Below are 57,671 nucleotides of genomic sequence, written 5' to 3'. Positions count from 1 at the left end.
TCAGAGTGGCCGAAAATTCGTCCATCATAGCCCTCCGTACTGCTTAATCATGAAGTAAATGCTGATGATACCCGATACAAGCCCCATCATAAATCCAACCAACAACCAGAAACTGTCCGCCTAGTGTGCCGCTCAACCAATCACCGAAGAAATAGCCAGCTGCCAAACATACGACAAGGTCTATGCCAATTGCACTAGTTAACGCTACTGCCCGCCAAGGATTATCATTGGAATTTGGCCGTTTCATCGCACCCTCCTCGGCGCTTTCCACCTGGGAAAACGCTTCACGTAGCCATACTGCTACGAATCCTCATTCATTGTATCGAAGCCATGCTAACTTTGTCAATTGACGGAACTTCATTTGTCACATCTCACAAAACTCCTTAGAGCCTTGCGGCTCAAGGGTTTGCGCGATTTGAAACCGAACAGTTCAACTGTACGCTGTAGCGTTTGTCATGATTTTGTCACGGTTAGAATGCTTCCGGGCGTTCGGAAGTCCTACCAAAATGGTGAAGAATCGCTTGAACAATCCGTTCGGACGCTTTGCCGTCTCCGTAAGGGTTCGCAGCTTGGCTCATTTTATTATACAGGGCAGCATCGGTTAAAAGAGCGCGAGCGCGCTCGTACACCACTTCTTCGTCCGTTCCGACGAGCTCTAATGTACCTGCTTGGATGCCCTCTGGACGCTCAGTCGTATCACGAAGAACGAGAACGGGTACGCCGAAGGAAGGCGCTTCTTCTTGTAAGCCGCCAGAGTCAGTTAGAATCATGTGTGCATGTGGGTAGAAGTTATGGAACTCGAACACATCGAACGGCTCAACCAACTTAATACGTGGGTGATCGCCGAGAATCTCGTGCGCAGGCTCTTTCACCGCAGGGCTCGGATGTACGGGATAAACGATCGCAATATCCTCGAACTCATCGGCAATGCGTTTCACCGCACGGAAAATTTGACGATGCGGCTCACCCTGCGCTTCACGGCGATGCGCTGTCATTAGGATCAACTTACGACCTGCTGCCCATTCCAGTACAGGATGATTGAACTCCTTTTGCACCGTGTATTTGAATACATCCGTCACCGTGTTACCCGTTACATAAATCTGGGACTCGGATTTGTTCTCTCTGCGCAGGTTATCTGCTGATTGCTGTGTTGGCGCGAAGTGGAGATCAGCCAGTACACCCGTTAATTGGCGGTTCATCTCTTCAGGATACGGGGACATTTTGTTCCACGTACGCAGTCCCGCTTCCACGTGACCGACTTGGATTTGCTGCATAAATGCGGCATAGCTAGCCAAGAACGTTGTCAACGTATCTCCATGGACGAGAATCAGGTCAGGCTTCGCCTCTTGGAACACAGGTTCCAAGCCTTGCAGGACACGCATCGTGATCTCATTCAATGTTTGACGATCCTTCATCACATTCAAGTCGTAGTTCGGTGTTATTTTAAAAATATCCAATACCTGGTCCAACATCTGGCGATGCTGTGCCGTTACGCAAACTAGCGATTCGATCTGCTCTGGATGCTTCTCCAATTCGAGAATAAGCGGAGCCATTTTGATCGCTTCCGGTCTTGTTCCGAAGATCGTAATTACTTTAAGACGTTTCATCGGTTTCTCTCCCTTTTTACTCGTATACTCGTATTAATCGGTGCCGTATAGACGATCTCCCGCATCCCCGAGGCCTGGCACGATGTAGCCGTGATCATTCAAATGCTCATCGACCGCAGCGACGTAAATGTCCACTTCAGGGTGTTCTTTTTGAACAGAGGCTACACCCTCTGGCGCCGCAATGAGGCACATCAGCTTAATGCGTGTGCAGCCTCTGCGTTTGAGCACCTCGATCGCCGCATTCGCAGAACCGCCTGTCGCCAGCATCGGATCGATGACGAGCAAGTCTCGCTCCAAGACATCCGTAGGCAGCTTCACATAGTATTCGACGGGTTGAAGTGTCTCGTGGTCGCGATAAAGACCCACGTGGCCGACTTTAGCCGCTGGCATCAACTTCAGCACGCCGTCAACCATGCCCAAGCCTGCGCGCAAAATCGGGATTAGGCCCAGCATTCTGCCCGAAATCACGTGGCAATCGGCTGTCGTTACCGGTGTTTTGACCTGCACGCGTTCTAGTGGCAGATCTCGTGTAATCTCGTAGACCATTAGGGTCGCAACTTCATCGACAAGCGCTCTGAAATCTTTCGTTGTCGTTTTCTCATCCCGAATATAAGTAAGTTTATGTTGGATAAGCGGATGATCACAAATATGTACTTTACCCATGAGTTCCTCCTAAATTAACCAATTAGGTCAGCAAACCTCGTCCATTATATCATATGTTATCCAACTTATCTGCTGTAGAACCAACAATTTGACGTCTTTTGACATCGGGGGAAAAGGCGAAAAAACCTCGCTGCCCCATCTATAGAATGGGATAGCGAGGTCAAGTTAGGCACGAACGAGCAACAACTGCAAGCCTATCAGCCCGAACCTGACAAAGCAATAGCGGTCGGTCCAAATCTGATCAGCGCCGGCGTCGACCCAGCCAATTTTGTCAGTGAAGCTGGTGGGACCGACAAAGGTCACTTCACCTTTCAGGTGGTGATGAGGGCCAAACGTATTGCGACCGCTCGTTCGCAGCTCAATCTGCAGCTCCAACTGGTCGTCAACAAGTTGATCCGTGAGGTCAAGCTGATTGTCACCCCACAGAACCAAGCGCGAGTCCGCGCTGTTCACCGCCAGCTTCATCGCTGGGCAGCGCATGGCTTCCCACTGCAGGATGAGTCTGCAGCCTTCCTCACGGAGGCTAGCCAATACATGCTCGGATAGCGTGATCGTCCTCACCGCCGTAATTCCGCCAGCGTAGAATGTCAGCCCCTGCTGCGTAATATCCGCCAAATCGATCTGCGCTGGTTGGGCTGTTAAAAGGAACGGGCCCTCGGTCCATAGCGCATCGCGCTCCGCAGGCTCCCAACCGCCGGTCGATGTGACAGCAAATGGGCCCAGCACGTACAAGCTCTCGATCTCCACATCGAAGGTGAGCTTATTACGGATCGGGGCGAGGTTCGCACCTCCCACACCGAAGAAGCGATACACCTCTTCACTGCATGTAAACGGCCCCGACATCCGAATATGATTGCGACCCGCCTGCACATAAGCGCCGATCGGGAGCATAGGAAAGCTGCGGTCGCCGCCATACCATTCATCCGCATCGCTCGCATGCACAGGCTGTCCGTTGACCGCCAACTGCCAGTGTTCTGGCCGTTCGATGGCGAGCCTCCATAGGGATCGATCGGTCCGAGCCAACAGCTTGGCATCCACATCGAACGTAAATTCAAGTTCGATCTGTACAGGACGCTGCTGAGCGATACATCGTTCTTGAATTTTTAGCACGTAAGTCGGCGCTGACCACTCACCGCCATCCAAGCGATACCTCGCGTAGTCTAAGGTCAGAACGTTAGGCGCAGAGAGTTCGTAATTCCACGATGCATTCAAATCTAGGGGGACGACTGAGAATGACTTCTCGGCGGGAGAAGCTACTGGGCAAGTCGTCTCCCTAAAAGCGCGTTCCGCCTGGCTATCATCATGCACAGCGAAAATCTTGGCGTCGCCTGGGGCAAGCCTTATCGAGGCAGACAGCGTACGTACATCAGCAACGGCTTCCACGCCATGGTCCAAATCAAGCTCGAACCACTTACGCTGGTCAGCCGCAGGAATGACGATGTCGATCTGTTCGGAGCTGCCCCCGTCGCCAGTATGCACGACATACAGGAGCGACATCCCTGGCAAGCGCCGCTCTTGCACATAGAGCTGGCGCAACGCTGCTGGCGATGTCCCCTCCGCCAGCGTCCAATCCTTGCGCGCCTCAATGTGCGCGCCTATCCGCCCCGCGCTGGCTGCCGTCACAACGCCAGCGCCGCTGAACCAGGCAGCGAGCTCCTCGCTCAGCTGCCCTTCTATATACGTCGGTGCTTCGCCAACGACGATCACGCGACCCCCAGCTGCTGCGAATGCCTGCAGCAGCGCGAAGGTCGATCCCTCCATCGTCAGCAGATCGCTGACGATGACGGTGTCATATTGCTGCTGGCCGACGTGCAGCAAGCCGCCTGACGCGCTGACGTGCGCCCGCATGAGCGCTTCGTCCCCGTAGTCGAAATCACGCTGAAGCGCCAGCAATTCGCCCGCAAGTTCGTCCATGCGAGCTTGCATAAGCTCGACGTCTTCCTTGCTTTGCCGAAGCCACGCTGTGCGAATTGGGTGCAGCACAAGGATCCCCGGAGCTGCTTTACCGAGGGTCAATAGATAAGTAAGCCTAGCGAAGTAGTCGTTAAACGCCGCGTACATGTCCCACCACGGCTGCTGCACATACAGCGATGGCGGGTAATCCCGCTTGCGCACCCCGCGAATCGAATAGGATTGCAGATGCGGGCACAGGCGGTTCACGCCGAGCACGAACTGCCACTGTGCGATGCGTTTCATCTCGCGAAAGCTCAAGTTCCAGCCGCAGCAGCCGAACGTTTCGGTGATGACGAACGGCTTGCCGAGCTGCCGCGCCACCGATGCCGCTTGCTTCGGCAGGATAACGCTGCGCAGCGTCCGCCCCAGCATATCGATGCCCGGCATATGCATGTGCTCATACAGCGGCATAACGCCAGCTGTATATTGCAACTGCTCCATGAGGGTGTCCTCCCCCATGAAATGGCCCGTCAGCTGCCAACCGCGCGCCTCGCACCAATCCGCAACAAGCCGTACGTTATGCTGGAATCGCTCGCTGACCAGACGCCAGTAGCGATAGCGAGCGAGATAAGCGGCCTCCGTGGCAGCTTCATCGCCTTGGGCTGCATCCGTGAGCAGCCAGCCGATAGCACTTGAAACCGACTCGCCGTATCGGTCGGCGTAAGCCTGAGCGAAATCGTCCGACCACGGTACGCCAGAGAACTTCAATTCATCGGTGAAAATGCCAGGAATCCCGCCCTTTTCCCCGAAACGATCGCCTAATCGGCGAAAGTACACTTCGTGACAGGCTTGCAGGAAGGCGGTCATCGCTTTTTCAGCAAGTACATCAATATAGTAAGGATTCACGCGGCACATCACCGCAAGTCCGACACACCAATCCCCTTGCACGGGATCAGCCACGAGCCACTGCTGCTCGTGCTCCCCGCGAACAAGGACAAACATAAATTCTGGATCCCGCTTTATCCCATCCAGCTGCCCGCTCCCATCAGAGCGGTTGATCCAGATGCCTTCGAGCGATTTCTGCTGATAGGCAGCTCCCAAAGCAGGCACTACCCCATTCGCGGTTCCGCTGGGCCACCCGTTCTCATCGTAGCACCACGCTTCCAGCCCGTGCTCTTTTGCGGCTTCCGCGGATATTTCTACCGCATCGAGGAAATCGTCCCCCATATACGGCGTAAGCAGCCCTTGACGCGTATGCATGAAGAAGCCGCCCAAGCCGGCTCGCTTCATTTCACCAATTTGCCTGAGCAGCTCATCGGGCTCCAGCTTATCGTTCCAGGACCAGAAGGGCGTACTTCTGTACGCCGCAGGCGGATTCGCAAAAGTGTCTAGCTCGAAGCGCTCCTGATTGATTGTCCGATACATCTGAAAATCGCTCCCTCGTCAATCCCTCCAACTGGTAGCGACGAACTTCTGTGGAGAGGTTCCGGTTATTTTTTTGAATAGGGTACAAAAGTATTTCTCATTATGAACGCCGACGGCTTCCGCCAGCTCTAAATTTGAATAATCGCGTTTTCGCAGCAGCTCAATGGCACGCTCGATCCTGCGTTTGGACACATAGTCGGTGAAGTTGATCCCCAGCTCTTTCTTGAACAGCTCGCTCACATAGGACGGATTCAAATGAATATGCTCCGCCACGACGCCGAGGGAGATGGATTCCTTCAGATGATCCTCGACATACCGCATCGCTTTCACCATCTCTGCGCGCAGACCGCTGCCTTCCGCTTCCACAAGGGTGTGCAACCGCTCCCACTCGATTCGCAGCCGCTCGACAAGCTGATGCAGATGGATGCATTCGGCGTACGCAGACTTTGCCGCGACATCCGTCTGCCCGCCAGTCAGCATCCGCTGCCGAAGCCGTGCGCTCCAGCCCTCGATATAGCTAACTAAGCGGATCGGGGAGACACGATAGGTATGCAACCCTTGCAATAGCGGTGTCAGTGCTTCGCCGTTCGACTTCCCGCTCATTCGTTCGAGCGTCAGCTCGAAGCGCTCCGTCAGCTCGCGCCAATCAGCCTCCATGTAGCTGATGCGCCGATTTGGCGTAATGACCGTGCCAAAGCTAGCGTAGAAGGCGTCCGTAAGGGCCGCTTTCGCCTCTTCATAGGCGGCCGCTGCTTGGCTCCACCCGCTATACCTTCGGCTAACGCCTACCGATACGGATATGCGCAAATAAGTTTTAATGGCATCGCGCACGTTCTCCCCAAGCTCGTAGCAGATACGATCGAACGATTGTTCGCTGCCCGCGGGAATCGTGGCGAAGGCTACGATTACACTACGCTGAAGCTCGCAAGCGAAGCAGCTTCCTCGGCTTTGCAGCACTTCTTCAATGATGTTCAGCATGCCATATTTCAGCGTGTTGCGGTCTGCAGGCGAATACTCCGCGCAGAAGACATCGTAGTTATCGAAGCGCACGGCAAAGCAGCCATACTGCCGCGGCTGAAAGCCGGGCACTAGCTCGGCGCTGCGGCGCTCCATTACGGCCTCCGACACATCGCCGCGCAGCAGTTCCTCGAGCAGATGCTTACGCAGTCGGTAGGAATTCTCTTTCACCGAGCCGCTTAGACTCTGCAAGCGCCGCTCCTTCTCCTCGCGAGCAATCACATTGTCGCGCGCTTTGGATAATGCGATGCGTACATCCTCCTCGCGCAGCGGCACTTTGACCAAATATTCGAAGACACCCATCGCAATCGCTTGTTTGGCATAAGCAAAATCGGAGTAGGCACTCAAGATGATAACCTCGACGCCAGGCAGGCGTTCCCGAAGCTGGCGAATAAGCTCAATCCCGTCCATGCCTGGCATGACGATATCGGTGAGAATCAAATCAGGCCTTAATTCGACAGCCATCTCTAACGCTTCCGCGCCAGAATAGGCCTGACCAATCAGGCGGAAAGGCAGCTTCAGATCGGCCCACCGCCCGAAATAGGCTTGTAACCGCTGAACCATCGGCGGTTCATCATCCACAATGAGGCAGGTTACTTCTCTCATACCGCCTTCCCCCTTTCTTGATCCTCCATCAACATCCCGACGATATCATCTGGGAATGTCAGTGTTACACATGTTCCACGACCAGGTTCACTCCATACGCTTAGCCCGTAGGGCTCGCCGTAATTCAGCCGAATGCGCTGGTGAATGTTGTATAAGCCGATGCGCTTGCGTTGATCGAACGTCTTCTCCACGGGGTTGGCCAGCAGCAGATCCACGGTCTTCTCCGGTGTCATCCCAATGCCTTCGTCCTCCACCCCAATAACGAGATGGCCCTCACGGCGAATGGCCGATAATCGGATCGCGCCTGCTTTGCGCCCACCAGCATACCCGTGAAAAATACTGTTCTCCACGATCGGCTGCAAAGCCATGCGCAGCACGGGCAGCTGCAGTGTCTCAGGATCGATGTCCTCGATCAGCTTGAATTCACAATCATAGCGAATCTGCTGAATATATAAGTAATCCTTCACATTGCGAAGCTCCTGCTCCAAGCTGACACGGTCGGAGAAATCCGTAATTCCGTATTCCAGAATCGAAATCAGCGAAGCAATGATGTTATCTACCTCGTGATAGCGGCCGAATGCTACCACATTGGAGATCGAACCCAGCGTATTATATAGAAAATGCGGATTAATTTGGGACTGGAGCACCTGAATCTCCAGTTCTTTCTTCTTGCGTTCGCCAAGGTTCACATGCTCAATCAAGGTGCGAATTTGGCGCAGCATCTCGTCGAATGTTTCAGCCAGCTTGCCGAACTCATCACGGCGATTGCTCGACACGACCACGTTCAAATCCCCGTGGCGCACTTGGCTTATTTTGCGGATCAAATAATAAACCGGTACGCGAATCATGCGGGCCACGAAGGCTGCCGTCATGACACTCAGCAAGAAACCGAGCAGAAGCAGACTGACGAAGAAGGTTTCCATTCGCTGTAACGATTTCTGCAAGTCGGAGCCATCATAGAGTGAAAACACAATCCACTTCGTGCGTGAATTGATGCTTTTCATCATCGTCACGACGGTCCCATTGATGCGTTCTTCGATCACATCGTCCTTATCTTCGACCAACGATCGGCCATCCCGCTCCCCGAAGCGCAGACGATGGTCGCTGACACTGAACAGTTGGCTGCCCGCAGGCTCCAGAATGACACGCCCTTCTTGGTCCATAATCCCCAATTGCAGTGCGTTGCTGCCTCCGCCAACTCGTTGTAACCGCTCCTGCAGCTCCGTCAAATTTAAGTCAACCGCTACCGCCATGGGCTCGCCTGCGATCGTTATTGCCTTCGTGAAGGTCACCGTCCAGCCCGAGAAGAAATTCGTATAAGGCTCGCTGACCATCACGGCGCCATAGGCATTGCTATACGCCATCCGATACAGCGGACCACGGTCTTCTCGGGTATCATTGATCACCTTGGTGACGGGATTGCCGCCCAAGATGGATAAATCCTTGCGGATCATATACACATCAGTCAGCATGACCGAGTTCTCCTGGTACACATTCTCAAGCGCAGCCTGTGCAGCAGTCAGATCATTGCGCCACGAATTGGCCGAGGAGGAGAGTTGGGCGAGCGTATTTTGAACAAGCAGGAAGTACAGGTCGATATATTCTTCTTCCTTATGCAGCAACTGCGTTGCTTGGTTGAGTTGACTCGCTGTAATCTCTTTTTTGATATACCGATAGGAGAGACCGCTTAGAATCGCCTCTGAGCAGAGTACGAACACCAGACAGACCAGAAACAGCCGAAACGATATGTTGTGAAACCATTTCTTGATCCAGTCTCTCATGTGTGTCCTCCTCTGTGGCGCTCTTCGCCTAGAAATGTGGAAAAAGAGGAGGCGTCTCCCCTTATTCCGACCCTTATTCTTATTTTAAAACACCGTCGCCCTGCAGCTGCTTCGTATAATTCGCAATCGCATCGTTCAGCTTGAATTTGTCCTGCATCGTCTTCACGTACGTATCCCAATTGGATAACGGCTCTTTCCCTGTTACGAATTTGAGCATCATTTCATTCGCGTATTTCAGACGATCTTGTGCCATCGGATCACTAGGATCATCGAAGACGCGTGGGTTCACGTTGTTCTCTTTCAGATAGCTCGTATTAATTTTCTGATTCGCATTTGTCACGTCTGGATTCTTGAAGTCGAAGTACACGCCGTCCGTCGCTTTGCGAACAAAAGCATAGTTATAGCGCCACTCCACTTCTTTCTCGTTGTAGGTCGCTTTATCAATCAGCTTCGATACGCCATTGGTTAGGGTAAAGGTTTTATCCTTGAGGCCATAAGCTAAGTACGGATACGCATCCTTGTTCGTGTACAAGTATTGGATGAACTGCATCGCGCGCGCCGCTTTGCCTGCATCTTTCAACGCTTCCTTGGAAAGACCGATCAGCGATTGCTGGAACGGCTTCACATCGAGAATTTGGTCACCGTAAGGACCCTTCGGAGGTGCAATTTGCTTCCACTCTGGCACACTGCCGCCAGCATCCTGCATTTTCTTCGTTTCGGCAGGCTCCGCACGGCGCCAATCTTCGATCATAATGCCGACTTTGCCTTGGTACATCTTATTATCACGTTTGAGTCCATCATCAATGGTCACCCAGTCAGGGTCGACGACCTTCGCATCAATCATCTCTTTAATGAATTGCAGCGCTTCTTTCGTTTTCGCATCCGTGTTGTAGATCACAACCTTGCCGTCCTTAACATCGACGAAGTTCGGCTGCACGCCGAACATCCAGAAAATTTGCTGGAAGCCTTGCGCACCACTTGTGCTGTACCCTAGGGAGCCGTCTTTCGGCAGCATTGCGACGAAGCCATAGGTATCATTTTTACCGTTGCCATCAGGATCGTTAAAAGTGAACGCTTTCATTACAGCGAGCAATTCCTGCGGATTCGTCGGGACGGAGAGGTTTAGCTTTTTCAACCACGTGTTGTTAATCCACCAGCCATTTACACCGCCAACCGCCTCGGAGGCAGGCAGACCGATTGTTTTACCTTTATATTTCATCGGTTCCAGACGGGAAGGGTCAAAGGCCTTCGTAAGCTCTGGGAACTGCTTCAACAAATCATCGAGATCAGCCATTAAGCCTTGATCATAATACTTAATCGCAGAGGCGCGATCAGGGAAGGAAATAATGTCAGGAATCTGATTGGAGGAGATGAGCAGGTTGATTTTATCCTTCCAGTTCTCACCGCCCATGATCATGTCGAGATCGATGTTATTGTCTTTCTCGATCATTTGACGGATCGGATCCTGCTCTCTCGCCGGCATTGGCGTTGTTAGACGATAGCCGACGGTGTTATAGAAGCTAATCTTGTACTTCTTGTCCGCTTCCTGCGGCTTGACCGAAGCCTGACTGGACGTCGTCGCGGCCGAACTTGGCGCTGCCGTATTCTCCGCTTTGCTGCACCCCGCAGCCATGACGCCTAGCAGAACTGTCATACTTACCAACGCACTAGCTTTCGCGTGATTCTTTCTCATCGTGAACCTCTCCCTTTAGTCTATTATACATGCTATATCAAGAGTTGCCTCTAGATAACGTTGATTTTGGCCGTTGGTTAGCCTTTTACAGAGCCAAGCAGCACACCTCGGGTAAAATGCTTCTGAATAAACGGATACACAACCAGAATGGGCAGTGTCGTAACGGCTACGGAAGCCATCTGAACGGAAATCGGGTTCACGGCGTTTGCTGCTTCGGCGGCATCCCCGCTAATCGCAACGGCGGCGAGCAGGATTTGTCTCAGGAATAGCTGGACAGGCTGATTCTCGGGTGTATTGATGTAAAGCAGGGCATCAAAGTAGCTGTTCCAATGCCACACGGCGTAGAAGAGGCCGATCGTCGCAATAATGGGCACGGACAGCGGCAGCACAATCCGCACGAGGATCGAGATCTCGCCCGCTCCGTCCATGCGTGCTGCCTCATCAATCGCTTCGGGCAGCTGCTCGAAGAAGCTTTTGACAATCATGAGGTAGAACGCATTGATCAGGCCTGGAATGATCAGCGACCATTCGGAGTTGAGCAGCCCTATATTTTTGACAAGCAAATAGCTTGGAATAATCCCGCCGTTGAACAACATCGTGAACACGATGAAAAGCAGCAGCCCGCTTCGGCCAGGCAATGATTTCCGAGAGAGCGGCAGTGCGGTAATCACCGTGAATATGAGATTGAGTACCGTCCCAACGACAACTCGGAAAAGGGTAACCTGATACGCGTCGAGCAATCTGCCGCCCTGCATAATCTCACGGTAAGCTGTTAGCGTCGTGTGTGTCGGAATGAGTACCAGACCATCCTTCTTGATGTATTCGGAAATCGGCGTCAAGGACACGCTAATGACATAGAGAAACGGTAAAATGCAGGAAGCAGCAAGCAGGGTAAGCAGGACATAATTGATGCTTTGGGCGATCCGATCGCCTGCGTTGTAATGGCGCATGTTGACTTCCTCCCCCTACCAGATTTGTCCGTCGAATTTTTTGGCAACTCGATTCGCACCAAGGACAAGTACGAAGCCGATCACCGATTTGAACAGCCCGACGGCGGTAGCGAGGCCGATGCGGCCCTCTTGTAAACCGACGCGATACACCCACGTCTCAATGACGTCGGCCTTCTCCTGATTAAGCGGATTGAGCATGATAAAAATCTGGTCAAAACCAACATCCAATATCGCGCTAAGCCGCAGCACCAGCATGAGGATGATAACGTTGCGGATGCCCGGCAGTGTGATGTGCCATAGTTGTCTGGACCGGTTCGCTCCATCCATTGTCGCCGCCTCGTATAAGCTCGGATCAATCCCCGTTAGTGCCGCCAGATAAATGATGGCTCCCCAGCCGATGGATTGCCAAATGTCGGTGGTTACGATGATGGTTCGGATGAGGCTGGACTCGGTAAGGAACGACATGCGATCCATGTGGAAGGACGTCAGCAATTGGTTAACAAGTCCCGTGCCTGGTGCCAGGAAAGCGACTAGCAAGCCGTAAATAATGACCCACGATAGGAAATGCGGGAGATACGATAACGTCTGGATCGTTCGCTTGAACCCCGTTGAGGTGACAGCATTGAGCATTAAGGCGAGAATAATCGGTGCTGGGAAAGAGAAGATCAGCTTGTAGAATGAGATCAGGATCGTGTTTCCGATAATTTGCTTCACATACACGCCATCGAAAAACAACTGAAAGTTCTGCCAGCCGACCCATGGGCTTTCCCAAAGTCCTTGCAGGACGTTGTAATTCTTGAACGCCGCAGCGATGTAAACCATCGGCACATATTTAAATACCGCGAAGTACAGCATGCCTGGAATCAACAGGGCGTACATGACGCCATATCGTCGCAGCAGGTTCATCGTTCGGTGCATGAGCTGCCTCTCCTCTCTGTTTGTTTATAGTTTTTATTGTAGCGTCTTGGCAGGCGCGATCCTTTTCATATCTTTGGCAGATGGTCTAAAATCTTCGGAAATGATAAGAGCCGCCCCAGTTGAGAGACGGCTTTCTTTTAATTATTAATTTTTGACGAGTGTAATGTAATCGTAGGCTAGGTTATAGGTGCTGGCGGATGCATTCTTGCCGGTTACGGTGAATCGGAACGTCTGGTTGCCTGCGGTACTGATCGTCACTGTGCCTAAATTAGACTCCGCATACCCCGAAGCTGCGGCATACTGGTCGACTGTAGAGCCTAGATTGGTGCCGTTCACTGCGAGCTGATAAATCCCTTTATTCAACGCTTTGCGATTGCCCACGTACACCGTATACGTCCCTGTCTGCGGCACATTCACCGTGTACTGCACATAATCATCTACGCCGTTGCCGTTCAAATTATTGAACGATCCTCCGCTAGCAGGTGCATCTGCGTAATTCGTTTGCGAGTCTCCTGCTGAGGTGGTCACGGGCAGTGACTCTGCTTCATACACCGTCGTGGCTGACACCTCGCTAAAATTCACATCATCTACGAGCATCCATTGTGTAGAAGTGGCATTGGATGTAAAAGCAATCGTTGCCTGGCCATTGGTCACGGGGATGTTGTTCAGCGTGATCTGCGTCCACGTGCTGGTTGTGGGAACAGTGATGTTCATCTCCGCTCCGCCATAGTTGAGCACACGCATTAACGCTTGCGACTGGCCGCCAGAGCTCTTCACCCACGCACTGAGTTGATACGTCCCATTGGCGATGCCGTTCAAATTCTGCTTCGTTGTCACAAGGTAATTGCTCGCCTTCGCGTGCTTTAAGGAGCGCATTCCCGTATGTGCATCCGTGGTCGTCATGAAGCTGGCATCCTTGTCATACGTCTCAATCCAGCTCGGCGTATCTTGATCGGTGTAGCCCTTGGATGTGTCCTTTACCGTGAACTCCATCTGCGGATTGCCTAGCAAATTCGCTGCCGGATAGCTCTTAGCGTAAAAACGGAAGTAATCGAACTCACTTTCACCAGGCAGTTTACTATAGTCGGAGACCGCCGAATAGCCTAGGGCCGTCAACCAAAAATTCGCAGGTGCAAACGGCTGCGGCGTTGTCGTGGTATTAATCGTATTGACGAGCGTGCCGTCGAGATAAAATTTAATGGCCGTCGGCGTCCACTCATACCCGTACACATGCCATGCGTCTGGAGTTACGCTTACGTTTTGCCGCGGTGAACTGTAGCCTGGAATATACGTGATCGTCCCCGTGTCGTAAAAATTGCTCCCAGAGTTATGCTCGAAGCCGTCGATCTCCGTTGCTTGGTTGTAAAAAGGCAGATTCCCCGCGGCAATTTCGGCGGTTAAGCCCGTAATATTGTTCGCGGCGATATGATTGCTGAGTCCCATGCTCCAGAAAGATGAATGCAGCCCTGTCGTTGCGTTAAATAGTCTCGCCTTCGTCTCGTAGTAGCCATAGCCAAACAACTTCTTCGAAACGATACCGCCGCAGGTGTTGTACCACGTACCATTAATCAGCTCACGCTTGAAATCGATGTGCAGGGAACCGCCTGATTCACGCACGTTTTCTTTACGATTGTAGCCTTGGGAATAAGGGCCCGCATCGCGGTACATCCAGTCCGCCTCATTCACAGCAGTATCATTAAATTCGTCAGCATAATAAAGCGTATACCCTGCTGGAGCAGCCGCTGAGGCCTGTTGAACAGGCGCTAGCATCGAGAGGGTCGTTGCCGTGGCCAACAAGCAGACAGATAATACCGTGCGAAGCGGACGAAACCATTTCGGTAACACATTCATCATGAATCTCCTCCTAATGGAATTTGGATGTTGTACGTTCGGCTTCCCTCCTGTTCAAGCACGGCGCACAGCAGAACAGCGGGCTTCCCGCTCTCGTCGAACCATAGCTGAGGGCGTTCCAATCTTGCGACCGCTTGCGGGGCCTGATGGGCCCAATGAATCTGCAAATCGAAGGCCAATGCATACTGTGATGGTCGCCATGTTACTCCGTCAGGTGATTCAAATAGTGCCACGGAACCTCGTTCTGATTGCGTAAAATAACCTTGAAAATCCTTCATCAGCGCATAATAGCCATCCCCTTGACACCATACGTAAGGGTCCTCCACCGCCCAATCATGGGTTGGATTCGACACAGTTGGGTAGGGCTGCTTACAGAAGGGCCCCAACGGTTGGTCGGCAAAGGCCACGCCTGCGTTAACCGCCCCGCCCTTTGGCGGAGGGCCCTCGGCTACCCCTTTGTACATCATCAAAATGCGACCGTCGGCAGTCTCAGAAACCGTGGGATTGCTAGTCACCAGCCCATCCCACGCTCCTGGGGAAACATCAAGCACAGGTGATGCCCCGCGTGTCCATGGACCCCCTGGATGATCAGCTACCGCAACACCGATTCTCTGATTATTGCGATACGCCCACCATGTTGCCTCATCCACGGCACCATCCAAGTCGGAGATATCCGGACCATGGGTCCCCATGTAATACAAGTAATAACGATTCGCATAGCGTAAAATTGCCGGATTGTGCGCCACATCCCCATCCCAACTTGCTGCGCCGTCCCTGCAGGTCCACACTGTGTCCACATGGTGGAATGGACCCAACGGATTGTCGGCCACCGCATAGGCGATTTCGGAATGCGTGACCCAAGCATCAAAACCAGCCTGCTCCGGCCAACGCGAATAAAACAAGTAATACCTCCCCTCTGCATCCTTCGTCATCGACCCGCACCACACATGCCAACCTTCCAAATCAAACTTCGCCTGAGCCGGCACCGGCCGAAGCATCTCCCGAAAATTCATGCGCACCTTCACCTCTCCTGATCCTGTAAGGAATTACTTACGTACACCATCAGTGTAAGTGGATCGCTGCCCGGAATGGTTTCATTTCTTCGTAAGATGGTTTGAAGTTTTGGGGGATGTGGTGTGGGTATCCACGTTCCGTCTGGAACGGGTATTCAACAAATGGGATCGGGAGTGGTGGCGCTTAACCCCACAAAAAAAGACCAGCTCCTAAGAGCTGGCCTCCATAATATGCGATTAGTACGTCAAACCTTCGTAGAGCGGGAATTGTGCAGTCAGATCGGACACCATGCCACGAGCTTTCGCAAGCGTAGCTTCGTCTTTCGGGTTTTTGAGCGTCAGCGCGATCACTTTCGCGATCGTTCTCATTGCTTCTTCGTCCATACCGCGGGAAGTTACCGCTGGTGTACCCAAGCGGATACCGCTTGTGATGAACGGGCTTGTTGGGTCGAAAGGAATCGCGTTTTTGTTCGCAGTGATTCCGATTTCGTCCAGCACGTGCTCGGCATCTTTACCTGTGATGTTCAGGTTACGCAGGTCAACGAGCATCAAGTGGTTGTCCGTACCGCCAGACACAAGGTTGATGCCTTCTGCCGTAAGAGCCGTTGCCAAAGCTTGCGCGTTGTTGATTACATTTTGACCGTATACTTTAAAATCAGGTTGTAACGCTTCGCCGAAAGAGACAGCTTTCGCTGCAATGGTATGCATCAAAGGTCCGCCTTGGGAACCAGGGAATACCGCTTTATCAATCGCTGCTGCCCATGCTTTGCGAGTTAAGATCATACCGCCGCGAGGACCGCGAAGTGTTTTGTGCGTCGTTGTTGTTACGAAATGTGCGTGTGGCACTGGGTTCGGATGCAAGCCAGCAGCAACAAGACCAGCGATATGCGCCATATCAACGAAGAACAAAGCGCCTACATCGTTTGCGATGGATGCCAATGCTTCGAAATCAATCGTACGTGGGTACGCACTTGCACCAGCAACCAACATACGAGGCTTATGTTTGAAAGCCGCTTTACGAACATCGTCGTAGTCGATGCGGAAATCTTTCTCGCTTACACCGTAAGCTACGAAGTTGTAGAGAATACCGGAAGCATTAACCGGGCTGCCATGTGTCAAATGACCACCGTGAGCAAGGTTCATACCAAGAACCGTATCACCAGGGTTTAGCGCTGCCAAGTAAACCGCCATGTTCGCTTGCGCACCTGAATGCGGTTGAACGTTCGCGTGCTCAGCACCGAAAAGCTCTTTCGCGCGGTCACGAGCGATATCTTCTACGATATCAACGTACTCACAGCCGCCGTAGTATCTTTTACCTGGGTAACCTTCTGCGTACTTGTTCGTTAACACCGTGCCCATCGCTTCAAGAACGGCTTGGCTTACGATGTTCTCGGATGCGATCAATTCAATTTTGTCGCGTTGACGGCCTAGCTCAAGGTTCATCGCTTCTACGATTTTCGGGTCTTGCTTGCTCAAAAAGTTTGTCATCTGGATTTCCTCCTAAAATATCATCTCTAAACTGCTTAGCAATCTGCACCGGGTGCAGCTTGTTGATAACGTTGATCAGCCTCCGCCGCTGTATAAACGGCTCTCGTACCGCCAATCAGTTTCGGCCGGGCATACGCCATGGTTACATACGCCTGACCAATATGGCGATTCGGCGGCCGTACAGGTACGGCTACTTTGCGCAGGTGCATCCCGATCAGCGTGGAGCCGATATCGATGCCAGCATGCGCCTGAATGCTCTCCACCATAACAGGCTTCGCCATATGCCTGTAGGCATACGACGCCATCGCCCCTCCTGCCTTCGGCACAGGGATGACAGAGACAGGCTCCAGCTGCGGCGCCAGTGCCAGCAACGCTTCTTCCACCACGAGCGCGCGATTCAGATGCTCACAGCATTGATACGCCGCATGCAAGCCGAATTCGTCGCAGATGCGGCGAACCGTCTCAAAGATCGGCTTCGCCGCATCCAGCGTGCCGGATGTCCCGATCCGCTGCCCGACAATTTCACTCGTGCTCGTACCAATCACAAGGATATTGCCAGGCTGCAGACCGCCAGCCGCAACCAACTCGCGCAAATTCGCTTCCAACGATTGAGCTATAGATTCAAATAGAGAATCGGTCATTGTGTGCCCTCTCTTCTAGGGGTGTACAGTGAAACGATCTTCGATGCTTTGCACTTTATTCAGGCGGTTCTTGTGGCGAACCCCTTCGGAGAACTCCGTCTCCAACCAGATCTTGACGATCTCTTCGGCCACGCCAGGACCTACAACACGCTCGCCCATCGCTAGCACGTTCGTGTCATTATGCTCACGCGTCGCTTTCGCAGAGAACAGATCGTGAACGAGTGCGCAGCGAATACCTGGCACTTTATTCGCGGCGATCGACATGCCGATGCCTGTTCCACAAAGCAGAATGCCTTTATCTGCTTCACCGGAAACGACCTTTTGACATACTTCAAGGGCATAATCGGGATAATCGACAGAATCTCCACAATTACAACCAAAATCCATCACTTGATGACCTAATGACTCAATAAAAGGAATGATAACATCTTTCAAACGGTAGCCTGCGTGATCTGCGCCTAATGCAATTTTCATAACGGGAACGCTCCTTTATGCTTGTTCGAATTCGACCATCCTATTATATCCCAAAGCTCACCAAAAACGAAAAAAAGAGCGCACACGCTAGAATAAGCGCGTTGCTCTTTTGCCCAGGCGACCGGCCGTATAGCTCAATGCTCCATTGTGGTTAATCCCACTCGTCGCCAGTTACATTGAGTCCTGCTTGTTACTTGTATTTTACCGCATTCTCCGCGATGTGTAAAGATCCATTCAACTAGACAGTCAACCCATCGCCTTAGATACATAACCTCGCTGCTACTCTTGAATTTTTTTCACCAATTTATCTAAACTGCGGTTAATTTCCTCGGCTGTATCGCGATAATCCGCCAACGATCCGCCATAGGGATCCGAAATATCATAATCGGGCATCGCATTTTCTAGCATATGCAAGCGGCTTCTTTCTTCCGCGGAGATCGTTTGGGAAAGTGCCTGTTTGAGCTGGATATCCGCGAGCAGCTGCTCCCGCTCCTCAATTGCCCCCAGAATACGAGCATCATCCTCCACATATTCCTTCAACGTATACGTTTTCTCCACTGCATAAGGGAATCGACCAATGACCGAGCGCTTATGCCCCGTTGTCATCGTCAGGATCAGATCGGCCCATTTCACATCCGCTTCCCCAATCGCTAAGGAGCTAATCGACTCGGTAAAGCCCGCTTCGTGAAGAAGCTGCTGGCTGTTCCGCGAGATCGGCCCTCCCGTCATCGCAGAAACCCCTGCTGAACGAACCTCCGCCGCAAGCCCCTCTTCATGCACTCTCATACGCAGCAAACCTTCAGCTAACGGACTGCGGCACGTATTACCTGTACAGACAAATAGAATTCGCAACATGAAATCCTCCCACTTCTCAAATCTCAAATCATCTCTCCAAAACATTGTATCATAGTAAAAACTTGATCCCAAATGCCAAAAGAATCAGCCCGCCGAACGCCTCGCCGTATTCTCCGACCCAGCCGCTAACCCGCCTGCCGAGCATCAGCCCTGCAATCGACATCAAGCCGCCAAAGAGACCAAAAACGAGCACCGTCAGTACAATATCCGTAGCGAACATCCCTAGTGAAACGCCTACCGAAAACGAATCTATACTCACACTGAGAGCAAAAATAATAAGCCCCCATAGCGTTCGATGATCGAATACCGTCGCTTCCTCACCCCGTACCGAGCTATACACCATATGCGCGCCAAGTAAAATGAGCAGACAACCCCCAGCAGCCGTAGCGACATTGCCAAGCAGCAGGGACACATATTGCCCCATGAACATGCCCATCAGCGGCATCAACACGTGAAAGATCCCGATAACAATGCTGATTTTCAAAATATCAAGCAAGCGAATGCCCTTCATCCCTATGCCGATTCCTAACGAAAAAGCATCCAGGCCCAAAGCAATCGCCATGATGCCGATCGTCATCAGTTGCCCAATTTGTACCCCAGATGCAAGCATAGCATGATCCCCCTTGTCCACGATTCTTTCTCAAGATATGCGGACAAACTGGGAATCATGCTATAAGACAATTTAGCACATGAAACTTCGAAAATCTTACATTTTAAACACGTATCTGTTCATGGCCTGCGGCTTTCAATAATCGATTCATAATGGCTTGACCGATACCCGTCGCTGGAACACCTTCTGCTGCGATGTAGCTAATGCCCCGTTCATCAAAGGTCCGCAAAGCCGCATACAGCTCCCGAGCAATCGTATCCGGCTGCGCTAACGAGCCGCAAGCGAGGATAAGATCAGCGCGATACCAATTTACTCTTTCTTCAAAAGTAAGCACGCCCGTCGACTCGCCCCTAGCTTTGGCGGCATCGATATCAGCTTGAATCCGAGCGGCTACCGCCTGCTCATCCTCGCCTTGCACGATGTACATCGTACCCTTCGGGGCGTAATGCGTATACTTCATGCCAGGCGCGCGCGGTGTTTGCGAGGCTTCAACCTCTGTAGGCTCCGACGTATGAATGCATATGTCTGGCAAAATAACCTGCATCTGCTCAGCCGTCACGCCGCCCGGCCGCAGCACGAACAACTCGCCGTCCACGAACTGAACCACCGTCGATTCAACGCCAACCCCTGTGGCGCCGCCATCGACGATACCGCCTATGCGGCCGTCCAAATCGTCGCGAACGTGCGACGCCAAGGTCGGACTTGGCCGGCCCGAGCTATTCGCGCTTGGTGCAGCAATGGGCAAGTTCACTTCTCGCAGCAGCTGTAACGCCACAGGATGATCAGGAATCCGAATCCCGACCGTGTTCAGCCCAGCTGTCACCAAAGGCGAAAGGCTGCCTGCTAAGACAGGCAGCACAATCGTCAGCGGCCCTGGCCAGAACGCCGCCATCAGCTTCTGATGGTCGGGCGTGATACAGTCCGCCTGGACGAGACTCGCAAGTTGTTCGGTACCCGCGATATGCACGATGAGCGGGTTGTCCGAGGGTCTTCCTTTTGCCGTAAAAATATGTTCCACGGCCTTCGTATTCGTCGCATCCGCGCCTAGCCCGTACACCGTTTCGGTCGGAAACGCTACGGTTTCTCCCTGCTGCAGAAGCTGGGCTGCTTGCGCGATTTGCTGCGCGATGGCGGTCTCCCCACCTAGTTTCACGTTCCAGTACGTAGTCACGATCACTCTCATCCTTACTTCGGTCATAAGTTAGCTGCGTGTTCTCTCGTCCCTAGCTAAACCACGAAAAAATCGCCTTAAACATTTCCCAAATGAAAAATTTCACTTTTGGTTTCGCTGGTTCGTCGGAAGGATCTGCTGCTGCTGCTTCTACCTCTGATTTATCCGTGGAAGCGGAAGCTACTTTGTCCTTAGCAGCTGTTTCGTTTTTCTTCTTCACAGACGGCGTTTCGCTCGCCTTGCCCTTCGTTTCCTTTGTCGACTTGTCCTTAACCGGCTTCTCTTTGCCGTTCTCGTCTGTTGTTTTGGCTACAACAGCAGCGGAAGCAACCGCTTCACCCGATACGGAATCGACGAAGCATAAAGGCGGGAACAACACGCACCACCAGTTCTGACCTTCGCCCGAACCGATGACGACGCGCAATGCTTCGTAATCGCCTGCGGGGTAGACGTCGTTTCCATACATTTTGGTAGGAAAAGGAACAATCCCTAGTTCAACCGTATGCGAATAGGTAAAGCCACGAGCCGCGATCATGTCGCCGACCAGTACATTAAACTCAGGCAAATGCGACTTCACAACCGCCCTTGCCTCATCTAACGTATGTGGACCTACAACCCATTCCTGCATACGCGCAATAATGGCATCGCGAATCTCGCGTTTTAAAGCTTGGTCCTGCGCAGAATCCGAATTCGCTAGAATACGCAAACGAATCGATTCCTCAGGTATCGTAGGCGAAATCACCGCCGCGTTCGTCCGATTCGATTCCCAACACATCATCATAAGAATAAGTGCAAAAACAATGAATAATAAACTTTTCGTTGAGTGGCGCTCGGTTCTCTTTACCATGGAGAGTAGCCCCTTTCCCGTCCTTCGTCTACTAGCCAGTATGGTCAGATTTGGGCGGGGCTAAACCTATGAATCTATGATTTTATTTCAAAATGATAGAGTTGGTAGAGCAGCTAGTGCTAGTGCATTAGCTGCTTATGGTGACTGAGCAGGCCATCTACTGCAGATGCATTAGCGAGAACACGGGAAGCCCTTGCCGATAGCGGAGAATCGGCTACTCGGAAGAGCGGATCGCGATCACATGGCGATCGATTCCCTGGAGATCCTGCACGAAGCGGATCTCTGTCCATTCCGCGGCGGCGCGCAGCATCGCCGCAACAGCTTCCGCCTGCCCGATGCCCACCTCAAACCCGACCACGGTCGGGATTCGCGGCAACCGGTGCAGCTGCTGGACCATACGGCGGTACAGGTCGAGTCCCTCGACACCGCCGAACAGAGCGGTGTGCGGCTCAAACAGCCGCACCTCGGGCATCAGTGCCGGCAGGTCGCCGTCCGGGATATATGGTGGATTCGACACCAATATGTCCGGCGCGAGCCCGCGCTCGATATAAGGCTCGAGGAGGTCGCCCTCGAGCCAAGTGATGCGCGCAGCCACGCCGTGGCGCTGCGCGTTCTTGCGAGCCATCTCCAGCGCTGCCGCGGAGATGTCGCTGGCCGCTACGCGCCACGCAGGGCGCGCGTGCGCGATGCTCACCGGGATCGCTCCGCTCCCGGTGCCCACATCCGCAAGCAGCGGAGCGCCTTGCGGGAACAGACGCGAGCCCTCGTGGAGCAGCGCCTCCACGAGCAGCTCGGTCTCCGGCCGCGGGATCAGCACGGCCGGCCCCACCGCAAACGGAAGGCCGAAGAAATCCTGCTCACCGGTGATGTACTGCACCGGCTCGCCCGCGGCCTTCCTCGCAACCAGCTGGTCCCACGCGGGCACCAGCTCTTCGGGCAGCTGTTCCTGCCACCAGCGGAACAGCAGCTCGGTTCTCGTGCAGCCGCCTAGCAGGTGCTGCAGCAACAGTTCCGTGCAAGACGAGGCCTCTGCGACGCCTTGCTCCGTTAAAAAAGAAGAAGCCTTCACAAAGGCTTCTCTCACACTCATGCTCACAGTCGTCATTACATCGCCTCTAGGGCATCGGATTGTGCAGCAATCGTTAACGCTGACACAATTTCCGCCATATCGCCGTTGAGCACTGTCTCCAAACGGTGCAACGTCAAGCCGATACGGTGGTCGGTAATCCGGCTTTGCGGAAAGTTGTACGTACGAATACGCTCTGAACGGTCACCCGTTCCGACTTTGCTTTTACGCTCGCCGGCATATTTCGCTTCTTCTTCTTCACGCATTTTATCTGAAATACGCGCACGCAATACACGAAGCGCTTGTTCTTTATTCGAGTTTTGGGATTTCCCATCCTGACACGTCGCCACGATACCCGTCGGTACGTGAGTTACCCGTACAGCGGATTTCGTTGTATTAACGGATTGACCACCCGCTCCACTGGAACAGAACGTATCAACGCGAATATCGGCATCGTGAATGACGATTTCCACATCTTCCGCTTCTGGCATAACAACAACCGTTGATGTGGAAGTATGAATACGTCCACCTGATTCTGTTACTGGAATACGTTGCACACGGTGAGCACCGCTCTCAAATTTGAGCTTGCTGTAAGCACCTTTGCCCGTAATCATGAAAATAATCTCTTTAAATCCGCCCAAATCGTTCACGGATGCATCGAGAATTTCCGTTCTCCATCCTTGACTGTCGGCATAGCGTGTGTACATCCGATACAGATCACCTGCGAACAGGGCAGCCTCATCGCCGCCTGCCGCACCGCGAATTTCGACGATGACGTTCTTATCATCATTCGGATCTTTCGGCATCATCAAGATGCGAAGGTGCTCTTCCAGCTTAGCTGACTGCTCGGTCAGCTCCTCGATCTCCATTTTGACCATTTCACGCATCTCGTCGTCCAGCTTCTCATTCTGCATCGCTTTCGCATCTGCCAGCTGTTCGCTCACGCTTTTATATTCATTGTAAGCATCGTAAGCTTCCTGAAGATCGGATTGCTCTTTCGAATACTCTCTTAATTTCTTCGTATCACTCGTTACATCAGGGTCACACAAGAGTTCGCTCAATTTCTCATAGCGGTCTACAATGGACTGAAGTCGATCCAACATAGGGGATCACTCCTTTCTTATTTTTTCATAAAATTAAACATTGAAACGGAAATGCATAACGTCCCCGTCATTCACCACATACTCTTTACCTTCAAGGCGCACTTGGCCTTTCTCTTTCGCACCTGCCATCGATCCTGCAGCCGCCAAATCGGTATAAGACACAACTTCCGCCCGAATAAATCCACGTTCAAAATCCGTATGAATCACGCCAGCCGCCTGCGGAGCTTTCGTCCCTTTACGAATCGTCCATGCACGAACTTCTTGCACACCCGCTGTGAAATACGTGTACAACCCAAGCTTGCGGTAAGCCGCTTTAATCAATCTATTCAAGCCAGACTCTTGAAGTCCCAGCTCTTCCAGGAACATCGCTTTTTCTTCATCTTCCAATTCAGCGATCTCGGATTCAACCTTCGCAGAGATGGAAACAACTTCGTTGTTTTCACTTTCAGCAAAAGTCTTCACTATTTTAACGTATGCATTATCATCTGCTGTTGAAACTTCGTCTTCACTCACGTTTGCCGCATAGAGAACTGGCTTCATCGTCAACAAATGAAGATCGCGAACCAATAGCTTCTCATCATCGCTCAAATCCAAGCTGCGTGCTGGCTTATCATTATATAAGGCTTCTTTGATGCGTTCTAGACACTCTACTTCAGCTACAACTTTCTTGTCGCCGCCTTTGAGGTTTTTGCGTGAACGCTCGATCTTCTTCTCGACCGACTCAATATCTGCCAAAATCAATTCAAGATTAATCGTCTCGATGTCGCCAATCGGATCGACTTTCCCAGAAACGTGCGTAATATTATCATCCTCAAAACAACGTACAACATGCACGATCGCATCGACTTCACGAATGTGTGCCAGAAACTTATTGCCCAGGCCTTCGCCTTTGCTCGCACCTTTCACCAAACCCGCAATGTCAACGAATTCGAACGCTGTCGGTACGATGCTCTTCGGCACTACGATTTCTACCAGCTTCTGCAATCTCTCGTCTGGTACTTCTACTACCCCAACATTCGGATCGATCGTACAGAACGGATAATTCGCAGATTCTGCCCCCGCCTGTGTAATTGCATTAAACAATGTCGATTTTCCTACGTTCGGTAGACCGACGATACCTGCTTTCAAAGCCATTGTCGTTACAACTCCTTAATTTTCGAAAATCATCCTTCTTATTATATAGTAACTGAGGGGCAAAAAAAAGCCTGCAAGCTAGGGATTGGCCGCAGACTTTTTTTCCATTGCTTTTTTGAACTCGTCGTCCCGCTTCTGTTCGAAGTACGTTTCGATCTGATTTCGAAGAATAAAGCCGCGCAGCGCATTGCTTTGTTCCGCAGGGACACTTTCAAAGCTGGCGCCGTAATAGAAGCTGTTCTCCAGCTTTTCTTTCCGTATAATTTCCAGTTGGCATGGCAATTCAAAACCCAGATCGAGCGTCACTTGAAGCTGTGACTTCTTATGGATAATCGCATCCACCATGGCATTATCCTCGATTGTAAAACCGAGACCATTCATAGATATATTTTTGATCGCAAAATCGATTGGATTCTCAAAGACATTCTGTTTCTTTTGATGGCTGTTCTGAATACTGGAAATCAGCCCTGGTTGATTGACCGTGACCCGGGGAAACTCCCGTTTCTCTGAAAACCTCTTCCGATTCTCGGGAGGATTAATCACAATGAGGGAACCTGGTTCTTTCGCAACAACGGTTGTCTCTAGCACGAATAAACCAGATTTGGTGTACAGCGTCACTTTCGCTTTATCCCCCAACTGATACACATCATACTCGGGCAGCTCAATCTCCATGATGTCCCCTTGGGCATAGGTAAGAATACCTGTTGAAACGAAGTCATCCTTGCTCAGTACGGCCCGACTTTCGATCATCACGTCCGCGTCATATCCTTCTTTACTCCCATATCTTTTTAAACTTGATTGCCTCATGGCCATGCTCATCAGCACCTCTCCCTCTAATAATGGATTATAAGACGCCCTCGCGCACAAAAATAGACTGCCCCACTTGCCCAGTGGAACAGCCTACTACCTCAATCAAGAAAAGCATCGATTTTCGGTAACCAGGCTGCCATAGTTCTGTAGAACTTTAGACCCTCAGCTTTGCGTCCTTGCTTTTCAGCAAGTTTGCCATTGTCGAACCCTGCTATGTTATTTATTACGGTCATTGTAGTATTATCGACCTACTCTATAGCCTCATTATACGGACCGTTGGAAGTTCTTTCAACTAAATTACTTGCATCCGCTATTTTTTTATTGTATGAATGTGTAGTGGAACGAATATCCACAAGTTTTTAAGTTATACACATTGTTATCCACAGGTTGTTAACAACGAATGCTTGTTCGATCTTTATGCACATGTGGATAAAATATTTTACGCGAGGTGTCCCCTGTGGATGAACATATAACTGAACATAGTCAGCATGAGCTGTGGATGAGAGAAGCCATCGGTGAGGCTTTGAAAGCTGAAGCGATCCGAGAAGTTCCTATCGGTGCCGTCGTCGTCCATCAAGGGCGCATCATTGGCCGCGGCTATAATTTGCGGGAAACGAAACTGGATCCGCTGGCGCATGCCGAGATGATTGCGATTAAGCAAGCCAGCGAGCACCTGCAGGCTTGGCGTCTCCTTGACTGCAAGCTCTACGTGACGCTGGAGCCTTGCCCGATGTGTGCTGGCGCCATTGTGCAAGCGCGCGTTCCGCAGGTCATCTACGGGACCGTCGATCCGAAGGCTGGCTGCGCGGGGACGTTGATGAACTTGCTGCAAGAGGACCGCTTCAACCATCGGGTCGATGTGGTCAGCGGCGTGCTGCAAGAGGAGTGTTCGACGATGTTGACGCAATTTTTCCGTAAACTGCGCGGAAAGGCTTAGATTGCGACGCCGTCTACAACAGAAAAAAGCTGTCCTAACGTAGATGCGTGCGTCTACTTCAGGGCAGCTTTTTTTCGCTCATTTCAACTTATACGAACGTACGATGAAGAAAATAATCGTGCCAAACAGCGTCAGCAGGATGATGCCCAAAATCCACAGATTGATGTCACCATTTCCCTCTTTGGCAATTCGAATCACGGACCATGTAATGAAGGCAAATAGGATCGTAATGACCGTTTTCAAACTAGTCATGAATAAACGACCATTCTCATACTGCTGCAGCGCATTATCCGCCGTGATCGGAAAAGGGTAGTTAAAGACATGCGGGACTCGACCCAGCAAGGTTAACCCGCTATACAGGATCAGGCTAATCATCGGCGGGAAGATGACACTCATTTTATTCCCCCACCTATTGATCTCCCCGCTCCCATTAAAATGCATAGGAATCCTTTCGGGTAAATCATGCCATTCGAATGCAATGTACACGATCATACTCACAATAGCTAAGAGTGAAATGGCGTCGAACACAGTCTCAAGTTTCGTTTTGGTCAATGGAAGGATCGGGCGATTATTCATCGCGGCACCTGCTTTCTGTGCACAATACTAAATTAGAATGAATGGTTATTCTATTCTTTATGTAGGATGTACATTCCTTGCCCGCCGAATGAAAACATTTCGCGTTAGCGAGGAGAAGTAAAACAAGAAGGATCTGCAACGACAGATCCTTCTCCATGCTCGATTGCGGCTATGCTATTTTATTATGGCGTATAAGATAGACTAGCGCTAAATGAGAGTTGAGTAATATCAGCTGCGGAGGGATCAGATGCTGCACGCGTCCTTATACGAATACCAATACGATCACCCGCTAGGACATTTAATGATAAGAGATTTATATTGGTTGCTGTATAGAAATTACCGGCAGTAAGGATATTACTATTCCCCCCAAAACTAAGTGAGCTAGTCAGCGAAGTTGTCAAGTAAGATGAAGAAAGATGACTAATGCCATTATTAGGAGCTGAAGGTGCTTTGAAAACTGTAAAATCATATATAAGTGGTGTCACATTTATAGAAGCCACTGAAGCAACCAATAAATCTGCACTTATTTGTAAATTTTGAACAGTTCCATTAAAGGGAATTGGGAAAGCAAAACCACCTGCTTCTGGTGGGCTAGTTGATTCTCCAGAACCATTAATAACTTCGACCGTGTGATTACCAAATCCCATTAAAATTGGAGCAGCAGATACTACTGTCGCACCACTGATGATGATACCCGTTGAAAATGGAATTAATCCCCCAGATCCTGCTGGCCCTGTTGCTCCAGTTGCTCCTGTTGGCCCTGTTGCTCCAGTTGCTCCCGCTGGTCCCGTTGATCCTGTTACTCCTGCTGGTCCTGCTGGTCCCGTTGATCCCGCTGCTCCCGTTGCTCCTGTTGCTCCTGCTGGTCCTGCTGGTCCCGTTGATCCTGTGGCTCCTGCTGGTCCCGTTGCTCCTGTTGGTCCCGGTGGACCGCCCGCTGGCCCCGTGGGTCCTGTGGCTCCCGTGGATCCTGTGGCTCCGGCTGTCCCCGCTGGCCCTGTAGCTCCCGCTGTACCCGTTGATCCTGTTGCCCCTGCTGGCCCTGTGGATCCCGTTGCTCCTGCTGGCCCTGTGGATCCCGTTGCTCCTGCTGGTCCCGTGGATCCTATGGCTCCTGCTGGCCCCGTGGGTCCTGTGGCTCCTGCTGGTCCTGGTGGACCCCCCGCTGGCCCAGTTGGTCCTGTGGATCCCGTGGATCCTGTAGATCCGGCTGTTCCCGTGGCCCCTTGCAGTCCTCGCGGTCCTGTCGCTCCTGTTACTCCTTGCAGTCCTCGCGGTCCTTCTGGACCCGTCGGCCCTGCTGCTCCATTTGGCCCTCGTGGTCCTTCTGGTCCTGGAGGGCCTGGAGGGCAATTACATTTTCCCATACTAATCTCATCTCCCTGTTATAAACGTATAACATCATATTAAAAGCCTAAAAAGATAGACACAGTATACGCCTACCATAAAGTGGAAAATGAACCCAAACTTAACAACTTTTAAGCCAGCTATGTGATTGTCCCCTACCAAGACGTCCGCGATTGCATTATATAATTTTAGGATCGATGACCAGGGAGTGATAGTAATGGACAAGCGCCCATTGATAGGAATTATGGTTAGTAATAGGCGAAGTAGAAAAAGAATTTTGGATCTTTGTCAGCGTTATCACAATCTAAACCTAAAACTTTTTGCCTTCACTCCAAGAGATATACTGTGGAAAAAGCAACGAATTATCGGACTTAGCTTAAAAAAGGACAAATGGACACAAAATTCGTTTCCTTTTCCGCATGTCGTCTACAACCGTTGTTACAACAAAAAACCAAACACCATTCAACGCCTTGAAGCAGTCATAGGCAGGAACAAGTGTTTTAACCATATTAATTTTTTTAATAAATGGGATCTCAATAAACGACTCGTACAATCAGAACTACAACCCTATGTACCGAACACATTTCTATACAAGGAAGTGGAAATCTCAAAACTATTAGAATCCTATAAACTTATTTTTATAAAGCCGATCTATGGAAATAAAGGAACGTCTGTATATCGAGTCGAACGAATGGATAATGACGATATACACATCTCATTGCACAGCTTAGCTCCAACATATATTTGCAGAAACAATGAAAGCATTGGGGAGAAATTGGATAATCTTCTTTGTCGAAAGACATACATGGTCCAGCAAGGGATTCCAATGCTTGGACTTGATCATCCGTATTTTGATATCCGGGTCCTTGTTCAAAAGGGGCTTATTGGGGAGTGGTCGATTTCCACTATAGTAAGCAGAGTTGCTCACAAACGATACTTTAACACAAGTATGTGTGAGTACATCTATGAGGCAGTAGAAGTTCTCCGCCAATTATTTTCGCTGGAACAAGTGAATGACATACTTCAATCTCTTCGCGATGTAAGTGTAAAAGCCGCACAAGAAGCAGAAATTCAAATGGGTTCACTGGGAGAATTGAGTGTGGATTTTGTCATTGACCAAGACAGTAAGTTATGGATTATTGAACTGAACGGTAAACCCCAAAAAAGTATATACAATGACATAAAGAGTTTTAAAGGAAAAAAACTGATATATAGTAGACCCTTGGAATATGCCTACTACCTCTCTCAATCATAACAAGTTGCCTTGCCGCAACAAATGCTACCATCCAAAATGATTGCGCCGCCAAAAGCTTCGTGCTATCATAATCCTTACTATGCGCCCGTAGCTCAGCAGGATAGAGCAACAGTTTCCTAAACTGTAGGTCGTACGTTCGAATCGTATCGGGCGCGTATTAGCTAGACCTAAATAAGAAATTGAAGGGATTACAACGTCAGGTTGGCAATCCCTTTCTTTGTTTTTTAGAAAGGAGCCACACCACAATGACAACTCGCCCTATTTCATCCTATCGAATCCCGTTATTCTGCGCTGTTACGCTGCTTTTCTGGATGTCGATGTACACTAGTGTTCCCATCATGGCGCCCTATGTAGAGTACCTTGGAGGCAGCCATCAAATGGCTGGCTGGATTGTCGGCATGTACGGCATTTCGCAGATGATGCTCCGCATCCCCGTTGGCATTATGTCGGATCGCTTTCACAAAAGACGGCTGTTCATCACCTTCGGCCTGCTGTTCACGGCCGTCACGGGACTCGGGCTGTGGTTTACCCACGATTTCACTTGGATATTAATTCTTCGCGCTCTCGCAGGCGCCGCAGCGGCGACATGGGTGGATTTCACGGTCCTCTTCACAAGCTATTACCAGCATGAAGAGTCAACAAAGGCGATCGGGACGATCTCCTTTTTCAACTCGTTCGGGCAAGTGCTGGGTATTCTGAGCGCAGGCTGGGCGGCAGATATGCTAGGCTGGGAATCGGTGTTCATTCTGGGCGCTGTGCTCGGCATACTCGGCATGATCGGCTCTTTCTTCCTCATTGAAAAAGTGGAAAAAGACGCGCCGAAAATTACGATGCGCGGCATCGCGAACGTGGCGACGGATCGCACGTTATTGTTCGTTTCACTGCTTGCGATTTTATCGCAGGTGCTGATCTTTGCAACGGTGTTTGGCTTCACGCCAGTCTATGCAACACAGCTCGGGGCGGATAAATTCGACCTCTCGCTGCTCTCCCTCTTCGCGAACGTCCCCGTTGCCTTCGCCTCCTTGTTCGGTGGACGACGCTGGGCGATCCGTTACGGGGAGAAGCGCATGGTCGTGGCGGGTTTCCTGCTGATGGGCGTGTTCACCTTCACGGTACCGTTCACCCATCACCTCTGGACTCTCATGATCACGCAAGCCCTGGCAGGCTTCGGACGCGGGCTTTCGTTCACCCTTCTCATGGGGATGAGCATTAAGCATATGCCTGCGGATAAGCGGGCGACGGCGATGGGATTTTTCCAGGCCATCTATGGTCTAGGGATGTTCATAGGCCCTGTATTCATGGGCATTATCGGCGACTATTTCTCGCTGAATCAAGGTTTTATTCTCCTTGGCGTTCTTGGCGTGACCAGCGCGTTGCTGTCCTATGTATTCGTACGGAGCTCAACAACCAAACGACCATTAGCATCAAACGGTTCTACGATAGCAAGATAAATAACAGGAGCGGTCCCACACGTAGATGACTCTACTTGCAGACGGCTCCTTTTTTTCGGGCTAGGTGCAGGGGTAGGCTAACCGAGCATCGTCTATTCATGCGGAGAGGAGGAGAAGCATATTGAGGAGATCACCCTAATTGATCGCATTCGCACAGGCGATGAGTCGGCGTTCCGTGAGCTTGTTACGATGCATCGGTCGTATATTTTTCAAACGATCTTTGCTGTCGTACGCCACAAAAAGGATGCCGAAGACTTATCCCAAGAGGTTTGGACCCGCATTTACTTCTCCCTCCCTCAGTATGAAGGAAAAGGATTCAAAACCTGGATTACCCGCATCGCGGTGAATCGCGCCATTGATTTTAAGCGCGCGTCCAGTCGGCGCAAGGAAGATTTCATCGCCGAGATCGAGGAGGCGGTGCCCATGACGGGAGCACCGCCGCTGGAGCAAGGCGTGGAGCATGAGATTTTGCTCAGGGAAACAACCGCGTTCGTCCGTGAGAAGCTGCACCAAATACCGCCAAATTATCAGGATGTGTTACAGGCCTATTATATCCATCACCAATCCTATCAAGATATCGCCCATGCCCAAGGCATTACGATTAAAACCGTGGAATCCAAGCTGTACCGAGCCAAGATGTGGGTACGAAATCACTGGAAGGAGGAGGAGTTTCGATGAAAATTGTTCATTATACCGAGCAGGACTGGTTGTTGTATGGGGAAGGACACTTGCTTCTAGAGCAGCAAAGCGAGATGGAGGACCACTTGTACCGCTGCGATGTATGCCTTGCCAGCTATATGACTTACGTAGAGCAATTGTCCTCACGCATGTGCCTGGATGTTGAACAGCCAGACGCTTATATGCTAAGCGTTCTGCAAAGGACGGTCGGCATGAAGCCTGCCTGGTACCGCTCTACCATGTTCCATTACGGCATAGCCGCGGCTGCGACGCTTATTCTGGTAGCCACAGGCTTTTTCCATGGCTTATCACAAGAATTAGGATCTGTCGGGGCATACAAGCCCGCTCCTCCTCTAGAAACGCCGTCGTCCCTTGAGGCTCAGGTTCCACTTTCCAATCATCTCGTGAACAAAACGCTTTCCTGGTTAGATACGCTACAAAACAAAGAAGGAGGCTTAGCACCTTGATGCCTGCAAAGACTAAAAGCAGTTTTTCCGCATTCCTACTGTCCTTTCTTCCAGGGATGGGTCACTTTTATATGAGACGTAAAGGCCGCGGTGCCTTTTATAGTCTCAGTTTTTTCGGCTTGTCATTCGTGCTTCTCATCGGTCTAATTATTACGGATGGTGATGATGACTTAGCCATTTTGCTGGTACCGATTGGCCTCATAGGGATCATCAATATGATCGATATGATTGTATTTTTAGTGAGTTTGCCTGGGCCGATCCCAGCTTACCCTCAGCCAAATCCAGGCTATTACGGGCCTTATCCACCGTCACAGCCAGAGCAGGAAATGACAGCATGGGAAACCTACGAGAGCATGGCGAAAAAACAGGAAAGATCGAAAGTACTGCTCCTATCTATTATCCCTGGTGTCGGCCATTATCGGCTTGGCCTGATGCAAAGAGGGTTAACCGCCATGGTCTCTTTCTTCGGAATCGCCATACTTATCTTCTTTATTACGATCTTGACGCATAACGATGGCTTTATCGTATTTCTACTCGTGCTGCCCGTGCTCTGGTTCTATATCTTGTTCGATGCCCTGAAACAGCTGGATCGCAAGCAAGCAGGTCTCGATCTCGTCGATCGCAGCATCCTAGAGGACTTCCATAAGGACGAGCATGGCCGCAAAAACCGGACACTTGCCACCATCATCGCCATTTTTCCTGGAGCCGCGCACCTCTATCTCTCAATGACCAAACGGGGCATTCAACTTATGGCGGTGTTCCTGTTTTCGGTGTATATTTTGGACGTGTTGAGACTGTCGCTGTTCTTCTTCTTGATTCCGATTTTATGGTTTTTCAGCTTCTTTGACGCCCTGCAAAGCATAACTAAGTATGAGAACGGCACGTTGATTGACAAACCGCTCGTCGAGAATTGGAAATCGTACCATCGCTCCATTGGTTTTCTTTTAATCCTGCTTGGCGGTTACTATATTTTCCGAGATGGTTTGATTCAATTTTTATATCAATTCCTGCCTCGCACGCGTAACTACATGTATTGGATCAACAATTTTACGCAAACCTTCATTGTGGCTATAATCTTGATCGGGGGCGGTATTCGATTGCTCATGCACCGTAAATCTAATCCTGTACCTCTACCTGTAAAGGAAATAGACATAGAAAAAAAGAACCCCTAAGGGTTCTTTTTTCGTCGGCATTGATGATATTTCCTTGAACCTTGTTACACTAAACCTAAGGTAAATCTGCGTATAAAACACGGTAAGTGTCTTTAGCACATCATCCTCCAGCCTGATTATAACAGGTAGAAAAGTCCTCTATGCAACGGTTGTTTCGCTTTCGCTGATTGCTCCAACGGAACCACACCTCTCTGCTTGCCGACAAATATAGTATGACCCGTTTGCCGTTTTTTAATCCTATTTTTATGAAAAAAATCACGAGCGATGAGATGAAAAAAAGAACCCCTAAGGGTTCTTTTTTCGTCGGCATTGATGATATTTCCTTGAACCTTGTTACACATAAACCTTAGGTAAATCTGCGTATAAAACACGGTAAGTGTCTTTAGCACATCATCCTCCAGCCTGATTATAACAGGTAGAAAAGTCCTCTATGCAACGGTTGTTTCGCTTTCGCTAATAGCTCCAACGGAACCACACCTCTCTGCTTGCCGACAAATATAGTATGGCTGGTTTACGATTTTTTAATCCTCTTTGTGAAAAAAATTTCGTTGTTGTTAGTCGCCGCCGTGCCCATGCCCCTCTGCCGCGTGTCCGCCGTGGTGATTCTGATTTTTCACTTTCTTCGAACCCGATAGCGGCTCCTGATTGCCGCCAGGATTATTTCGGTTTTTGACATTTCCGCTGTTCACAATATTATCGCCAGCCGAATATGATTTTGGTTTAGACATAGGTATTATCCTCCTCTACAAGCTAGTTCCCGTCGTGGTTCAGTGCATCCTGATGGCGATGGTCATTGACTTGTTGCTGCAGCTGTTGGGCATTATGGCTGTTTACTGAATTGCGATCCAAATCCTTAGCCACATTCTGCAAATTTTTATCTGGGCTTTTCTGCTTCGTCATGGTTTGTCCTCCTCTGGCTAAGCGTGTGTAACCTTCTGCAGGGCCTGTGCACACTCATGAATATGACGCACATAATCGTCGATCAACATCTGCACGATCTCGCCGCGTTCGTCGATATGCGTCGTTCCTTGCTGGACATCAATCAGCTCTACGTTCACTTCGCGGGAATCCACATAGGTGACCTTAAAATCGAACGAGTACCCCGTATGACCCGCCGCCTGGATGTGCACACGAATTGCGCTTAAATCGCCTTCATCGGCCCAGACTCTTGTCGTATCGGCAGGTTGCAGCACTGTCGGCATCACACGATTCCATTCATTTACGAGTTCAGTTTGATCTACGTTGGGTTTATCTGATTTGCTCATAGGTAACACCTCCACATGATTAAAATGCGAAAGCCACCCGTCTTTTATCCATGTCAAAAAACACCTGCGCTCATACCGCGCCAATAAATGAAAAACTAAAAAAGCCACACGATTCCGAAGAATCGCATGACTTTTTGGTTGGGTATTACCTTGGCTACGGAGAGGGTGGGATTCGAACCCACGGAGGCTTGCACCTCGGCGGTTTTCAAGACCGCTGCCTTAAACCACTCGACCACCTCTCCACGATAGGCGTCCCCGATTAGGGAGACGACCTTGTGCAGTGACAAAAAGCATTGTAGCACATAATCAGTACTCGATGCAAGTGCTTATTTTTTCGTGATTACTTTTACATTGTTCATGTAAGGAACAAGCACGTCTGGCACCACAATTGAGCCATCTGCTTGCTGGTAATTCTCAAGAATAGCTGCCACCGTACGGCCAAGCGCTAAGCCTGATCCATTCAGTGTATGTACGAATTCCGGCTTTGCTTTCGCATCCCGACGGAAGCGAATATTCGCTCTGCGAGCTTGGAAGTCCTCAAAGTTCGAACAGCTTGAAATTTCACGGTACGCACCACTGTTCGGCAGCCAGACTTCTAGATCATATGTTTTCGCTGATGTGAAGCCAATATCGCCTGTGCAGAGGGACAGCACACGGTAAGGCAGCTGCAACAGCTGTAGAACGCGCTCAGCATGCCCTGTAAGCTTCTCCAACTCCTCGTAGGAGTCTTCGGGCTTAACCAGCTTTACAAGCTCAATTTTGTTGAATTGGTGCTGTCTGATCAAACCGCGCGTATCGCGGCCAGCCGATCCTGCTTCCGAACGAAAACAAGCGCTGAACGCCACGAAATTCACAGGCAGTTGTTCAGCCGTCAGAATATCCTCACGATGGTAATTCGTGACAGGCACTTCCGCTGTCGGAATCAAGAAATATTCCGAGTTCTCCAGCTTAAACACATCTTCCTCAAATTTCGGAAGTTGTCCTGTGCCCGTTAAGCTGTCACGATTCACGATGTAAGGAGGGAGCATCTCTTCATAGCCATGCTCTTCACTGTGCAGGTCCATCATAAAGTTGATCAAAGCACGCTCTAGGCGAGCGCCTAGCCCTTTGTAGAACACGAAGCGCGATCCAGTGACCTTTGCCGCGGCTTCGAAATCCAAAATACCTAGGTCCTGTGCAACTTCCCAATGCGGCTTCACTTCAAAATTAAACTGCGGAATCTCGCCAACCCGGCGAACTTCCACATTCTCTTCCTCAGAGAGGCCCAAAGGGACGCTGGCATGCGGCATATTCGGGATCGATAGGAGCACCTGCTGCAAAGACTCGTCCAAGACGCGAATCTCGTCATCGAGCTCTTTGATGCGGTCTCCGACCACTTTCATTTCTTGAATCAATTCATCTGCATTTTCACCGGATCTTTTGCGCCCAGCCACTTCCTGGGAAACCGTATTGCGACGGTTTTTCAACTGCTCTGTTTCTTGCAGCAGTTCTCTGCGCTTCAAATCTAACTCTGTAAAACCGTTCAGCTCTTCGATCTGCTTGCCACGGTTTTGCATGGCAGCTTGTACAGCTGCTAAATCACTTCGAAGTAACTTGACATCAAACAAGGAGATTCCTCCGTTAGCGCAAAATGGTATGAATATGGAAGCAAGCACCCATTACCCAGCAAACCGCCAGATAACTTGAGGTGCTTGAACCGTGTATTAGGCTTGACTTTGCTTAATCATGTCTAAGAAATAACTATGCAGACGGAAATCATCGGTCAGCTCTGGATGGAACGACGCCGCAAGGAGATGCCCTTGCTGCGCGGCCACGATCTGGCCGTCATACGTCGCCAGCACATCTACCCCTGATCCCACTTTCTCAATGAGTGGGGCCCGAATGAAGACCGCGCGAACGTTCTCGTCAATGCCTTTGATCGGCAAGTCCGTCTCAAAGCTTTCGCGTTGACGACCGAACGCGTTGCGAGCCACCGTAATGTCCATCAGCCCAAGGTGAGCTTCTGGCTGCCCAGTGATCTCTTTCGCGATCACAATCAAACCCGCGCAGGTGCCGAAGATCGGCTTACCTGCCGCGGAGAAATCACGCAGCGCGTCGATGAAGCCATACGTCCGCATGAGCTTACCGATCGTCGTGCTTTCCCCGCCAGGAAGGATGATGCCATCCAGCTCAGCAAGCTGCTCCGTGCGTTTCACAACGACACCTTCTGCGCCTGCTTTTTCAATACCGCGGATATGCTCCGCTACCGCGCCTTGCAGCGCGAGAACCCCAATCTTCGTCATTACCAGCCGCGCTCCTGCATACGCTCAGAAGCCTGAAGCTTGGAAATTTCGATTCCCTTCATAGGGGTACCGAGGTTTTTGGAGATTTCAGCAATTAATTTATAGTCTGTGTAGTGTGTAACAGCTTCAACGATCGCTTTCGCGAATTTCTCTGGGTTGTCGGATTTGAAAATACCAGATCCAACGAATACACCATCAGAACCAAGGTGCATCATCAACGCTGCATCAGCAGGTGTAGCAACACCGCCAGCTGCGAAGTTAACAACAGGCAGTTTACCTGTTTGGTGAACTTGAAGCATCAACTCGTAAGGAGCGCCAAGCGTTTTGGCTTCGAACATCAATTCGTCCAAAGACATGCTTTGAACTTTACGGATTTGACCTTGAATCTGACGCATGTGACGTACCGCTTCAACAATGTTACCAGTTCCTGGCTCACCTTTCGTACGAAGCATGGACGCACCCTCACCAATACGGCGCAGCGCTTCACCGAGATCGCGGCAACCGCAGACGAACGGAACCGTGAATTCACGTTTGTTAATGTGGAATACTTCGTCCGCAGGCGTTAGTACTTCACTCTCATCGATATAGTCAACGCCAAGGGATTCAAGAACTCTAGCTTCAACGAAGTGTCCGATTCTTGCTTTCGCCATGACAGGGATGGAGACGACTTTCATTACTTCTTCTACAATCGTTGGGTCAGCCATGCGGGATACGCCGCCTGCTGCACGAATATCAGCGGGTACGCGCTCAAGCGCCATAACAGCGGATGCGCCTGCTGCTTCTGCGATTCTAGCTTGCTCAGCGTTCATGACATCCATGATCACGCCGCCTTTTTGCATTTCGGCCATACCAGTTTTAACACGGGAAGTTCCTGTTTCCATTCTTTATTTCCTCCTATAGCTTGTATGCCAATTTCGTTGCAGTTCCCTACACGATTCGATAATAAACTTCTAAACAGTAATTTTACATGAAGGAAGGGCAATATACAACCCATTTTCTGGCCTAAGAGCCGCCTTTGATTCCGTTAAACATATCGCTGAAGAAGTTTTTAATGGATCGGAACAGGAGTCGGATCCAGCTTGCTTTTTCAACATCGCCATCGGCAATCAGATCAACGGTTTTCTCTTGTCCATTGTAACTTACTTTCACTTTACCCAACGTGTCGCCTTTCGCAATCGGAGCTACGAGCTTACTTTCTTCAACAGCTTCTGCCTTAATGACGAAATCAGAGTCTTTCGCACCTTTTCTAGCAACAAAAGTTAGACCTGTTTTGGTCACGAGCGGTACTTCCATTTGTACACCTTTCTTAATGTTCACACTTTTCAAGGAATCTATCGGTTGTTTCGCATTTAAGAAAGGCTTCATCTCGAAATTATTAAACCCATAATCAAGCAACTTCCGTGTTTCATTGAAACGTTCAGGCTCTGTTTTAGTCCCCATAACGACAGTAATAATACGCATACCATTGCGTTCTGCCGTTCCTGTGAAGCAATAGCCTGCATCATCCGTTGAGCCTGTTTTCAAGCCATCTAGACCTTGGTAGGCATACTTTTTGAAATTCGTATTCGTCGCATTCCCCTCCAGCATCCAGTTCCAGTTGATCATCGGGGATTTATCTGTCGGTCTCAGCTTCAGAGAAGGAATTTTCGTAAATTCAAGAATTTCTTTATGGTCCTTCAAAATGTTATAAGCAAGGATTGCCGCATCGCGCGCCGTCATCTTCGTCTCACCGTCAATCGAGGCTGGCGGATTTTTGAGATCAGCGCGTGAAAGACCTGTCGCACTAATGAAATGCGCCTTATCGGACATACCCAGCTGCTTCGCCTTTTCATTCATCATTTTCGCAAAATTCTCTTCCGTACCACCTAACAGTTCAGCAAAAGCAACTGAAGCGTCGTTAGCGGAATAGATGGACATCGCATTAAACATATCCTTGAATGTCAGTGTTTCATTTTCAGCAATTAACTGGCCTGAGCCAATGACGTCTGCTGCGTTCTTACTAGCCGTTACAGGTGAGTCCCATTTGAACTTTCCTTCCTTGATGCTCTCCATAGCCAAATACTCCGTCATCATCTTCGCCATACTGGCTGGCGGAAATGCTTCGTCGGCATTCATTTGATAAAGAACGGCTCCTGTACTCGCTTCCATAATGATCGCAGATTTCGCTAAGGGTTGTGGTTCATTGTTCGCAGGTGTCGGCTTAGTTGCCGTAGCAGCAGGCGTCGGTGACGCTGCTGGTTTCTTATCATCTGCCGCGTAGGTTGGCTGTATATGTAAAAGTAAGGATTGAGCAATTAAGCTAACACCTAACAATAAAGCAACCTTTTTCTTTGTAAAACGTAACAATCTCACGGTCTCACTCTCCCTAAATGATGTTCATGCTCGTTATATTGTAACACACCCCATTAGACGAAATAAACGACTGCGCTGTTCATCTAGAAAGAGTCTGGTTACCAAGAAATATATGCCATATTTCAAAAAAAAAGAAAACGTGGGTCTGGCGCCCACGCCCTCAATTTTCGTCCGTATCGTGTCGACTATTATAGCGAATAGTTCGGTGCTTCCTTCGTAATTTGGATATCGTGCGGATGGCTTTCTTTCAAACCAGCGCCCGTGATGCGAATGAACTGTGTATCATGGATCAGCGACTGAATGTTCCGCGCACCGCAATAACCCATGCCTGAACGAAGTCCGCCTACCAGTTGGTATACTGTATCGGCCAATGGCCCTTTATACGCCACACGACCCTCGATGCCCTCAGGAACAAGCTTGCTCTCGTTTTCTTGGAAATACCGGTCCTTGCTGCCTTCCTTCATAGCGCCTAAGGAGCCCATACCGCGGTATACCTTGAACTTCCGTCCTTGGAAAATCTCAGACTCACCCGGACTCTCATCCGTTCCCGCAAATAGACTGCCGATCATCACCGCACTAGCACCCGCCGCGATCGCTTTAACCACATCGCCGGAGTACTTAATACCGCCATCGGCGATAATTGGAACGCCAAACTCTGCAGCTGCCTGCGCGCAATCATAAATCGCGGTAACCTGCGGTACACCGATCCCTGCGATGACACGCGTTGTACAGATCGAACCAGGGCCGATCCCTACTTTCACCATGGAAGCCCCAGCTTTAATCAAGTCACGCGTACCATCACCAGTTGCCACATTGCCCGCAATGATTGGCAGCTCAGGATATTGTGCTCTCAACTTCTTTACTGTCTCTGCGATATTGATGTGATGCCCGTGCGCCGAATCTACCACAATGACATCAATACCAGCCTTAACAAGCGCTGCCGCTCTCTCTAGCACATCTTTGGAAACACCAACAGCTGCACCGACAAGCAAGCGACCTTGCGCATCCTTCGCTGAGTTAGGGAATTGGATCGCTTTCTCGATATCTTTAATCGTAATTAGCCCTTTGAGACCAAAGTTCTCGTCCACCAAAGGTAATTTCTCAATTTTATGCTTCTGAAGGATGCCTTCCGCTTGCTGAAGCGTTGTCCCTACTGGCGCGGTAACAAGCCCTTCCTGGGTCATCACTTCTTTAATTTTAATGGAATAATCATGAACAAAACGCAAATCACGGTTCGTCAAAATCCCAACCAATCGGTTCTCGCCATTCACAATCGGCACACCTGAAATGCGGTATTTCGCCATCAGCTCTTCCGCATCATATACGTGATGCTCTGGTGTTAAGGAGAAGGGGTTCGTAATAACGCCACTTTCCGATCTCTTCACACGGTCAACATGCTCGGCTTGCAGCTCAATCGGCATATTCTTATGAATAATCCCGATTCCGCCTTCTCTAGCCATCGCAATCGCCAGCGCAGACTCCGTCACCGTATCCATCGCCGAGCTAATGAATGGGATATTTAATTTCACACCTGGTGCGAGAACCGTTGAAACGTCGATCTCCTTACCGAAAACTTCTGACTTCCTCGGCACCAACAACACATCATCAAACGTTAAGCCTTCCTTACCAAACTTATCATCCCTCACCGTGTACCATATCCTCCTTAAAGCCCTCTATCTATCTTAAGAAAGCTTGATTCTTCTAACTCCATGACTTGTATGATTGCAATCTTAACAAAAGCCTATTTTTGATGTCAAGGAAAAGGACTGGCACACGACATCCCCTCCCTGCGAATAAGTCAATTCGGTTAACGATAAGAGTACGTACTGCTCGGATTCCACAAAAGGAACTGCTCAACTCCTAATTCCCTAGCAGCTTTAATTTGTTCCTTCACATCAATCACACCATACTTTTTATGTGGCTTCACCCATGTCGCAGTAAAATCCTGATACCATGGCCGAATTTGAGCAATTGCTTGGCCCGACAGCTGAAGCTGCCGATTCTTCCCGTTAGCGTCCTGAATAGCTTTATGGATGATAGCATAAGGCTGCAAATCTGGATATTTGACCCCATAGATCCCCGTTGTATAATGAGATGGATACAGCATCGGAGATATATAATTCACTTGTTTACTGATCATGCCCCAATCTTGACCGATCCCCATATCGTCGGGTAACGACGTTGTGAGGCCGAATACATCTGCCGATATATCTGCTCTCCCCCCTATTCCTTCCCTTGCCTTCTGTAAAAACGCCGCGATATCCTGCGCCTTCGTCATCTTCTGAGGATTATCGAATTGAACCTCCTGGTCGACCTTCTTCCCATTCTCAGGAAACCTCACATAATCAAACTGAACCTCATCAAATCCCAGACTCGCTACTTCCTTGGCAATTTCAATATTATAATCCCATACATCCTTCTTAAAAGGGTCTACCCAAACGATCCCCTTAGCATCCTTCCATATGCCTCCGTTTCGGCTTTTCATTGCATAAGCAGGCTTCTTCTTGCTTAAATAGGGATCCTTAAACACCACCAGCCTTGCTATGGTATAAATGTGTTTCCCCTTCAATCGTTGTAATTTTGCTTTCATATCTTGTATAATCACGTGGCTATTCGCCCCGATCTCATTAACCAAAGGTACCGCAGAGGGGTAGGTCACCTGACCAGAATCGTTCTTCACATCGATCACCATCGTGTTCAAATCGGTACGATCGACGAGATCAATCAGTTGCTCAAACTTACTTCCTACGGAGGACCATGCAGACACATAAATGCCTTTCACAATCGGTCTTTCCTTTTTCTGAAAAGGCGGCGGCGCCGCGACAGCAACTGGTATCTTTTTAGATTCCTGTTTGGCGACATGGGCTGGCCCGATACTGCCTACATTGCTCAAGGCATGTAGGGGATTCGTATCATCCCTGGCTTCTTCGATCTTCGCGGAGCAACCATTAACCATCAGCGTTACTAACGAACAAAGACATACCTTGTTGAACCATCTCATGCTGCTTTTTATCTTCATCGTCATCCCTCCTCTTAGGATTAGTATGGTTGAAAAAGCAACAACGTACAGATACGAAAAAAAGAGTCTTTCTGGTTTTTTTTCCAGAAAGACTCTTACTGTGTGCTTGGCAACGTTCTACTCTCCCAGAACCCTGCGGTTCAAGTACCATCGACGCTGGAAGGCTTAACGGTCGTGTTCGAGATGGGAACGCGTGGATCCCTTCCGCCATCATCACCAAACAGTCAAAGCGTGGTTTGCGCCTTGAAAACTAGATACGAAACTGAAGTAAAGTATGCTACTTAGGAAAGCTGAGAGACTTTTAGCTCCGCTAAAAGATCCCTATATTAGGTTAAGCCCTCGACCGATTAGTATTCGTCAGCTGCATACGTTACCGCACTTCCACCTCGAACCTATCAACCTCGTCGTCTACAAGGGGTCTTACATACTGGGAAATCTCATCTTGAGGGGGGCTTCGCGCTTAGATGCTTTCAGCGCTTATCCCCTCCGTACATAGCTACCCAGCGATGCCTCTGGCGAGACAACTGGTACACCAGCGGTACGTCCATCCCGGTCCTCTCGTACTAAGGACAGCTCCTCTCAAATTTCCTACGCCCGCGACAGATAGGGACCGAACTGTCTCACGACGTTCTGAACCCAGCTCGCGTACCGCTTTAATGGGCGAACAGCCCAACCCTTGGGACCTACTTCAGCCCCAGGATGCGATGAGCCGACATCGAGGTGCCAAACCTCCCCGTCGATGTGGACTCTTGGGGGAGATAAGCCTGTTATCCCCAGGGTAGCTTTTATCCGTTGAGCGATGGCCCTTCCATTCGGTACCACCGGATCACTAAGTCCGACTTTCGTCCCTGCTCGACTTGTAGGTCTCGCAGTCAAGCTCCCTTATGCCTTTGCACTCTGCGAATGATTTCCAACCATTCTGAGGGAACCTTTAAACGCCTCCGTTACATTTTAGGAGGCGACCGCCCCAGTCAAACTGCCCACCTGACACTGTCCCCATACCGGTTCACGGTACCAGGTTAGAACTCCGATACGATCAGGGTGGTATCCCAACGGCGCCTCCACCCAAGCTGGCGCTCAGGCTTCAAAGGCTCCCACCTATCCTGTACAGATCGTACCAAAGTCCAATATCAAGCTGCAGTAAAGCTCCATGGGGTCTTTCCGTCTTGTCGCGGGTAACCTGCATCTTCACAGGTATTAAAATTTCACCGGATCTCTCGTTGAGACAGCGCCCAAGTCGTTACGCCATTCGTGCGGGTCAGAATTTACCTGACAAGGAATTTCGCTACCTTAGGACCGTTATAGTTACGGCCGCCGTTTACTGGGGCTTCAATTCATAGCTTCGGGTTGCCCCTAACCACTCCTCTTAACCTTCCAGCACCGGGCAGGCGTCAGCCCGTATACTTCGCCTTGCGGCTTCGCACAGACCTGTGTTTTTGCTAAACAGTCGCTTGGGCCTTTTCACTGCGGCCCCCTCGGGCTATTCACCCTACCGAGGCACCCCTTCTCCCGAAGTTACGGGGTCATTTTGCCGAGTTCCTTAACGAGAGTTCTTCCGCGCGCCTTAGAATTCTCTTCTCACCCACCTGTGTCGGTTTGCGGTACGGGCACCTTCGCCTGGCTAGAAGCTTTTCTTGGCAGTGTGAAATCATGACCTTCGGTACTTAAGTTTCCCTCCCCATCACAGCCCAGCCTTACGGTTAGCGGATTTGCCTACTAACCAGCCTCACTGCTTGGACGAGCATCCATCAGCTCGCGTCACTATCCTTCTGCGTCACTCCATTGCTCATAACGGCTACGGTGGTACAGGAATTTCCACCTGTTGTCCATCGACTACGCCTTTCGGCCTCGCCTTAGGTCCCGACTTACCCTGAGCGGACGAGCCTTCCTCAGGAACCCTTAGGTTTTCGGCGGATCAGATTCTCACTGATCTTTTCGTTACTTATACCGGCATTCTCACTTGTGTACGCTCCACCTGTCCTTACGGTCAGAATTCAATGTATACACAACGCTCCCCTACCCATGCACATACGTGCAAGCCATAGCTTCGGTGGCGTGTTTAGCCCCGTTACATTTTCGGCGCAGAGTCACTCGACCAGTGAGCTATTACGCACTCTTTCAATGGTGGCTGCTTCTAAGCCAACATCCTGGTTGTCTGTGCAACTCCACATCCTTTCCCACTTAACACACACTTGGGGACCTTAGCTGATGGTCTGGGCTGTTTCCCTTTTGACAATGGATCTTAGCACTCACTGTCTGACTCCCGGACTTAAGTTTGTGGCATTCAGAGTTTGACTGGACTTGGTAACCCTTGGCGGGCCCCGCACCCAATCAGTGCTTTACCTCCACAACTCACAACATCCGAGGCTAGCCCTAAAGCTATTTCGGGGAGAACCAGCTATCTCCGAGTTCGATTGGAATTTCTCCGCTACCCCCACCTCATCCCCGAATTTTTCAACATTCGTGGGTTCGGGCCTCCAGTGAGTGTTACCTCACCTTCACCCTGGACAGGGGTAGATCACACGGTTTCGGGTCTACGTCTACAAACTAATGCGCCCTATTCAGACTCGCTTTCGCTGCGGCTCCGTCTCTTCAACTTAACCTCGCTTGCAAACGTAACTCGCCGGTTCATTCTACAAAAGGCACGCCATCACCCATATAGAGGGCTCTGACTTCTTGTAAGCACACGGTTTCAGGTTCTTTTTCACTCCGCTTCCGCGGTGCTTTTCACCTTTCCCTCACGGTACTGCTTCACTATCGGTCACTAGGGAGTATTTAGCCTTGGCAGATGGTCCTGCCGGATTCCGACGGGGTTTCACGTGACCCGCCGTACTCAGGATACCTCTAGGCATACGTTCGATTTTGGCTACAGGGCTTTTACCTTCTATGCCGGACCTTTCCAGATCACTTCGCCTACCGAACTTTTGCCACGTCGAGGTCCTACAACCCCAAGGAGCAAGCTCCTTGGTTTGGGCTATTCCGCTTTCGCTCGCCGCTACTGACGGAATCACTTTTGTTTTCTTTTCCTCCAGGTACTTAGATGTTTCAGTTCCCTGGGTCTGCCTCCAATGTAGCTATGTATTCACTACATGGTAACTGCGCATTACCACAGCTGGGTTCCCCCATTCGGACATCCCCGGATCAAAGCCTGCTTACGGCTCCCCGAGGCATTTCGTCGTTCGCCACGTCCTTCTTCGGCTCCTAGTGCCTAGGCATCCTCCGTGTGCTCTTTCTAGCTTAACCTAGAAATTACATTTAAAGATTTTGTGTAACCCGAAGGTTAACACAACCTAAGTTCTTACTTTACATTTCGTTTCGTTATCTAGTTTTCAAGGAACAACTTTGTTTCATTGAAAGATTGCTCTTTCAAAACTGAACACGAGTGAGTAAAGCTTGACTGGGTCTATCAGACCCGAGTCTCCATAGAAAGGAGGTGATCCAGCCGCACCTTCCGATACGGCTACCTTGTTACGACTTCACCCCAATCATCTACCCCACCTTCGGCGGCTGGCTCCCTTGCGGGTTACCCCACCGACTTCGGGTGTTGTAAACTCTCGTGGTGTGACGGGCGGTGTGTACAAGACCCGGGAACGTATTCACCGCGGCATGCTGATCCGCGATTACTAGCAATTCCGACTTCATGCAGGCGAGTTGCAGCCTGCAATCCGAACTGAGATCGGCTTATAAGGATTGGCTCCACCTCGCGGCTTCGCTTCCTGTTGTACCGACCATTGTAGTACGTGTGTAGCCCAGGTCATAAGGGGCATGATGATTTGACGTCATCCCCACCTTCCTCCGGTTTGTCACCGGCAGTCATCCTAGAGTGCCCACCCAAAGTGCTGGCAACTAAGATCAAGGGTTGCGCTCGTTGCGGGACTTAACCCAACATCTCACGACACGAGCTGACGACAACCATGCACCACCTGTCTCCAATGCTCCGAAGAGGGCACCTATCTCTAGGTGTTACATCGGGATGTCAAGACCTGGTAAGGTTCTTCGCGTTGCTTCGAATTAAACCACATACTCCACTGCTTGTGCGGGTCCCCGTCAATTCCTTTGAGTTTCACTCTTGCGAGCGTACTCCCCAGGCGGCATACTTACTGTGTTAACTTCGGCACCAAGGGCATCGAAACCCCTGACACCTAGTATGCATCGTTTACGGCGTGGACTACCAGGGTATCTAATCCTGTTTGCTCCCCACGCTTTCGCGCCTCAGCGTCAGTTATAGGCCAGAAAGTCGCCTTCGCCACTGGTGTTCCTCCACATCTCTACGCATTTCACCGCTACACGTGGAATTCCACTTCCCTCTCCTACACTCAAGTCATCCAGTTTCCAATGCGAACCGGGGTTGAGCCCCGGGATTAAACACCAGACTTAAATGACCGCCTGCGCGCGCTTTACGCCCAATAATTCCGGACAACGCTTGCCCCCTACGTATTACCGCGGCTGCTGGCACGTAGTTAGCCGGGGCTTTCTTCTCCTATACCGTCACACAGAGAGCAGTTACTCTCCCTGCTGTTCGTCTAGGGCAACAGAGCTTTACGATCCGAAAACCTTCATCACTCACGCGGCGTTGCTCCGTCAGACTTGCGTCCATTGCGGAAGATTCCCTACTGCTGCCTCCCGTAGGAGTCTGGGCCGTGTCTCAGTCCCAGTGTGGCCGTTCACCCTCTCAGGTCGGCTACGCATCGTCGCCTTGGTGAGCCGTTACCTCACCAACTAGCTAATGCGCCGCAGGCCCATCTTCAAGCCACAGATTGCTCCGTGTTTCATGATTCTCTCATGCGAGAAAACCAGCTATCCGGTCTTAGCTATCGTTTCCGATAGTTATCCCGATCTTGAAGGCAGGTTGCCTACGTGTTACTCACCCGTCCGCCGCTAACCACACCCGAAGGTGTGATCCGCTCGACTTGCATGTATTAGGCACGCCGCCAGCGTTCGTCCTGAGCCAGGATCAAACTCTCCATAATAGAAAGATGACTTGCTCATTTTGATGCTAGCGAGATTAATAATCTCATTAATGGTTGATTGCTCAACCAATTTGCTTACTCACTCGTTGTTCAGTTTTCAAAGATCAATTTCTTTCTCATTAGCATGTCGCCCTTCAAAGGCGACTTGATTAATATAGCACATCAGCCTATCCAATTGCAAGAACTTTTTAAAAAATATCTTTCGTTCTTTGGATATCCCCGAAGCAACAAGGAGTAATATAACAAATCTAACCTACGAATGCAAGTTTTAGATCATGAAAAAATAAACCCTAATCATCATTAGGGTTTTGCTGGTCTGACTATTTTAAATATGGCCAATTACATCTTGAATAAATAAGTTCCGCTCGACGGTCAAGTTAACGATTGTTCCATTCACATTTACCCAAGGTCGAGTCGGATGTGAACGATCGGAGAAGATAATTTCACCGACACGGTTATCACTTAATTTTACAAGCGTTCCGTTGCTGATTTGTGTTGATTTATTCATAAAGACTTGAACAAGCGTAGGATCTAGTTTACCGAAAGACTCTGTCAATAACTGCTCTAACACAACATATGGTGAGTGGGCAGGCTTATAGTACCTCTCGTTGGTCATGGCATTATAAATATCCGCGATTGCAACGATTTTAGCATACAAATGAATTTTATCGGACTTAACACCTAATGGATAACCAGAGCCATCTTCTCGTTCATGATGTTGAAGAGCCGTTAGTTTAACCCCTTCGTTAATCCCCGACATGTTCTTCAATATTTGATACCCAATCAATGTATGTTGTTTGATCTCATCCATTTCCACTGGGCTAAGAGGGCTCTTCTTCTCCAAAAGTGTACGATCTACTTTACTAGTGCCTATATCGTGAAGCAACCCAGCCAATGCAATTTGTACTAGATCCTTCTGAGGAAGTCCCGCCCATACAGCAAGCGAATAAGAAGTTAAACTAACCAATATACTTTTATGATAAATATAATCATGCAGTGTGCGATTTTTGGGAGTAAAAGTAAGAACTTTGTAAGCATCAATATGACGTATTAGTGCTTCGAGGCCTGTTCGAATTTCTAAGATGGGAAGTGGCTGTCCACCATTTGCAAGTAAAAAGACTCTTTTGAGCAACTTTATCATATTGGAATATTCCATATAAAAAGGATGGACTGTCTCCGTTTCTTTCGGCTTTACTTCTTCCATCGCTTTATCGGCTTCGCTGCCGTTCTTTGATTCAATTTGGACCGACGGAATGAGAAATGCTTTCAAAATTTCGAGCTCACGTTCCTGAATGACTTTCCCTTTATTAAGCAGAATATTTCCTAATTTTGTTATTACGTTTTCGCCTAATTTCTCACCCGATTTTAGTTGCGAAACAGCTACTGTCGGCACGTCATTCACTCACCTTACTATTTCATATACTTCATATTGTATAGGAAAAGGGATGGGTTTGTAAGCCCCATCCCTAGATTTTATCACTCTGTTTCGGTAGATTCTGTAGTTTCTTCCCAGTCACCGTCTTCTTCTGTCTCGTTCTGCTCTTCATTCTTCTGCACGCGAGCAAGCGTACCGACTTCGTCGTCTTCACGAATATTAATTAGACGCACACCTTGGGTGTTACGTCCCATCATAGAAATGCCATCCATGCTAGTACGGATTACTGTTCCTGACGCCGTAATAATCATGAGATCCTCGTCTTCTTGGACGACTTTTAGACCGACGATTGGGCCGTTTTTATCTGTGACGTTTAAGGTTTTGATACCCTTACCACCACGTGATTGAATCCGATATTCGGAAACTGGTGTCCGTTTACCGAAGCCTTTGGACGTTACGATAAGCACACTGTTATCCTCATGAACAACGTCCATATCGATGACAACATCTTCTTCATCCAAATGGATACCTTTCACACCCGTAGCCGATCTGCCCATAGAACGGACATCTTGCTCAGGGAAGTGAATCGACATCCCATAACGAGTTCCCATGATGATTCCCTGGTTACCGTCCGTCAGCTTCACACCAATCAGATCATCATCTTCGCGTAAGTTGATGGCAATTAGCCCACCCTTACGGATATTCGAGTAATCGTCAATAGGTGTTTTCTTTACAACCCCTTGCTTCGTAGCAAAGAAGAGGTACTGATCAGTCTCGAAACTTTCAACTGGGATAACCGCATTAATCGTTTCCCCTTGTTCGATCTGGATCAGGTTAATGATTGGTGTTCCACGAGCTGTACGGCTCAAATCTGGAATCTCGTAAGCTTTCAAACGATAGACTTTCCCTTTATTCGTAAAGAACATCAGATAATGATGCGTATTCGTTACGAATAAATGTTCCACGAAATCGTTATCTTTCGTATCCATACCGACAATACCACGTCCACCACGTTTCTGGTTGCGATACGTCGTAACTGGAAGACGCTTGATGTAACCCGTGTGCGTAATTGTTACAACCACATCTTCACGTGGAATTAGGTCTTCATCTTCGATGCTTTCTTCCCCAACCGTAATTTCAGAGCGTCGTTCGTCTCCGAACTTCTCTTTGATTTCATTAAGTTCTTCGCTAATGATCGCTAGAATCAGCTGCTCATCGGCCAGAATTGCTTTAAGCTCAGCAATTCTCTTCATGAGTTCTGCATATTCCGCTTCGATCTTCTCCCGCTCTAAGCCAGTCAAGCGCTGTAGACGCATATCGAGAATGGCTTGTGCTTGATCCAGGCTCAGACTAAATGTCGACATGAGTCCTTCTCTTGCTTCATCCGTTGTTCGCGAAGAACGAATTAATGCGATAACTTGATCTAGGTGATCGAGCGCAATTCGCAATCCTTCTAAAATGTGCGCTCTCGCTTCCGCTTTGCGCAAATCGAATTCAGTTCTGCGACGAATCACTTCTTGTTGATGCTTGAGGTAGTAGTGCAGCATCTCACGGAGATTCAATACTCGCGGTTCTCCGTTAACGAGCGCAAGCATAATAATACCGAAATTGGATTGCATGGCTGTTTGTTTAAACAAGTTGTTCAAGACGACATTCGGATTGACATCGCGTCTAAGCTCGATTACAACACGCATACCATTGCGGTCTGACTCATCGCGAAGGTCTGTAATTCCATCAATTTTCTTCTCACGGACAAGCTCAGCAATCTTCTCTACTAATCTTGCTTTATTCACTTGATAAGGCAGCTCATTCACGATGATTCTTGCCTTATTGTTATTCTCCTCGATGACCGTTCTAGCACGCATTGTAACAGAGCCACGGCCCGTGGAGTAGGCTTGTCGAATTCCCTCGCGACCAAGAATAAATCCAGCTGTCGGGAAATCTGGCCCTTTGATTGCGGTCATCAATTCCATTGGTGTTACATCTGGATTCGCGATCATCATCTGAATGCCCTCGATAACCTCTCGGAGGTTATGCGGAGGAATATTCGTTGCCATGCCTACGGCAATTCCTGAACTCCCGTTAACAAGCAAGTTCGGGAACCGGGAAGGAAGAACCACAGGTTCGTTTTCTTCACCATCATAGTTTGGCGCATAATCAATCGTTTCTCTATTGATATCACGAAGAAGCTCCATAGCAATTTTCGATAAACGAGCTTCGGTATAACGCATAGCTGCCGCCATATCGCCATCAATGGATCCAAAGTTACCATGGCCATCTACAAGCATGTAACGCAGGGAGAAATCTTGTGCCATCCGCACCATGGTCTCGTAAACAGCCGTATCTCCATGTGGATGATACTTACCGATAACTTCACCAACGATTCTTGCGGACTTCTTATATGGCTTATCTGGAGACATGCCTAGTTCAGACATCGCAAACAAAATACGACGATGAACAGGCTTCAGACCATCTCTAACATCTGGCAGTGCACGACTGACAATGATACTCATCGCATAGTCTAAGAAGGATGTACGCATTTCGGTCGAAATGTCAATTTCTTTGACTTGCGAATGTAATTCTTCGCTCATGAATGTTCCTCCTGAAAGCTTACATCGTTGGCAACGTCTCGATCGACGTTAGATATCTAAATTTTTCACATATTTCGCGTGTTCCTCGATGAAATCGCGTCGCGGCTCTACGTTATCGCCCATCAAGGAGTCGAAAAGCGTATCTGCTTCAATCGCATCTTCGATCGTAACTTGCAGCAGCGTACGGCTTTCTGGATCCATGGTCGTCTCCCACAATTGTTCAGGATTCATTTCGCCAAGTCCTTTATAACGTTGAACATTGACTTTTGTTCCTTCACCGAACTCTTGCATAATGATTTCACGCTGTTTCTCGTTGTACGCATAGCGGATCGTTTTATTACGCTCTAGCTTAAAGAGCGGCGGTTGCGCAATATAAACAAATCCACTTTCAATCAATTTTTTCATGTATCGGTAGAAGAAGGTGAGAAGCAGGGTACGAATATGCGCACCATCCACGTCAGCATCTGTCATGATTATAATTTTGTGATAGCGAGCTTTGGCAATATCAAAATCATCGCTAATCCCCGTACCGAAAGCCGTTATCATCGCGCGGATTTCCGTGTTGGATAAAATGCGATCCAAGCGCGCTTTTTCAACGTTCAAAATTTTACCGCGCAGCGGCAGTATCGCTTGGAAGTGACGGTCACGTCCTTGCTTCGCCGAACCACCTGCAGAGTCACCCTCTACGATGTAAATCTCACTAATGGACGCATCTTTGGAAGAGCAGTCTGCTAGTTTACCTGGCAGGGCACTTACTTCTAGAGCACTCTTACGACGCGTCAGTTCTCTCGCTTTACGAGCTGCCTCTCTTGCTCGAGCCGCCTGAATACCTTTTTCAAGGATTTTCTTCGCGATAGCAGGGTTCTCTTCCAAGAATTCCTGAAGCTTCTCAGCGAAGAGTGATTCTACAATACCGCGAACTTCACTGTTGCCGAGCTTCGTTTTTGTTTGACCTTCGAATTGCGGCTCAGGAATTTTGACAGAAATAATCGCTGCCAGACCCTCACGCACGTCATCCCCAGAAAGATTGGAGTCGCTTTCTTTCAAGGAGTTGTTTTTACGCGCATAGTCATTCAGGATCCGAGTCAGTGCGCTTTTGAAGCCTGATTCATGCGTGCCGCCCTCGTGCGTATTGATATTGTTAGCAAAGGAATAAATATTTTCGGTATAGCTATCGTTGTACTGAAGCGCAATCTCGATGGAGATATTGTCTTTGGCACCCTCGACATAAATCGGAGTTTCATTAACGACTTCACGGTTGCGATTTAAATGCTGAACAAAGGACACAATACCGCCCTCGTACATATGCGTTGCTACCGTATCCGTACGCTCATCGATTAAGTTAATCTCGATTCCTTTATTCAAGAACGCTAGCTCTCGAATTCTGGATTGCAACGTATCAAAGTCATACTCCGTCGTTTCTTTGAAAATTTCAGGATCTGGTTGGAAGGTAACTGTCGTCCCTGTCTCTTCCGTTTCTCCAACTAGCTTAACATCGTATTGCGGCGTACCGCGGCGGTATTCTTGTTGATGAATTTGGCCATCACGCTTAACTTGCACTGTTACGTGTTCAGAAAGGGCATTAACGACGGAGATACCTACACCGTGTAGACCACCTGATACCTTATAACCAGAATCATCGCCACCGAATTTACCACCTGCGTGGAGCACGGTAAGTACAACTTCAAGTGTTGGTCTTTTCAGCTTGGCATTTTCTCCAACTGGAATTCCCCGCCCATTATCAATAACGGTAACGCTATTATTTTTATGGACAATGACGTCAATTTTCGTACAAAATCCAGCCAACGCCTCATCGATACTATTATCGACAACTTCCCAAACGAGATGGTGAAGTCCCCGGGCACTGGTCGAACCAATATACATACCCGGTCTTTTGCGGACGGCTTCTAACCCTTCCAGAACCTGAATCTGACTGTCATCGTACGCATTTTGATTCACTGACATGCTACTCTTCACCTGCTTTTTTATATTAAAAGAAGTTAGTTCGTTAATAACTGATTGGCTCTTTTCTTGAGCGTTGTTGAGGAAATAGGGGAATAATAGACGGTGCTCTTGGTAACCACCAGCGATTTACAATCTTCCTCGCCGATCTGTTCCGTTCTTTTATCCTTGATAGCCTGTTGAATAAATTGTTTTGATATCTTGGAGGATTTCTCTATCGAAATATCAAAAATGGCAATTAACTCGGAGGCTCTTATAATTTTTTCTCCACCCAAATGAATAAACATGTCCTCAGCTCCTGCCGCTTACATTTCCTTTCAAAACATGAAACACGGAAGCATGGTCCAGTTGGTCCAAGTGCACACTTTCTAGACCTGTCGTCGTAATGAAGGTTTGGACTTTCTGCTGAAACGTGCGAATTAACTGTGTCTGTCTATATTCATCAAGTTCCGATAGAACATCATCCAGCAGTAACAGCGGATATTCGCCGACTTCCTCATGAATCAGCTCGATCTCTGCTAGCTTAAGTGATAGAGCAGTTGTACGCTGCTGTCCTTGGGAACCGTAGGTTTGAACCTCTTTATCATTTATGTAAAAAAGAAGATCGTCGCGATGAGGCCCAACCAATGTAACGCCTCTTCGGAATTCCTGATCTTTCACCAAGGATAACTTTATCATAAATTGGTTTAATAAAACAGATTCATCTTCAAATGGTTCCATGTCAAAAGAAGGGGAGTACCGAATAAGAAGTTGTTCCGAATCGTTCGTAATCCCACGATGGATGTTCTCCGCCCATTTTTGCAGCTTCTTTATAAAGTTTTGACGCTTTTTCATAATTTTAACACCATACTGGCCTAATTGTTCATTCCAAACCTCTAGCATGGCGTCTGGCGTACTTTTTCCAGGGTAATTCTGTTTTAAATAGTTGTTGCGTTGGACCAATATTTTTTGATATTGCGACAAATCATGGAGATAGGAGGGCTGGACTTGCCCGATCTCCATATCAAGGAATCGCCGTCTTATGCCTGGCGTTCCTTTGACGATTTCTAAATCCTCTGGCGCAAACATCACCACATTCAGAGCGCCGATGAAATTACTGAGCTTTTTCTGCTCAAGACCGTTAATCTTCGCTTTTTTCCCTTTATTGGTGATGGAGAGATCCAGTTTACATCTGCCGTACATCTTCTGAATATCCGCATGAAGCAGCGTTTGCTCCCCGTTCCAGCCAATCAATTCTTTGTCCTGGTGCGTTCGGTGCGATTTCGTCATGGCCAGCACATAGATCGATTCCAATAAATTCGTTTTCCCCTGTGCATTAGGTCCAAGAAAAATATTGACGTTGTTCGTGGTTGATAACTCGACGTGTTCATAATTGCGATAGTGGCTAAGTACGAGCTTATTGAGAAACATGGCGGATCACCTCCTGGTTCATGCGATCAGGAGCTTATGACCTCGAATTGACCAAAACCTTCGACCTTCACAACATCCTTCGGTACAAGTTTTCGTCCTCTGCGATTCTCAGCTTGCCCGTTTACTTCGATTTTGGTATCCACAACGAAAAATTTAGCTTGTCCACCTGTGGATATACAGTCCGATAATTTCAGAAACTGCCCAAGTGTAATATAGTCCGTACTAATTGCGATTTGCTTCATGTGTGGGCTCCTCTAATTCGTTGTCCGGTAAGGCAAAATCAGTTGCAGAATGTTGGTGGAATCTTGCGGTCTCATAATGATCGGCTGCATTGCTCCCGTAAAGCCGATTTGAATAAACTCCGAATCCAATACTTTAAGGGCATCCAACATATATTTGGAATTAAAAGAGATCTTCAGTAAATCCCCCGAGATATGCTGCAAGGCAATTTGCTCCGTTACTTTCCCTAATTCCGAGGAACTAGAGGAAATTTCGATCGTTTTGTCTTCTAACATCATCATTTTGACGATGTTGGTTTTATCTTCTTTGGAAAGGAGGTAGGCACGATCAATGGCTTCGGCCAGCTCTTTCGTTGGCACAATCATCTCTGTTTGGAACGATTGCGGAATGAGCTTCGATGTATCTGGATACGTACCGTCCAAAATACGGGAATAAAATAAAATGGACTGAATTTTGAATAAAACCTGGTTGTCCGAAATAACGATATCTATAAGGGTGTTTTGATCAGGCAAGATTTTGCTTAACTCATTCAAGGTACGTCCCGAGATAACGATATTGGGCAAGTTCTGAGCCAGATCATTATCAACAGTTACCTCTCTGCTAGCAAGACGATGACGATCACAGGCGATAAATTTCAGTTTATCTCCTGTAATGTTCCATAGAACCCCCGTAAGAATCGGTGTCGATTCATTCGTGGATACCGCATAGGACGTTTGTTTAATCATGGTTTTCAAAAGATCGCTAGGTAAACGAAGCATTTTACTTTCTTCAATTTCAGGGAGCAATGGATACTCATCTGGATCCAATCCCATGATCTGAATTTCCGAAGAACCTGAACGAATAATCGTTTGGAAATTGGCTTTGACCTCGATTTCAATGAGTTGAGCTGGCAGCTTACGAATAATCTCAACGAAAAATTTAGCAGGAAGAACAACGCTTCCAGCTTGGATGAGATCAATAATTTTAAGTGTACTATTTTCGCTTGGGGTAAAGCTTTGAATTGAAATGTCGGTATCACTAGCTGTAAGGGTTACACCGCTTAATGTTGCATCTATTTTGATCCCTGTGAGAATAGGTATCGTTGTACGAGAAGAGATGGCTTTGGAAACGTGACCAATGGAATCGATTAAATGGTCCTTAAGAATCGTTAATTTCATGACTTCACTCCTGGCAGTTCTTTTTTGGGATGCGTTAGCATAATCATTATATATTATCATTTTTTATTAGTAATAGCAGTAGGGGCTCTGGATATGTGGATATGTGGATGAAACTAAGATAGAGCAAGCCTATCCACATGTGTATAGTTTGTGTATAGGCTCTATAGAAAAAGAAAGGTTATTAAGAGGGGTTTTTGATTCTTTCAGTCAGGTTATGGACAATCTTATATAAATCCTGATCGATTTTTAACTGTTGTGCGATTTTCTCGTGCGCATGGATTACCGTTGTATGATCGCGCCCTCCAAAATTATCTCCGATTTTCGGCAAAGAGAAGTCTGTGAGCTCCCGTGCTAAGTACATCGCTACTTGTCTAGGGAAGGCTACGGCTTTTGTTCGTTTGCGCGCTTTGAAATCCTCTAACTTTAACCCATAAAATTCGCCTACACGCTGCTGGATATCCTGGATCGTGATGACTTTGGGACGATTCGACGGAATAATATCTTTCAATGCTTCAGCCGTTAAATGAACGGTGATATCCTGATTAATCAATGATGAATAGGCAACCACGCGGATTAATGCGCCTTCAAGTTCGCGAATATTCGTATCAATTTGGTTCGCGATATAGATCATCGCTTCATTCGGTATTTCTAAATTTTCGGCTTTCGCTTTCTTACGCAGAATCGCGATTCTTGTCTCTAAATCAGGCGGTTGAATATCCGTGATAAGTCCCCATTCAAACCGTGATCGCAGTCGATCTTCCAGGGTTGGAATTTCTTTCGGCGGACGGTCACTGGAGATAATAATCTGTTTGCCTTCCTCATGCAGCGCATTAAACGTATGAAAAAACTCTTCTTGTGTACCTTCTTTGCCAGCTAGGAATTGAATATCGTCGATCAGCAGCACATCGATGGTGCGATATTTATTACGGAAGCCTTCGCCGCGATTATCACGGACAGCGTTAATGAATTCATTCGTAAATTTCTCGGAAGATATATATAGCACCCGGGATCCAGGGTTATGTTCGAGTACATAATGACCGATCGCATGCATAAGATGTGTTTTACCTAAACCGACGCCACCATAGAGAAAGAGCGGATTATAAGCTTTGGCTGGTGCTTCTGCTACTGCCAGAGATGCTGCATGGGCAAAGCGATTGCCAGAACCAATGACGAACGTATCAAATGTATATCTGGCGTTCATCATACTCATGAAGTTTTCTTCACCTGCTACAATTGCCGGCCCCTTGGGCGGAATGACGGCAGGTTGAACAACCGTTGTCGATTGCGCTTTCTGTTCTTCGGTTTCAATGACGAATTTGACGGAGACATGTTTACCTGTAAAGTCGTAAATCGTGCCTTCGATCAGCTTCGTGTATCTGCTTTCTAACCATTCCTGCGCAAAATTGTTAGGCGCGCAAATAATAACTGTAGAATCGTTAAATACAGTCGCTTTTGTTGATTTCAGCCAAGTGTCAAAGCTTGGCTTGCTGAGTTTTGTTTGAATAATCGTTAAAATTTGTTGCCAAAGGTCCGCAGAATGGCCTTCCAC

Annotated in this window: 48 protein-coding genes, 2 tRNA genes, 3 rRNA genes, 1 pseudogene and 2 riboswitches (1 of these 56 running past the window's edge); of the genes and pseudogenes, 7 read left to right on the top strand and 47 right to left on the bottom strand. The window is 49.2% G+C overall.

Annotated elements, in window-relative coordinates; all coding sequences use genetic code 11:
* The 23 genes from MJB10_RS00270 to MJB10_RS00160 all read right to left on the bottom strand — a co-directional run.
* Positions 1-25, bottom strand: the start of a protein-coding gene (locus tag MJB10_RS00270; protein ID WP_314800376.1) for an ATP synthase subunit I. Its footprint begins 356 nt before the window's first position; only the first 25 of its 381 coding nucleotides appear in the window; the start codon lies at positions 23-25; its stop codon lies off the left edge, out of view.
* 18 nt (positions 26-43) lie between these two features.
* The gene (locus tag MJB10_RS00265) at positions 44-247 is read right to left on the bottom strand and encodes a hypothetical protein (RefSeq protein ID WP_314800374.1); all 204 of its coding nucleotides are present in this window, start codon (positions 245-247) and stop codon (positions 44-46) included.
* Between the two features lie 223 nt (positions 248-470).
* A complete protein-coding gene (wecB, locus tag MJB10_RS00260) occupies positions 471-1,607 on the bottom strand; it encodes a non-hydrolyzing UDP-N-acetylglucosamine 2-epimerase (protein WP_314800370.1) in 1,137 nt (378 codons plus the stop codon).
* 33 nt (positions 1,608-1,640) lie between these two features.
* Positions 1,641-2,270: a uracil phosphoribosyltransferase gene (gene upp / locus MJB10_RS00255; protein WP_314800368.1), complete on the bottom strand. Its 630-nt coding sequence runs from the start codon at positions 2,268-2,270 to the stop codon at positions 1,641-1,643.
* Positions 2,271-2,435: 165 nt separating this feature from the next.
* Positions 2,436-5,588 (bottom strand): glycosyl hydrolase, encoded by a 3,153-nt coding sequence (locus tag MJB10_RS00250; protein ID WP_314800366.1) that lies wholly within the window; start codon positions 5,586-5,588, stop codon positions 2,436-2,438.
* Positions 5,589-5,606: 18 nt separating this feature from the next.
* Positions 5,607-7,211: a response regulator transcription factor gene (locus tag MJB10_RS00245; protein WP_314800364.1), complete on the bottom strand. Its 1,605-nt coding sequence runs from the start codon at positions 7,209-7,211 to the stop codon at positions 5,607-5,609.
* A complete protein-coding gene (locus tag MJB10_RS00240) occupies positions 7,208-8,992 on the bottom strand; it encodes a cache domain-containing sensor histidine kinase (protein WP_314800362.1) in 1,785 nt (594 codons plus the stop codon). The genes MJB10_RS00245 and MJB10_RS00240 overlap by 4 nt, the downstream gene beginning before the upstream one ends.
* Before the next feature lie 79 nt (positions 8,993-9,071).
* Entirely contained in the window at positions 9,072-10,685 is a 1,614-nt protein-coding gene (locus MJB10_RS00235) for a type 2 periplasmic-binding domain-containing protein (RefSeq protein WP_314800360.1), read from the bottom strand.
* A gap of 77 nt (positions 10,686-10,762) precedes the next feature.
* Positions 10,763-11,635, bottom strand: a complete 873-nt coding sequence (locus tag MJB10_RS00230) for a carbohydrate ABC transporter permease (protein WP_314800358.1) — start codon at positions 11,633-11,635, stop codon at positions 10,763-10,765.
* 15 nt (positions 11,636-11,650) lie between these two features.
* Positions 11,651-12,553 (bottom strand): ABC transporter permease, encoded by a 903-nt coding sequence (locus tag MJB10_RS00225; RefSeq protein WP_314800357.1) that lies wholly within the window; start codon positions 12,551-12,553, stop codon positions 11,651-11,653.
* 144 nt (positions 12,554-12,697) lie between these two features.
* A complete protein-coding gene (locus MJB10_RS00220; protein WP_314800355.1) occupies positions 12,698-14,407 on the bottom strand; it encodes a family 16 glycosylhydrolase in 1,710 nt (569 codons plus the stop codon).
* A complete protein-coding gene (locus MJB10_RS00215; protein ID WP_314800354.1) occupies positions 14,404-15,423 on the bottom strand; it encodes a glycoside hydrolase family protein in 1,020 nt (339 codons plus the stop codon). Before MJB10_RS00215 ends, MJB10_RS00220 begins: the two co-directional genes overlap by 4 nt.
* A 231-nt stretch (positions 15,424-15,654) precedes the next feature.
* Complete coding sequence (glyA, locus tag MJB10_RS00210) at positions 15,655-16,905, bottom strand: serine hydroxymethyltransferase (RefSeq protein WP_314800352.1); 1,251 nt, start codon at positions 16,903-16,905, stop codon at positions 15,655-15,657.
* A gap of 35 nt (positions 16,906-16,940) precedes the next feature.
* Entirely contained in the window at positions 16,941-17,546 is a 606-nt protein-coding gene (locus MJB10_RS00205) for a TIGR01440 family protein (RefSeq protein WP_314800350.1), read from the bottom strand.
* 15 nt (positions 17,547-17,561) lie between these two features.
* Positions 17,562-18,020 (bottom strand): ribose 5-phosphate isomerase B, encoded by a 459-nt coding sequence (gene rpiB / locus MJB10_RS00200; RefSeq protein ID WP_314800348.1) that lies wholly within the window; start codon positions 18,018-18,020, stop codon positions 17,562-17,564.
* Between the two features lie 104 nt (positions 18,021-18,124).
* A riboswitch (ZMP/ZTP riboswitch) is annotated at positions 18,125-18,205 on the bottom strand.
* A gap of 94 nt (positions 18,206-18,299) precedes the next feature.
* Complete coding sequence (locus tag MJB10_RS00195; protein ID WP_314800346.1) at positions 18,300-18,875, bottom strand: low molecular weight protein arginine phosphatase; 576 nt, start codon at positions 18,873-18,875, stop codon at positions 18,300-18,302.
* Between the two features lie 49 nt (positions 18,876-18,924).
* Positions 18,925-19,485 carry a manganese efflux pump MntP gene (locus tag MJB10_RS00190; RefSeq protein ID WP_314800345.1) on the bottom strand — a complete coding sequence of 187 codons (561 nt, stop codon included), beginning with the start codon at positions 19,483-19,485 and terminating at the stop codon, positions 18,925-18,927.
* Positions 19,486-19,588: 103 nt separating this feature from the next.
* Positions 19,589-20,668 (bottom strand): L-threonylcarbamoyladenylate synthase, encoded by a 1,080-nt coding sequence (locus MJB10_RS00185; protein ID WP_397386560.1) that lies wholly within the window; start codon positions 20,666-20,668, stop codon positions 19,589-19,591.
* Positions 20,669-20,708: 40 nt separating this feature from the next.
* Positions 20,709-21,503, bottom strand: a complete 795-nt coding sequence (gene spoIIR, locus MJB10_RS00180) for a stage II sporulation protein R (RefSeq protein ID WP_314800341.1) — start codon at positions 21,501-21,503, stop codon at positions 20,709-20,711.
* A 214-nt stretch (positions 21,504-21,717) separates the two neighbouring features.
* Positions 21,718-22,608 (bottom strand): peptide chain release factor N(5)-glutamine methyltransferase, encoded by an 891-nt coding sequence (gene prmC / locus MJB10_RS00175; RefSeq protein WP_314800339.1) that lies wholly within the window; start codon positions 22,606-22,608, stop codon positions 21,718-21,720.
* Positions 22,608-23,672, bottom strand: a complete 1,065-nt coding sequence (gene prfA / locus MJB10_RS00170) for a peptide chain release factor 1 (protein ID WP_314800337.1) — start codon at positions 23,670-23,672, stop codon at positions 22,608-22,610. The genes prmC and prfA overlap by 1 nt, the downstream gene beginning before the upstream one ends.
* Before the next feature lie 33 nt (positions 23,673-23,705).
* Positions 23,706-24,806, bottom strand: coding sequence for a redox-regulated ATPase YchF (gene ychF, locus MJB10_RS00165; RefSeq protein ID WP_314800335.1), 1,101 nt, complete (start codon positions 24,804-24,806; stop codon positions 23,706-23,708).
* Positions 24,807-24,884: 78 nt separating this feature from the next.
* The gene (locus MJB10_RS00160; protein ID WP_314800333.1) at positions 24,885-25,625 is read right to left on the bottom strand and encodes a PilZ domain-containing protein; all 741 of its coding nucleotides are present in this window, start codon (positions 25,623-25,625) and stop codon (positions 24,885-24,887) included.
* A gap of 111 nt (positions 25,626-25,736) precedes the next feature.
* Positions 25,737-25,823, bottom strand: a riboswitch (cyclic di-GMP riboswitch).
* Between the two features lie 250 nt (positions 25,824-26,073).
* On the opposite strand from MJB10_RS00160, the gene tadA reads away from it, so the two are divergent.
* Positions 26,074-26,553 (top strand): tRNA adenosine(34) deaminase TadA, encoded by a 480-nt coding sequence (tadA, locus tag MJB10_RS00155; protein ID WP_314800331.1) that lies wholly within the window; start codon positions 26,074-26,076, stop codon positions 26,551-26,553.
* A gap of 78 nt (positions 26,554-26,631) precedes the next feature.
* Here tadA and MJB10_RS00150 read toward each other — a convergent pair whose 3' ends face one another.
* From MJB10_RS00150 to MJB10_RS26790, 3 genes and pseudogenes are all read right to left on the bottom strand, one after another.
* Positions 26,632-27,129: a DUF1648 domain-containing protein gene (locus MJB10_RS00150; protein ID WP_314800329.1), complete on the bottom strand. Its 498-nt coding sequence runs from the start codon at positions 27,127-27,129 to the stop codon at positions 26,632-26,634.
* Positions 27,130-27,311: 182 nt separating this feature from the next.
* A complete protein-coding gene (locus MJB10_RS00145) occupies positions 27,312-27,776 on the bottom strand; it encodes a hypothetical protein (RefSeq protein ID WP_314800327.1) in 465 nt (154 codons plus the stop codon).
* 66 nt (positions 27,777-27,842) lie between these two features.
* A pseudogene (locus MJB10_RS26790) lies at positions 27,843-28,496 on the bottom strand (hypothetical protein); the annotation flags it as partial.
* Positions 28,497-28,693: 197 nt separating this feature from the next.
* Here MJB10_RS26790 and MJB10_RS00135 point away from each other — a divergent pair.
* The 6 genes from MJB10_RS00135 to MJB10_RS00110 all read left to right on the top strand — a co-directional run bounded on the left by MJB10_RS00135 (position 28,694) and on the right by MJB10_RS00110 (position 33,499).
* Complete coding sequence (locus MJB10_RS00135; RefSeq protein WP_314800324.1) at positions 28,694-29,731, top strand: YheC/YheD family endospore coat-associated protein; 1,038 nt, start codon at positions 28,694-28,696, stop codon at positions 29,729-29,731.
* A gap of 81 nt (positions 29,732-29,812) precedes the next feature.
* Positions 29,813-29,886 (top strand) — tRNA-Arg (locus MJB10_RS00130).
* Positions 29,887-29,976: 90 nt separating this feature from the next.
* Complete coding sequence (locus MJB10_RS00125) at positions 29,977-31,182, top strand: MFS transporter (protein ID WP_314800322.1); 1,206 nt, start codon at positions 29,977-29,979, stop codon at positions 31,180-31,182.
* A gap of 87 nt (positions 31,183-31,269) precedes the next feature.
* The gene (locus MJB10_RS00120; RefSeq protein ID WP_314805425.1) at positions 31,270-31,860 is read left to right on the top strand and encodes an RNA polymerase sigma factor; all 591 of its coding nucleotides are present in this window, start codon (positions 31,270-31,272) and stop codon (positions 31,858-31,860) included.
* Entirely contained in the window at positions 31,857-32,327 is a 471-nt protein-coding gene (locus MJB10_RS00115) for an anti-sigma factor (protein ID WP_314800320.1), read from the top strand. The genes MJB10_RS00120 and MJB10_RS00115 overlap by 4 nt, the downstream gene beginning before the upstream one ends.
* Positions 32,327-33,499 carry a hypothetical protein gene (locus tag MJB10_RS00110; RefSeq protein WP_314800319.1) on the top strand — a complete coding sequence of 391 codons (1,173 nt, stop codon included), beginning with the start codon at positions 32,327-32,329 and terminating at the stop codon, positions 33,497-33,499. The genes MJB10_RS00115 and MJB10_RS00110 overlap by 1 nt, the downstream gene beginning before the upstream one ends.
* Positions 33,500-34,053: 554 nt before the next feature.
* Here MJB10_RS00110 and MJB10_RS00105 read toward each other — a convergent pair.
* From MJB10_RS00105 to dnaA, 21 genes are all read right to left on the bottom strand, one after another.
* Complete coding sequence (locus MJB10_RS00105) at positions 34,054-34,227, bottom strand: small acid-soluble spore protein P (RefSeq protein ID WP_314800317.1); 174 nt, start codon at positions 34,225-34,227, stop codon at positions 34,054-34,056.
* Between the two features lie 22 nt (positions 34,228-34,249).
* The gene (locus tag MJB10_RS00100; protein WP_314800314.1) at positions 34,250-34,399 is read right to left on the bottom strand and encodes a hypothetical protein; all 150 of its coding nucleotides are present in this window, start codon (positions 34,397-34,399) and stop codon (positions 34,250-34,252) included.
* 17 nt (positions 34,400-34,416) lie between these two features.
* Complete coding sequence (locus MJB10_RS00095; RefSeq protein ID WP_314800312.1) at positions 34,417-34,764, bottom strand: hypothetical protein; 348 nt, start codon at positions 34,762-34,764, stop codon at positions 34,417-34,419.
* A 157-nt stretch (positions 34,765-34,921) separates the two neighbouring features.
* A tRNA-Ser gene (locus tag MJB10_RS00090) sits at positions 34,922-35,006 on the bottom strand.
* 84 nt (positions 35,007-35,090) lie between these two features.
* Entirely contained in the window at positions 35,091-36,371 is a 1,281-nt protein-coding gene (gene serS / locus MJB10_RS00085; protein WP_314800311.1) for a serine--tRNA ligase, read from the bottom strand.
* A gap of 96 nt (positions 36,372-36,467) precedes the next feature.
* A complete protein-coding gene (gene pdxT, locus MJB10_RS00080) occupies positions 36,468-37,046 on the bottom strand; it encodes a pyridoxal 5'-phosphate synthase glutaminase subunit PdxT (RefSeq protein WP_314800309.1) in 579 nt (192 codons plus the stop codon).
* Entirely contained in the window at positions 37,046-37,927 is an 882-nt protein-coding gene (gene pdxS / locus MJB10_RS00075) for a pyridoxal 5'-phosphate synthase lyase subunit PdxS (RefSeq protein ID WP_314800308.1), read from the bottom strand. The genes pdxT and pdxS overlap by 1 nt, the downstream gene beginning before the upstream one ends.
* A 121-nt stretch (positions 37,928-38,048) precedes the next feature.
* Complete coding sequence (locus MJB10_RS00070; RefSeq protein ID WP_314800305.1) at positions 38,049-39,398, bottom strand: D-alanyl-D-alanine carboxypeptidase family protein; 1,350 nt, start codon at positions 39,396-39,398, stop codon at positions 38,049-38,051.
* A gap of 188 nt (positions 39,399-39,586) precedes the next feature.
* Positions 39,587-41,044 (bottom strand): IMP dehydrogenase, encoded by a 1,458-nt coding sequence (gene guaB, locus MJB10_RS00065; protein ID WP_314800303.1) that lies wholly within the window; start codon positions 41,042-41,044, stop codon positions 39,587-39,589.
* Between the two features lie 161 nt (positions 41,045-41,205).
* The gene (locus tag MJB10_RS00060) at positions 41,206-42,417 is read right to left on the bottom strand and encodes a putative glycoside hydrolase (RefSeq protein WP_314800300.1); all 1,212 of its coding nucleotides are present in this window, start codon (positions 42,415-42,417) and stop codon (positions 41,206-41,208) included.
* Positions 42,418-42,521: 104 nt separating this feature from the next.
* Positions 42,522-42,638: ribosomal RNA gene (gene rrf, locus MJB10_RS00055) — 5S ribosomal RNA — on the bottom strand.
* Positions 42,639-42,744: 106 nt separating this feature from the next.
* Positions 42,745-45,660 (bottom strand): 23S ribosomal RNA (locus MJB10_RS00050).
* Positions 45,661-45,843: 183 nt separating this feature from the next.
* A 16S ribosomal RNA gene (locus MJB10_RS00045) occupies positions 45,844-47,387 on the bottom strand.
* The 16S, 23S and 5S rRNA genes sit together here, the layout of an rRNA operon.
* 325 nt (positions 47,388-47,712) lie before the next feature.
* Positions 47,713-48,780 carry an HD-GYP domain-containing protein gene (locus MJB10_RS00040; RefSeq protein ID WP_314800299.1) on the bottom strand — a complete coding sequence of 356 codons (1,068 nt, stop codon included), beginning with the start codon at positions 48,778-48,780 and terminating at the stop codon, positions 47,713-47,715.
* Between the two features lie 83 nt (positions 48,781-48,863).
* Positions 48,864-51,353: a DNA gyrase subunit A gene (gyrA, locus tag MJB10_RS00035; protein ID WP_314800298.1), complete on the bottom strand. Its 2,490-nt coding sequence runs from the start codon at positions 51,351-51,353 to the stop codon at positions 48,864-48,866.
* Positions 51,354-51,401: 48 nt separating this feature from the next.
* Positions 51,402-53,318, bottom strand: a complete 1,917-nt coding sequence (gene gyrB / locus MJB10_RS00030; protein ID WP_314800296.1) for a DNA topoisomerase (ATP-hydrolyzing) subunit B — start codon at positions 53,316-53,318, stop codon at positions 51,402-51,404.
* Positions 53,319-53,353: 35 nt separating this feature from the next.
* Positions 53,354-53,602, bottom strand: a complete 249-nt coding sequence (gene remB / locus MJB10_RS00025) for an extracellular matrix regulator RemB (RefSeq protein WP_314800295.1) — start codon at positions 53,600-53,602, stop codon at positions 53,354-53,356.
* A 4-nt stretch (positions 53,603-53,606) separates the two neighbouring features.
* Complete coding sequence (gene recF, locus MJB10_RS00020; protein ID WP_314800293.1) at positions 53,607-54,725, bottom strand: DNA replication/repair protein RecF; 1,119 nt, start codon at positions 54,723-54,725, stop codon at positions 53,607-53,609.
* 26 nt (positions 54,726-54,751) lie between these two features.
* The gene (gene yaaA, locus MJB10_RS00015; RefSeq protein WP_314800291.1) at positions 54,752-54,967 is read right to left on the bottom strand and encodes a S4 domain-containing protein YaaA; all 216 of its coding nucleotides are present in this window, start codon (positions 54,965-54,967) and stop codon (positions 54,752-54,754) included.
* A 12-nt stretch (positions 54,968-54,979) separates the two neighbouring features.
* Complete coding sequence (gene dnaN, locus MJB10_RS00010) at positions 54,980-56,122, bottom strand: DNA polymerase III subunit beta (protein WP_314800290.1); 1,143 nt, start codon at positions 56,120-56,122, stop codon at positions 54,980-54,982.
* Between the two features lie 181 nt (positions 56,123-56,303).
* Complete coding sequence (gene dnaA / locus MJB10_RS00005) at positions 56,304-57,671, bottom strand: chromosomal replication initiator protein DnaA (RefSeq protein ID WP_314800288.1); 1,368 nt, start codon at positions 57,669-57,671, stop codon at positions 56,304-56,306.

The sequence above is a fragment of the Paenibacillus sp. MBLB1832 genome (genome assembly GCF_032271945.1).
GTDB classification, from domain to species: Bacteria; Bacillota; Bacilli; order Paenibacillales; family NBRC-103111; genus Paenibacillus_E; species Paenibacillus_E roseopurpureus.
The sequence above is the reverse complement of the archived record's forward strand: the minus strand, read 5'-3'. Positions and strand labels throughout refer to the sequence as shown.

Excerpts from the sequence above, each read along its gene's own strand:
- yaaA (WP_314800291.1), bottom strand. The coding sequence starts at position 54,967 with ATGAAGCAAATCGCAATTAGTACGGACTATATTACACTTGGGCAGTTT.
- MJB10_RS00105 (WP_314800317.1), bottom strand. The coding sequence starts at position 34,227 with ATGTCTAAACCAAAATCATATTCGGCTGGCGATAATATTGTGAACAGC.
- pdxT (WP_314800309.1), bottom strand. The coding sequence starts at position 37,046 with ATGACGAAGATTGGGGTTCTCGCGCTGCAAGGCGCGGTAGCGGAGCAT.
- MJB10_RS00160 (WP_314800333.1), bottom strand. The coding sequence starts at position 25,625 with ATGAGCATGGCCATGAGGCAATCAAGTTTAAAAAGATATGGGAGTAAA.
- MJB10_RS00190 (WP_314800345.1), bottom strand. The coding sequence starts at position 19,485 with ATGCTTGCATCTGGGGTACAAATTGGGCAACTGATGACGATCGGCATC.
- recF (WP_314800293.1), bottom strand. The coding sequence starts at position 54,725 with ATGTTTCTCAATAAGCTCGTACTTAGCCACTATCGCAATTATGAACAC.
- MJB10_RS00100 (WP_314800314.1), bottom strand. The coding sequence starts at position 34,399 with ATGACGAAGCAGAAAAGCCCAGATAAAAATTTGCAGAATGTGGCTAAG.
- MJB10_RS00185 (WP_397386560.1), bottom strand. The coding sequence starts at position 20,668 with ATGAGAGTGATCGTGACTACGTACTGGAACGTGAAACTAGGTGGGGAG.
- MJB10_RS00195 (WP_314800346.1), bottom strand. The coding sequence starts at position 18,875 with ATGTTGCGAATTCTATTTGTCTGTACAGGTAATACGTGCCGCAGTCCG.
- MJB10_RS00265 (WP_314800374.1), bottom strand. The coding sequence starts at position 247 with ATGAAACGGCCAAATTCCAATGATAATCCTTGGCGGGCAGTAGCGTTA.
- MJB10_RS00110 (WP_314800319.1), top strand. The coding sequence starts at position 32,327 with ATGCCTGCAAAGACTAAAAGCAGTTTTTCCGCATTCCTACTGTCCTTT.
- MJB10_RS00125 (WP_314800322.1), top strand. The coding sequence starts at position 29,977 with ATGACAACTCGCCCTATTTCATCCTATCGAATCCCGTTATTCTGCGCT.
- wecB (WP_314800370.1), bottom strand. The coding sequence starts at position 1,607 with ATGAAACGTCTTAAAGTAATTACGATCTTCGGAACAAGACCGGAAGCG.
- MJB10_RS00240 (WP_314800362.1), bottom strand. The coding sequence starts at position 8,992 with ATGAGAGACTGGATCAAGAAATGGTTTCACAACATATCGTTTCGGCTG.
- MJB10_RS00095 (WP_314800312.1), bottom strand. The coding sequence starts at position 34,764 with ATGAGCAAATCAGATAAACCCAACGTAGATCAAACTGAACTCGTAAAT.
- prfA (WP_314800337.1), bottom strand. The coding sequence starts at position 23,672 with ATGTTGGATCGACTTCAGTCCATTGTAGACCGCTATGAGAAATTGAGC.
- gyrA (WP_314800298.1), bottom strand. The coding sequence starts at position 51,353 with ATGAGCGAAGAATTACATTCGCAAGTCAAAGAAATTGACATTTCGACC.
- remB (WP_314800295.1), bottom strand. The coding sequence starts at position 53,602 with ATGTTTATTCATTTGGGTGGAGAAAAAATTATAAGAGCCTCCGAGTTA.
- upp (WP_314800368.1), bottom strand. The coding sequence starts at position 2,270 with ATGGGTAAAGTACATATTTGTGATCATCCGCTTATCCAACATAAACTT.
- dnaN (WP_314800290.1), bottom strand. The coding sequence starts at position 56,122 with ATGAAATTAACGATTCTTAAGGACCATTTAATCGATTCCATTGGTCAC.
- spoIIR (WP_314800341.1), bottom strand. The coding sequence starts at position 21,503 with ATGGTAAAGAGAACCGAGCGCCACTCAACGAAAAGTTTATTATTCATT.
- MJB10_RS00220 (WP_314800355.1), bottom strand. The coding sequence starts at position 14,407 with ATGATGAATGTGTTACCGAAATGGTTTCGTCCGCTTCGCACGGTATTA.
- MJB10_RS00225 (WP_314800357.1), bottom strand. The coding sequence starts at position 12,553 with ATGCACCGAACGATGAACCTGCTGCGACGATATGGCGTCATGTACGCC.
- MJB10_RS00145 (WP_314800327.1), bottom strand. The coding sequence starts at position 27,776 with ATGGGATTTGGTAATCACACGGTCGAAGTTATTAATGGTTCTGGAGAA.
- gyrB (WP_314800296.1), bottom strand. The coding sequence starts at position 53,318 with ATGTCAGTGAATCAAAATGCGTACGATGACAGTCAGATTCAGGTTCTG.
- prmC (WP_314800339.1), bottom strand. The coding sequence starts at position 22,608 with ATGACGACTGTGAGCATGAGTGTGAGAGAAGCCTTTGTGAAGGCTTCT.
- MJB10_RS00135 (WP_314800324.1), top strand. The coding sequence starts at position 28,694 with ATGGACAAGCGCCCATTGATAGGAATTATGGTTAGTAATAGGCGAAGT.
- MJB10_RS00245 (WP_314800364.1), bottom strand. The coding sequence starts at position 7,211 with ATGAGAGAAGTAACCTGCCTCATTGTGGATGATGAACCGCCGATGGTT.
- pdxS (WP_314800308.1), bottom strand. The coding sequence starts at position 37,927 with ATGGAAACAGGAACTTCCCGTGTTAAAACTGGTATGGCCGAAATGCAA.
- MJB10_RS00205 (WP_314800350.1), bottom strand. The coding sequence starts at position 17,546 with ATGACCGATTCTCTATTTGAATCTATAGCTCAATCGTTGGAAGCGAAT.
- MJB10_RS00230 (WP_314800358.1), bottom strand. The coding sequence starts at position 11,635 with ATGCGCCATTACAACGCAGGCGATCGGATCGCCCAAAGCATCAATTAT.
- ychF (WP_314800335.1), bottom strand. The coding sequence starts at position 24,806 with ATGGCTTTGAAAGCAGGTATCGTCGGTCTACCGAACGTAGGAAAATCG.
- glyA (WP_314800352.1), bottom strand. The coding sequence starts at position 16,905 with ATGACAAACTTTTTGAGCAAGCAAGACCCGAAAATCGTAGAAGCGATG.
- MJB10_RS00150 (WP_314800329.1), bottom strand. The coding sequence starts at position 27,129 with ATGAATAATCGCCCGATCCTTCCATTGACCAAAACGAAACTTGAGACT.
- MJB10_RS00060 (WP_314800300.1), bottom strand. The coding sequence starts at position 42,417 with ATGAAGATAAAAAGCAGCATGAGATGGTTCAACAAGGTATGTCTTTGT.
- rpiB (WP_314800348.1), bottom strand. The coding sequence starts at position 18,020 with ATGAAAATTGCATTAGGCGCAGATCACGCAGGCTACCGTTTGAAAGAT.
- MJB10_RS00250 (WP_314800366.1), bottom strand. The coding sequence starts at position 5,588 with ATGTATCGGACAATCAATCAGGAGCGCTTCGAGCTAGACACTTTTGCG.
- MJB10_RS00115 (WP_314800320.1), top strand. The coding sequence starts at position 31,857 with ATGAAAATTGTTCATTATACCGAGCAGGACTGGTTGTTGTATGGGGAA.
- MJB10_RS00235 (WP_314800360.1), bottom strand. The coding sequence starts at position 10,685 with ATGAGAAAGAATCACGCGAAAGCTAGTGCGTTGGTAAGTATGACAGTT.